The following is a 56,672-nucleotide window of genomic DNA, read 5'->3' on the forward strand; positions in this document are numbered from 1 at the left end:
GGGTGGAGGGGGCCAGCTTCATCAAGATGCTTGGCCACTCTGTTCAAGACCGCTTGGCGAATGTCAGGATGTGCATCGGTGTCAAAGTCCAGACCTTCTGCCTGAAAAACCTCTCGAGCGAAGTCTTCGGCAGTCGAAGGCGGGGTGACAACCAGCGCTTCGTAAGCATTAGGCGGAAGACAGAATCCTAGGTCGACACACAGCTCATGCAGCAGCCGCTCGACCTGCTGCTCTGTCATTCCTTCGGCCCGTTCTTCTCCGCCGCCAGTCGCGCCAGCACCCGACCCCGGCCTTTCGACAACGCCGTGATCACGCCCCGGAACGTCGCCACCTCCTGGGCCGTGAAGGCGGCGCGGCCCAGCATGACGCGCAGGTTCTGGCTCATCGAGCGGAACTTCTCGGGCGGGTGAAAGAAGCCGGCGGCGTCCAGCTCCCGCTCCAGATGCTCGTACATCCCCAGCGTCAGGGCCCCGTCGGCCGGCGGCTCGGCCTCTCGGAAGTTGGGCGGAGGAGCGTCCAGCACGGTCGCCCGCCACTCATAGGCATTGATCGCCACAGCCTGGGCCAGGTTCAGGCTCTGGTGGCGCGGGTCGATGGGGATGGTGACGATGCCCTGGCACAGGGCGATGTCGGAGGTCTCCAACCCCGCCCGCTCGCCCCCGAACAGCAGGCCGACGTTCAGACCCGAGGCCCTGTCGTCATACAGGGTGCGCGCCGTTTCGCGCGGCGTGCGCACGGGCTGGCGTGTCTCGCGCGGGCGGGCGGTGGCGGCGTGAACGACGTTCAGATCGGCGATGGCCTCGGCCACCGTGTCGAATACCCGGACGTCCTCCAGCACCCAGTCCGCGCCCGAGGCGGTCGCCCAGGCCCGCTCCTGCGGCCAGCCGTCACGAGGGGCGACCAGCCGCAGCTCCGACAGGCCGAAATTGGCCATCACCCTGGCCACCGCCCCGATGTTCTCGGCCATCTGGGACTTGTCGAGGATGACGACCGGAGGCGTCAGGATCGAAGGCTCGGACAATCAGTCCTCGCCATACATGGCCAGCCAGGGATCGGCCGTCCCGGCCTCGACCTCGGCGACCTGGACCGCCGGCCAGCCGATGGAGACGTCCGCCGAGGCCCGCCAGGCGGCGGTATAGAAGTCGCGCAGTTCCGCCGCCGCCGCAGACAGACGCGCCACTGCAAAGGTCGCGCCGCGGGGGTCGCCGTCACGGAAGCCGCCGTCCTTCTCCAGCCGATAGAAGGGCGTGACCTCGGCCAGGGTGGTCTTCAGATAGGCCGGAACGCGCGTCCTCAGCTCGAACCCATCGACGCGTGGCGCGGCCATGCCCGCCTCGACCAGATCAAGGCGCGCGACGCGGGCGGTGAAGGTCCCTTCGAACAGGCCGTGCGTCTGGCGCGAGGTGGTGAAGCCCTCGGGATTGGGCGTGTTCCGGTCCCAGCCATTGTAGTGGATGGTCGTATGGTGCGGCTGAGAGCCGTCGCCGATGTAGTGGCCCAGCACCCCCATGTCGCGCAGGATCAGGGCCTCGCGCCGGATGCGATCCTCACGGTACCAGGCTCGCTTGCCCGGATCGGTCTCGCGCGCCTCGATGGCATTCAGCACGCGCCAGTAGGCGAAATCGCGCACCAGCTGCAGATAGCCGTCCATGATGGCATAGGGCAGATAGCCCGCCTCGTTCACCGAGCTGCCTGCGGCGATGAGGGCGGCGTCATACTGGTGCTTCAGCTCCGGCAGTTCGTCGATGGACGGACCACCCGCGACCATGATGCGGCCGTCATCCAGCATGTCGACGAAGTGGGCCGTGTCGCGCTCGCGGTCGTGCGGCTGGCCTGCGCCTTTCCAGCGGTCCGGCTCGCGGGCCAGTTCGCCGACTTCGGTCGCGGCCGCGGATGTGCGCAGGAAGGCCGGCAGGTCGTCGGGCAGCGCGCGCACCGCGGCTACTCCGATCAGCCGGTGGCCGGTGTTGCCCCAGGCGGAAACCACGGCGGGCGCGGCCGCGACGGCCAGGGCACAGACCGCAGCAGCGGCAACGACGAAACGCTTCATGGACAGGCTCCGGACATGAGTGCCCTGCCCTTAGCCCATTTTTGCCGCCGGTCGAACCACGCCTCGATCTCCGTTCACACGGGTCAGAGTTATCCACAGCCCTGGGCGGGGCGGACAGTCGATCGACGATGTGGGTAGTGATGCGTTGCCAATACAAAAATCACGCGTGCTAATGCAGAACAACGCCGTATCCACGTCCAGCATGATCGCACAGCAAAATACACCAAGACTGCGAATACTGCTTATCGGCGCGGCCCACATAGTCAACGGCGCCCCACGCTGATCACTACGGACCGGTGGTTTTCCACGGCTGAATCGGTTTGATGGTCGCACCCAACGCTCTATGTCCGGTTTTTGCCACAATTAGAAACGACAAGCGCCGGGCCGGACACGTCGGGACCGGTGATTCCATGAGTATCATCATGCTCGGCTCAGCCGCTGCGTTCGCCCTGCTCTGGGCGATGGCCTTCCCCGTTTCCGGAGAACCGGTGTCTTACGAAGCTGCGGTCGCTGCCGACCGCGCTGAAGTGACAACCGCCTCCACGACCGAAGGTTCCGACAGCGGCGATGCCGAGGCTGCCCTGACCGCCGACCAGATGGCCCACATGCAGGGCGACGCCCGCTGGAGCGCCTCGGCCCGCCTGTATCACGCCGGTGGTGGCGGAGCGACGGGCAACGACTCCCTGGGTTGCCGCCCGATCGCCATGCGCACCGTGGCCGTGGACCCCCGCTACATTCCCCGCCGCACCCGCCTGTTCATCCGCGAGACGGTGGGCATGCGTCTGGCCGACGGCACCATCCACGATGGCTACTGGTACGCGTCCGACATCGGCGGCGGCATCAAGGGCCAGAAGGTCGATCTGTACACCGGTCACGGCCGCGGCTCGATGCGGCAGGCCCAGCGCCTGAACATGCGCACCCTGACCATCGCCGATGCCGGTCGCTTCGACGGCTGCCCCCCGTCCTGGGATTCGACCCCCAGCCAATCGACGCAGATGGCGTCGGCGTCGGACACGTCTTCGGTCGGCGTCGCCGACTAGAATTTCCGGCGGCCGCTGACGGTCTCGAAGAACATCCGCCAGTCGCCCATCAGGCTCCACAGCGGGTATTTGAACGTCGCGGGCCGGTTCTTCTCGAAGAAGAAATGCCCCACCCAGGCGAAGCCATAGCCGATCACCGGCATGGCCAGCAGCCACCAGGCGTTCAGCGTCACCAGCGCCAGTATCGCCACCCCGATCACCAGCGCTGACCCCACCACATGGATCCGCCGGCACGTCCGGTTGGAATGCTCGTGGATGTAATAGGGATAGAACTGTTCGAACGAGGCGAAGCGTTCGCCGGCGGGGGGCTGGGTGCTCATGCTTGGAGGGTGCCCACCGGATGGTTTTGCGGTCAAGCGGGCCGTTCACCATGCTTCTCAGCGATCCGCTAAGGGCGATGCGGGCACACTGGCGACTTCGTGTACCGGAGCCGCATCATGCAGGCCTTCTCCATCGCCGCCTCGGGCATCGCCGCCGCCACCGCGCGCTTCGACGCCAGCGCGCGCCGCACGGCCATCGCCCCGCTGGACAATCTGGCCGCCGAAAGCGTCGAACGCATCAAGGCCGAGGTCGCGCTGAAGGCCAATGCCGCCGTGCTGCGGTCGGCCAGTCAGATGACCGGCACCCTGCTGGATATCCTGATCTAGGCCTCGGGCCGTTCGGCCTTGGGCGGCAGGGTGAACCAGGTCTGGAATCGCAGGGCGGCATTGCGGTCGCCGCGCACGGTGATGGGCCCCGCCTCCTCCATCGCCTCCAGCGGCACCTTGCCATAGACATAGCCGGCCATGGCCTCGGGCGTGGTGTCGAAGACCACGTCGGCGTCGTCGATCTCGGCCCGGCGCGGCGTCAGGGTGCCGTTCTCTATGCGCACGCGGAACGTCTCCTCGCCCAGGATGAAGCCGACGGTCACGCCGCGATCACCGGCCACATCGGCCTGGAACATCGTGCGGAACGACAGCATCAGCGACGTCTTCGACAGCGGCAGGGTCGGGTCATGCCCCGGCGACCGCGCCGCCCAATTGCCGAGCACGATCAGTAGCTGATCCGCCTCATAGCCCCACGGCGTGAGCCCATAGACCTGCACGGACGCGGGCGGGGGCAGTTTGGATCGCACGACGATGCCGTGGCTTTCCAGAGTCTCCAGTCGCTGGGTCAGGACATTGGCGCTGATGCCCGGCAAGGCGGCGCGGATATCGCCGAACCGGCGTGGCCCGAACATCATCTCGCGCATGATCAGCAGCGACCATCGCTCGCCGACCAGCTCCAGCGCATGGGCGGTTCCGCAGGCGTCATCGTACCAGCGCTTCAGCTCCGGATCCTTTTTGGTTAGTTTTTCTAACTTCATGGTTGACATATATAACCAGCTTCGGCTTGATGCACAACGTCAACGGCGTCGCACCGAACGTCGCAGAGGAAACACTCCCGCGCTCAAGCAGCGAGGCTCCGCGAGCCGAGCGTTAGCGCCCCAAAGGAAAAGGCGAAGCCGATGCAACGCATGATTTTCATCAACCTGCCGGTCTCTGACCTGGCAAAATCCGTCGCCTTCTACGAAGCGACCGGAGCCACGAAGAACCCGCAGTTCAGCGACGATACCGCCGCCTGCATGGTCATCTCCGACACCATCTACGTCATGCTGCTGACCCATCCCAAATTCGCCAGCTTCACCAGCCGCCCCATCGGCGACCGCTCCAGCGTGCATGCCCTCCTGTGCCTGTCGTGCGAGAGCAAGGACGCCGTCCTGGCCCAGCTGGACGCGGCGGTTAAGGCCGGCGGCACGCCCGACCCGACCCCGGAGCAGGACTACGGCTTCATGTATGGCCGCAGCTACGAGGACCCCGACGGTCACATCTGGGAGATCATGTGGATGGACCCGGCCGCTGCCTCGGGCGAGGCGGCCTGATATGACCACCGAACTCAGCATCACCCGCTTCATCGCCGCCCCGCCCGAAACGGTCTGGCAGGTCTATGTCGAACGGGGCACCGAATGGTTCACGCCCAGGCCCTGGACGACACCTGCGGTCGATTTCGACCTGCGCCCCGGCGGTCGGGCCAACATCACCATGGCCTCGCCCGAGGGCGAAACGCATAGCTACCAGGGTGTGTTTCTGGAGGTCGTGCCGAACCGCAAGCTGGTCTCGACCGGGGCCATGACCGAGGGCTGGGTGCCCCAGCCGGGCGACATGAACTTCGTCCGCATCGACACTTTCGAGCCCGAGGGCGCAGGCACCCGCTATACCGCCACCGCCCGTCACTGGGACGAAAAGGCCGCCGCCAGCCACCGCGAGATGGGTTTCGAACAGGGCTGGGCCGCCGCCGCCGATCAACTGGCCGAACTGGCGGAGGCGGGCCAATGACCAGCAAGATCGCCCCCTGTATCTGGTACGACCTGGGTCAGGCCCGCAAGGCCGCCGAATTCTACATGACTCTGGGGCTGCCCGACAGCCACATCGACGGCGTCCACGCCAGCCCCTCCGACAACCCCTCCAGCAAGGCGGGTGAGGAGCTGGTGGTCGAATTCACCCTGGCCGGACAGTCGTTCGTGGGCCTGAACGGCGGGCCCCAGTTCCCTCACACCGAGGCGGTGTCCTTCATGATCCAGACCGAGGATCAGGCCGAAACGGATCGCCTGTGGGACGCCATCGTCGGCCATGGCGGGGCCGAGAGCGCCTGCGGCTGGTGCAAGGATCGCTGGGGCGTCAACTGGCAGATCACCCCGCGCCGCCTGATGGAGTTCTACACCGACCCCAACCCCGCCCGTGCAAAGGCCGCTTTCGAGGCCATGATGACCATGCACAAGATCGACATCGCGGTCATTGAGGCGGCGGCTGACGCGGCCGTCTGACCAACCTGAGTGCGTACCCTGCCCCTCAAGTAGCGAGCGACCGCGTCGCGAGCGTTAGGGGCCGACCCTCCGAAGGAGAAAGAAAGATGTCCTACGTCACCGGCTTCCTCACCCCTGTCAAAACCGAGGACAAGGAGCGCTACATCGCGTCCGCCCAGAAGTCCTGGCCGCTGTTCCAGAAATACGGGGCCCTGGAACAGATCGAATGCTGGGGCGAGGACATCCCGCCCGGCAAGGTCACCGGTTTCGACCTGGCGGTGAAGCTGGAGCCCGGCGAGGTGGTGGTCTTCGCCTGGCTGAAATGGCCCGATCGCGCCACCGCCGACGCCTGCTGGCAGCAGATGGAGGCCGACCCTGCCTTCGCCGACATGGACATGCCCTTCGACGGCAAGCGCATGATGTGGGGCGGGTTCGCTCCGGTTTTCGAGGGCAAGTGACGCTCGCCGCCTAGCGGCAGAACCGCGTGTCGGTCGCCTCCAGATGGAGGTGGTCGGCATGCACGGCGTTGTAGTCAGGGCTCAGTGTGGTGCCGAAGATGCGGCACGCGTCGTCGCGGATACGGCGCAGGAAGCGCGCCTCGGGCGTGTCGCCGTTCCAGTCGTTCAGGACGGTGATGCGCCGCCCGTCGCGCAGACGGACGCCCGCGAAGTCCAGCGCCGCAGCCTGGGAGTGGGCGCTGATCCGGGTGCTGCCGGCACCGTTGTTCACATTGCGACAGGCATAGGCCCCCATGTGGTCGATCTGGACCACGTCGGAACCCAGGATCTCGCGCGCCGCCGGCTCCAGCGACTGTCGCCGCCAGATGCTGAGCGCCAGGGCGGTGCGGCAGGTCATCTGCACATCGCCGGGCGACATTCGCGCGACGGTGCCCATGTCTGCGCCCAGAACGCCCGCATCGGTTAGGCCACAGGTCGCAGAGTTCGAGCGGTCGGGCACGGGACTGAAGTTCACCCGCGCCGCCGTCAGCTGGGTGACGCACTGGGTCAGGGCGGCGCTCTCGCGGATCACGGCGCTGCGTGTGCCGGCGCCGATCGGCAGATCGACCAGCGCTCCGACCAGCGGGGCCTCGGTGCGGGACGGGGCCGCCGGATAGGTGGGCCGCCCATACGCTGGCGGGCTGGGCTCGGGCAGCATGGCGCTGCAGCTCGCCAGCGCGACAAGGGCCAGTGGGGCAAGGAGCAAGCGGATGGAGTGCGTCATCACCGGGACGCTAGCGGAATTCCCCCGACGCTTGAATCACGAGACGGCGAGACGAGAAAAAGAACGTCGCGCGGTGAAGAAGTTCCGGACGTCGGCCATCAGAACGCGCTTCACAGGCGGACCCCAGCATGGCACCACATGCCTTATGAAGCCGATCGTGATCCTCTCCGCCCTGGCCGCCGCCCTGTTCGTCGCCGGCTGCACCGACAGCAAGCGCGCGCGTAACGATGCGACATGGGGCGACCGCCCGGCCCAGATCACCTGCTGGAGTTATGGCGTCCAGAACTTCGAGGGCCGCTCCACCGGCAAGGTCGAATACGATGACGGCGGACGGATCTCATTCGTGGACGCGGCCAACAACCGCTACACCACCATCGATGGCGATTGCCGCGTCGTCTACGATCCGAAGCCGAACTGATGGTGAAAGCGCCTCTCCCGCCGGGAGAGGCGTCTGGGTCTAGCTATCCAGGAACGACCGCAGTTTCCGCGACCGGCTTGGGTGCTTCAGCTTGCGAAGCGCCTTGGCCTCGATCTGACGGATCCGTTCGCGGGTGACCGAGAACTGCTGGCCGACCTCTTCCAGGGTGTGGTCGGTGTTCATGCCGATGCCGAAGCGCATGCGCAGGACGCGCTCCTCGCGCGGCGTCAGGGACGCCAGCACGCGGGTGGTGGTCTCGCGCAGGTTCGACTGGATGGCCGCGTCGATGGGCAGGATGGCGTTCTTGTCCTCGATGAAGTCGCCCAGGTGGCTGTCCTCCTCGTCGCCGATCGGCGTCTCGAGGCTGATCGGCTCCTTGGCGATCTTCAGGACCTTGCGGACCTTCTCCAGCGGCATGGCCAGTTTCTCGGCCAGCTCTTCCGGGGTCGGCTCGCGGCCGATCTCGTGCAGCATCTGGCGGCTGGTGCGGACGATCTTGTTGATCGTCTCGATCATGTGGACCGGAATGCGGATGGTCCGCGCCTGGTCGGCGATCGAGCGAGTGATCGCCTGACGAATCCACCACGTCGCATAGGTCGAGAACTTGTAGCCGCGGCGGTACTCGAACTTGTCGACCGCCTTCATCAGGCCGATGTTGCCCTCCTGGATCAGGTCCAGGAACTGCAGGCCGCGGTTGGTGTACTTCTTGGCGATGGAGATGACCAGGCGCAGGTTGGCCTCGACCATTTCCTTCTTGGCCTGACGGGCCTCGCGCTCGCCCTTTTGAACGGTCTGGACGATGCGGCGATAGTCGTCGATCGGCAGGCCGGCCTCGGTGGCGACGGCGGCGACGTCGCCGCGGATCTGGGCGATCTGGGCGGATTCGTTCTCGCTGAACTTGGTCCAGCGGACGCCCATGTCCTTGATGCTGTCGGTCCAGTTGGGGTCCAGCTCGGAGCCGAAATAGGACTTCAGGAACTCGGGGCGCGAAATGCCGTAGCTGTCGGCCAGACGCAGCAGCCGCCCCTCCAGCCCGATCAGGCGCTTGTTGATCGCATACAGCTGCTCGACCAGGGCCTCGATGCGGTTGTTGTTCAACTTCATCGTCTTCAGGCGACCCGAGATGGTCGCCGTCAGGGTGTCATAGGTCTTCTGATCCTTGGCGCTCAGGACCTCGCCCTTCAGACGGCTCTCGACCAGCTTGTCCTGCAGCTTGCGGAAGGCCCCGAAGTCGGCGGCGACCGCGTCCAGAACCTCCATGACGCCGTCTCGCAGCTCGGCTTCCAGCGCCGAGATCGACATTCCGCCGCCGTCGTCGAAGTCTTCGTCTTCCTCGTCCTCGCCGTCGGGCTTGTCCTCGCTCTGAGGCTCGGCGACGGGTTTTTCGCCCGGGAGAGGCTGCGGCGGCTGGTTGTGCGGCAGGGACGACGGGTTCAGCACGCCATAGGTGGCGTCCAGATCGATCACTTCCCGCAGCAGGATACGGTTGTTGGCCAGTTCGTCGCGCCAGACCATGATGGCCTCGAACGTCAGAGCGCTTTCGCACAGGCCCGAGATCATGGCGTCGCGACCGGCCTCGATCCGCTTGGCGATGGCGATCTCGCCCTCGCGGCTCAGCAGTTCGACCGAGCCCATTTCGCGCAGATACATCCGCACGGGATCGTCGGTGCGGTCATAGGCCGACTTGGCCGGGGCCTCGGCCACGGCGGTGCCCGCAGCGGCAGCCACATCGGTGCCGGTCGCCTCGCCGGCGTCCTCTTCGGCCTCGACGACGTTGACGCCCATTTCGGACAGCATGGCCAGGGTGTCCTCGATCGCGTCGGGGGTCACCTCTTCGGAGGGCAGAACCTTGTTCAGCTCCTCCATCGTCACATAGCCCTTGGCCTTGGCCTGCTTGATGAATTTCTTGACGCCGGCGTCGGTAAGGTCGAGCAGCGGGCCGTCGCTCTGGACTTCGGCTTCCTGCGTCTCGGTCTGTTCACTCATTCAGTCAGTCTCCGGACAGAGGGCTGATCAGGCCGTCCATCGCATATAATGTGTGACGGGGTCGTTGGTTACGAGCCCGCGTTCTCTTCCCAAATCTCGCCGGTTTTGACCGCGCGACGCAAAGCATCCCGCTCGGCTTTCAACCTGCGGAACGCCTCATCCTGACCCGGCATGGAGGCCGCCGAGGCCAGAGCATCTTCAAGGGCGGCGACACGGGTAAGCGCGTCGAACGCCTGCGACCATCGGACCCTTGCTTCGGCGAGGGGCGCATTTGCGGCCAGGAAAGGCGCGCCGGACTTTGCCGCCGCCTTCTCGACCTCGCGCACTAAAGCATCGTGACCCGACTGCGCCAGATGGCGTCGCAAGGCCGCGCTGTCAAGGGTTTGGGCCGTTCCCTGGGCACTGAACCGCAGACGGACCAATTCCTGCGCCAGACCATCCAGCGCCTTGTCGCCAAAGCCATGCGCCGCGATGTCCTCCAGATGATCATCCATGCGGGCCGGATCGTCGATAGCCCCATGCGCGAGGGCGGCGGCTACGGGCTCGATGGATCGGGACAACGACTGCATGGCCTGCGCGCCCTCCGTCGTCTGACCCAGAACCGGCGGCGGGCCGAAACGCCCCCTGCCCCGTCCGCCCGGAAAGCTGCCCGCGCCCTGACGGGCTGGTATCGCCTGCGCTCCGCGCTGAGGCGCGAACAGGGCGTCGAAACGGTCGAACAATTCGCGCCGATACTGGTCGGCCAGATCCTTGTCCTGGATGGCCGCGGCCGCCTGGCGCAACCGACCTTTCAGCCCGGCACGGCGCTCCGGCGTATCCAGCGGTTCGAGCTCGGCCTCCTTTCCGAACAAGACCTCGGCAAAGGGCCGCGTGGCTGACATGGACTGGCGGAGGGCCGGTGCGCCCTTGTCGCGCAGGATGTCGTCGGGGTCCTGACCGCCGTCCAGAAGCGCAAAGCGGAACGACTTGCCGGCCTTCAACTGAGGCAGGGCGCGATCGACGGCCCGGAACGCCGCGCGTCGGCCCGCCGCATCCCCGTCGAAGCACAGCACGGGCTCGGACGAGACCCGCCAGAGCAGAGCCATCTGCTCCTCGGTAAGGGCGGTGCCCATGGGGGCGACGGCGGGGATGCCCGCACGCTGGCAGGCGATGACGTCCATATAGCCTTCGACCACGACGATGGCCTGTTCGCCCTTGCTTTCGGCCCCCAGGATGCGCCGCGCCTCGGGCAGGCCGTAAAGGGTGGCTCCCTTGTGAAACAGCGGGCTTTCCGGGCCGTTCAGATATTTGGCGCGGTCGTCGGGGTTCATGGCCCGACCGCCGAACGACACGATCCGGCCCCGCGCGTCCAGGATCGGGAACATCAGCCGGTCGCGGAACCGGTCGTAGGGGTTGCCACCCCCTTCCGGCGCGATCAGCATACCGGCCTCGACCAGATCGCCGGGCTTGGCCCCGCGCTGGACCAGCGCCTGTTTCAGCCCTTCGCGGTCATTAGGGGCATAGCCCAGGCCGAACCGCTCCCACTGATCCTCGGGCAGGCCCCGCCGCTCCAGATACTCCCGCGCCGCCTTGCCGACCGAGCGGCGCAGATTGGCGGCGAACCATTTCTGGGACAGGTCCATCCAGTCGGCCAGACCCTTGCGCTTCTCCTCACGCTCGGCCGCCTGAGGGTCTTCGGCCGGCAGGGCCATCCCCGCCTCGCCTGCCAAGCGCTGGACCGCCTCGACAAAGGTGAGCCGCTCGGTCTCCTGCAGGAAGCTGATGATGTCGCCGTGCTTGCCGGAGCTGAAGTCGTGGAAGAAGCCCTTGTCATCATTGACGAAAAACGACGGCGATTTTTCCTTGGAGAAGGGTGACAGGCCAACGTACTCGCGCCCCTGACGCTTGAGCTTCACCGACCGCCCGATGACGTCGGACGGGCGAAGGCGGGCCTTCAGTTCCTCAATATATCGTTCGTCAAAGCGCACGGACGATCTCTATAGCCCCCGACAGGACAGGGGAACGGACGATCTGGCCCCCTCGCCCCGATCTCCCCCGTTAAGCTTTTATTAAGCAAGATGGCACGAAAGCGGCCACAACTATCTGATTCCAATGAACATTATTTCGTCAGATTGCGGAACTATCCACAGACCCTGTGGTTAACTCCCCGAACCCGAGACGCAGAAGCGTCGCCCTCCTGACAACGAGACCCTCATGTTCATCGCCATCGCCCGCCCGGCGGTGGAACCCATCGGCCCCGACGCCGTCGCCGTCCCCGGTTCCCCCGCCATCGCCGAACTGTCGCCCCGCGCCCTGCATGCGCGCCTGCTGGAGAACGCCGCCCTGCGTCGCAGGCGCGCGATCGAGCGTCGCCGGGCCAAGCGAGAAGACGACGCCGGCTACTGGTTCAGCGCCGCCCCGGTCGCCATCCGCAAGGCCAGCGAACTGCGTTGCGAAAACAAGAGCTTCGCGCCCCTGCCCTGATCGGCCTCAGCGCATCGAGTCCGCGAACCGCTGGAACAGATAAAGGCTGTCCGTCGGTCCCGGCGAAGCCTCCGGGTGGTGCTGGACACTGAATACCGGCCGGTCCTTCAGGGCGATGCCGCAGTTGGTACCGTCGAACAGAGACACATGAGTTTCCATTACGGCGTCGGGCAGGCTGTCGCGGTCGACGGTGAAGCCGTGGTTCATCGACACGATCTCGACCTTGCCTGTGGTCAGGTCCTTGACCGGGTGGTTGGCCCCGTGATGACCCTGATCCATCTTGATGGTCTTGCCGCCCAGTGCCAGCGCCAGCATCTGATGGCCCAGGCAGATGCCAAAGACCGGCTTGCCGCTATCGACCAGCTTTTTGATCTCCGGCACGGCGTATTCACCAGTCGCCGCGGGATCGCCGGGACCGTTGGACAGGACCACGCCATCCGGGTTGCGCGCCAGAACCTCCTCGGCGGTCGTCGATGCCGGCACCACGGTGATTTTCGCGCCCGTCGAGGCCAGGGCCCGCAGGATGTTGCGCTTCACGCCATAGTCGATGACCACGACCGACTTGTCGGCGGCATCGACCCGCGGATGCCCCTCGGGCCAGTCCCATAGCCCCTGATCCCAGTCGAAGGATTGCAGGGTGGAGGCGTCCTTGGCCAGGTCCAGCCCGACCAGACCCGTCCAGGCCTTCGCCTTTGCGACCAGGGCCTCCAAATCGAACTGGCCGTCAGGATCATGGGCGATCACGGCATGGGGTGCCCCCCCGTCCCGGATCAGCGCCGTCAGGGCGCGCGTATCGATGCCCGCCAGGCCCACGACCCCACGCCGCTTCATCCAGGTGTCCAGGTCCGCGTCGGACCGCCAGTTGGCCGGATCGGTGGGCATGTCGCGGAAGATGGCACCGCGTGCGGAGGTGTCCGAACCGCCGCCGATCTGCTCGATGTCGTCCGCATTGGTCCCGACATTGCCGACGTGCGGAAAGGTGAAGGCCAGGATCTGGCTCATGTAGGACGGGTCGGTCAGGATTTCCTGATAGCCGGTCATGGCGGTATTGAAGACCACCTCGCCCAGGGCCGAACCTGTCGCGCCACAGCCGAGGCCTTGCAGGATGTTGCCATCCGCAAGCGCGAGCACGCCGGTGACGCCAGGAAGAAGAGCGGGATAGGAACTTGCGGTCATGATCGCTCCATACCACCGAATCCCGGCGGGCAAACGGCGGCGTTGCTAAAGGGTAGGCGGTACGGGGTCAACGCGCTGTGCTGCGCCCTTGCGCACCCAGATCCAGCCCACCGAAGCGACTGCGAACAGGACGATGGCCGGCACCACATTGCCCGGAGCCGCCGCGACCACGGCCCCGACCGCAAAGACCAGCCCCACGACCGACAGAATACGCCAGCCCGTCGATGTGCTGAACCGGAACAGGCTGATGCAGCACAGGGCGTAAAGACAGATGGTCAGAACGGTGCAGGCCCCGATCAGCAGGCCGAACTGTCCCGCCAGCGTCGGCTGAATGGTTGCCACGATCAGCAGGGCCATGATCGAGCCGTTGATCAGGGGATTGGACAGCGGCAGATGTCCCGGCCGGCTGGCGTGGCCGAAGACGCGCGGCAGATAGCCCGCCTCCCCCGCCGATCTTGCGGTCTCGCCACCCAGGATGGTCCAGCCGGCGATGGTGCCCAGTGCCTTGATAACGGCGCAGGCCGCAACGAGGCCGGCCACCGACGCCCCGAACACCCGGGCGGCCAGATCGGCGAATGGGCTGGTCGATTGCGCCAGTTCGCCCGCAGGGATGACCCCGAACACCGCCGCCGAGGCCGCCACGTAGACAACCAGCGCCAGTCCGACGCCGCCCACACTGGCCCGGCCCACGTCACGGGCCGGGTCGCGCACCAGCTTCGACAGGGCAGCCGCGCTTTCCAGACCCAGGAAGGACCAGAAGATCACCACCAGCGACGCGGGTATGGTGGCCGTCAGCGGTTGTCCCGACGGGTTCCACGAGGCGGAGAAGGTCGCGCCGCTGAAGGCCACAGCCCCGGCGACGATAGCCAGCAAAAGGGGCAGAAGGCCGATCACCAGCGTCGTCGCGCCCAGCCGTGCCGCAACCTTGGCCCCGGTCGCATAGGCGGCGGTGGTGATGGCGATCAGGGCCAGATTGCTCATCGCCGCAGGCACCGGCTCGGCCAGCACCGGAAAGAAGAAGGCCAGATAGCCGGTGCCTGCGATGGCCACGGCGATATTGCCGGTCAGGCAGACGCCCCAATAGGCGATTGCCGTCTGATAGCCGATAAATCGCCCCAGCCCCCGCCGCGTAAAGTCCGACAGGCCGTCCGCATCCGGCTGAAACCGGCCCAAGCCTGCAAAGACCGCCGCCAGGATCATGGCCCCCGCGCCACAGATCAGCCAGCCGATCAGGCTGGACGAGCCGGTCGAGGCAAGGGCCACGGGGGCAAGATAGACCCCCGACCCGATCATGTTCCCGGCCACCACAAGGGCGGCGATGCCCCAGCCGATCTTGCGGGCGGAGGGCGTATCGGGGATGGGCAGGATGTCGGTCTGGCTCATGGCCCTCCGATTACTCGGGAATCCGCGCCCCGTCCCATGCGAAAATACCGCCGCTGTCAGCGGGCGTCAGGCCGTCCAGCACGGCCAGCAGGCGACTGGCCGAGTAGTCGGCGGTGAACAGCTTGTCGGCCGCCACGCCCTTCTGGAACGGCACGCTCAGCGCCGTATCGACCGTGCCGGGGTGCAGGCCGGCGACCACCGCCTGCGGGTGGGTCCGCGCCAGCTCGATCGACAGGTTTTTGAGGATCATGTTCAGCGCCGCCTTCGACGCGCGATAGCTGTGCCAGCCGCCCAGTCGATTGTCGCCGATCGACCCCACCCGCGCGGACAGGGCGGCGAAGACGGCCCGACGGTCGCGCGGCAGCAACGGCAGGAAGTGCCTGGCCACCAGAGCCGGGCCGACCGTGTTGACCTGATAGTCCCGCAGCAGATGCTCGGCCGTCATGGCCTTGTAGGCCCGCTCCGGCTCCTGGCCGTGGTGAAGAACGCCAGTGGCCACGAAGATCAGCGAAGGCGGCGGCCCCTCGCCCACCTGACGCGCCGCCTCTGCGACGCTGGCCTCATCGGTCAGGTCCAGCCCCGTGCCGGATCGCGACAGGGCATGGACCGTCGCATAAAGCCCCGACGCCTTGAGCGCCTCCACCATGGCCGACCCGATGCCGCCCGAGGCGCCGATCACCACCGCTGCCTGATCTGTCATGAACGACACTCCCTCTGCCGCATCAGCAAGAGGGCAATCCGCGCCGGCCGACAAGGCGACCGATTGACCTGAGTGCGACCGCGCGCGAGACCGCCCCCTCCCGCGCAAAGCCGAAAGATGCCCGCCATGCCCATCACTACCGTCGGCCTCGATGCCGATGACACCCTCTGGCACAATGAGACGATCTTCCGCCTGACCCACGCGCGGTTCGTCGACCTGCTGGACGATCACGGCGACGCCGAGGTGATCGAGGCGCGGCTGGCCGAGACGGAGCAACGCAACCTGCGTCTCTATGGCTACGGCGTGAAAGGCTTCACCCTGTCGATGATCGAGACGGCCATGGAGCTGTGCGACGGCGGGGCCCCGCCCGAGGTGGTGCGCGAGATCCTGGCGGCGGGCCGCGAGATGCTGGCCCATCCGGTCGAGACCCTGCCGGGGGTAGACGAGGCCCTGGCCGCCATGTCGGAAAAGTACCGGCTGGTCCTGATCACCAAAGGCGACCTGCTGGATCAGGAACGCAAGCTGGCCGCCTCAGGCCTGGGGGATCTGTTCGCCGCCGTCGAGATCGTGTCCGAAAAAGATCGCAGCACCTATGAGCGCGTCTTTGCCCGTCACGGCACAGGGGCCGAAGACGCCGTCATGGCCGGCAACTCGATGAAGTCGGACGTCCTGCCTGCGCTGGCGGCGGGGGCTTACGGCGTGCACATCCCCTATCACGTGACCTGGGCGCACGAACTGGCCGATGCGCCGGACGGGCACCCCCGCTATGGCAGCTTGAGTAATATAGCACAGCTTCCAGTATGGATTGAGCAAACTGCGGCCTAACGTCGCTCACGCCGTATGGTTCCAGACTATACTCAATAAGGCCAACAGGTGTCCCGACAGGGTCACAAGATGTCCGAATAACATTGTAATATTGCATATTTCATAAGGCAACGCTTGACCATGGTGGAAGTGGTCGGGCTTTTGCGCCCTCTCGTCGAGATTTCGATGTCACCGCGTTTCTCAACAGTTGGGCGTTCATCATATGCTAAATATCCGCAAGACCTTGCTCGCATCGACCATGTTGGCAGGTGCCATGGCAGCGACCGCGCCGGCGCTGGCACAGACGGTTCCCGCCGATCAGCCCGCCAACACCGCGACCGGTCAGGAGCCCCTCAATCAGGTCGCTGACCCGACGACCGAACTGGGTGAGGTTGTGGTAACGGGCTCGCGCATCCGCCGCGACGCCACCAACGCTCCGACCCCGCTGATTCAGGTCCAGCGCGAGGAACTGCTGGCCACCGGTCAGGCCACGGTGATCGACTATCTGGCGACCATCCCCGCCCTGTCGAACTCGGTGGTGCCTTCGGATACGACGGGTTCGGGCCTGGGTGACGGCGGCCTGTCGCTGCCGAACCTGCGCAGCCTGGGCTCGAACCGCACCCTGACCCTGGTCGACGGTCGCCGTCACGTCGGTTCCAGCGGCGGTCAGCTGTCGGTCGACATCGACACGATTCCCCGCCTGCTGATCGAGAACATCGAGATCGTCACGGGTGGTGCCGCCTCGGTCTACGGCGCCGACGCCGTATCCGGCGTGCTGAACTTCATCCTGCGCAAGGACTTCGAAGGCCTGGAGATCGACGCCAACTACGGCATGATCAACCAGAACGGCGAGGCCAACAAACGCATCTCCGTGCTGGCGGGCACCAATCTGCTGGACGACCGGCTGAACATCTATGCCCACGCCGAGTATGAAGAGGTCGACGAAGTCACCTCGCTGGACATCGACTGGCTGGAAGATGCGCCGGTCCGCATCGGTATCGACGCCGACACGGGCGCCGACCCGTTCGATGGCAATCTGGACGCCCGCCTGTACAAGAACGTGCGCCGCATAGACCTGCCGCGCTGGGGCCAGACGACCTTGGCGAACAATCAGCAGGGCAGCCCGCTGAACGACCCCGACGTGCCGTATGTCGACTGTATTGCCAGCGGTTCTTTCAGCTATGATCCGGATTGTTTCGCAGTCCAGCCCGGCAAGACCTACTGGTACGAGGGCACGACCGCGCGTCTGGCCAACTTCGGTGAGCGGCTGGGCGAAACCGGCGCGAACCGTCCCTTCAACATCGGCGGTGACGGCGAAAATCCGGCCGAGTTCAGCACGGGTTCGCGCGTTCCCCGTTCGGAATCGGCCCGTTTCCAGGTCGGCACGACCTTCAAGCTGACGCCCGATATCGAACTTTACGGCGAGGCGAAATACGTCACCGAAGACACCTTCGACCTGTCGCAGCCGACCTTCTATGACATCGACCTGGTCGATGCCTATGACGCGGACAGCCTGGGCGTCGTCTATAACGTGGCCAACTTCGACCTGCGCTGGTCGGATAACGCCTTCCTGCCGCAGATCGTCAAGGACGCCATCGCCGCCAACGAGATCATCCAGTACGATGTGCCTACCGAGACTGCGCCAGGGCAAGCAGGAACGCCTGTGTCTTTGCAGCAGGCCCGTCACAGCATGTTCGGCCCTGACCGCACGCAGGACAACACCCGCGAACTGACTCGCTTCGTCGCCGGTATCCGCGGCTCGAATGACGGCTTTGGCTTCGTGCGCGATATCAACTGGGACATCGGCTACACCTATGGCGAGGTCGAAATTGAGAACCGCGAGCGCGGCACGGACAGCCAGCGGGTGTCTCTGGCCGCGGACGCCGTCGTCGATACGGCTGGTGAGGTGAACGGCCGCCCGGGCGAAATCGTCTGCCGGGTCCAGTTGTTGGCTGATCGCGGCGTGCCGAACGGCAACCTGATCGACCAGAATGGCGGCGATCTGCGCGACAGCGAATACGGTCGCAACTCCATCCGCGACTGCGCCCCGCTGAACGTGTTCGGCAAAGGCAATCAGTCCCAGGCTGCTCTGGATTACATCGATGCCGTCATCGGCGTGACCGAACGCAATGAGCAGGAGCAGGCAATCGCCTCGGTTTCGGGCAGCCTCTGGGACTTCTGGGGTGCCGGCCCGATCGGTTTGGCCCTCGGTGCCGAGTACCGCCGCGAGGCCACGGAAGCGACGGGTCGCGACCGCGACATCGCCGGACGTCAGTTCCTGTTCCTGAATGGTGGCCCGGACTTCCCCGAAGCCGAATACACCAGCGAGGAGCTGTTCGCTGAGGTCTCGCTGCCTCTCTTCCGCGACAGCTGGCTGGGTGAGTATGCTGAACTGAGCGGATCGTACCGCTTTGCGGATTACAGTACGGTGGGCGACGTGGACGTCTATGGCGTCAACCTGGTCTACCGCCCGATCCCCGACATCGCCTTCAAGACCAGCTACAACACATCGGTTCGCGTGCCTGACCTGGCGGAGAACTTCTCGCCCTTCGGCGAGACGTTCTTGAATGGCTTCGTCGACCCCTGCGCCACCGACGTGATTTCCGCTGTGCAGGAGGCCGAGGTTCGCGAAAATCGGATCGCCAACTGTACCGCACTGGCAGCCGAACAGGGCCTGACCTTCGACTTCGCAAATGCCACGCTCGATCCTACCGACAACTTTGACCCGGATTATTCAGACGGGATTTCAGGCGTTCTGGGCGGCAATCCGTTTCTGCAACCCGAAGAATCGAACAGCTTTACCTTCTCAACGGTTATTCGCCCGCGGTTTATCCCGAACTTCTCGCTGGTGCTTGACTACTATGAGATCGAGATTGAGCAGGTCATCTCTGCTGTTTCGGCACAGACTGTCGCCAATAACTGCGTCAGCGGCGTTGGTTTGAACCAGGCGGCGTGCGCCACCATCTTCCGCAACAATCCCAACACCACCTTCGGCGTCGGTGCCCCGCTGGGCGATCCCATCGGCGGGTTCATTGAGGGCTCGGTGAACTACGCCGCGCTGCAGACGCGCGGCCTGGATTTCACCGCGCGCTACACGATGGACCTGGCCGAAGTCACCGGTCGTGAATGGGGCACGCTGGACTACTCACTCGGCGGGCTTTGGCTGATCGAGCAGAAGCAGTTCCTCAACGCTGATGAGCCCGGCGATTTCGAAGAACTGTCCAGCAACATCTTCTACCCCCGTGTCCGCCTCAAGTCGTCGCTGACCTACGCCCCTAACGAGATCTGGAGCGTGAACTGGACGGCTGACTGGCAGACGGCGCAAGACAGCGTCCGTATCCGCGACTTCGTCTCCAACGCCGATGGTCGTGAGTATGACGAGTTGAACACCGGCAACTTCACGCGCCACGACTTCACGGTGCGCTGGAATGCCCGCGAGGACCTGACGGTTCGCGCTGGTGTCGTGAATGCGTTCGACGAAGAACAAGCCGACTATCTGGGTACGACGCTCTATTCGAACTTCGACCCCTACGGCCGTCGCTTCTTCATCGGCCTGAACTACCGCCCGTTCTGATTTCGGAACCGGCCAAGACGGATCAGGGGCGGCTCGAAAGGGCCGCCCCTTTTTCGTAGCGCACAGCAAATGGCACTGTCGGGCGCATTGCGGCTTGCCCCCGCCGCCCGCGCTCATTAGACGGACCGCTTAACCGACAACCCGAACGGAACCGCGCCGGCGTATCGCCCGCGCCGGATTTTCGTGCGCGAAAGGACCGCTGCCGCCGTGACCGCATCCGATGTCCCGCACGACGAGCGCGACGCCATGATCCGGGCGTCCCTGGCCGAGCATGGCGATAGCGGCGTCACCCCACGGCATACCCTGTTCTACTTCTATGGCGAGGGTGACCACGACGACCTGAACGAGGTCGCGCGGCGCGCCGGCTTCGTGACGCGCGGCCAGGACGAGATGACCGTTCTGGAAACCACCATGGCGGTGGACGAAGCCTCGTTCGCGCCTGTTTCATCCATGATGCAATCCTGGGCCGCGGCCTTTCAGCTGGACTATGACGGCTGGGAGTGCGCGGTCGTGACGAACTGATCAGACGAGGCCGAAGATGCCCAAGCGCACAGACATCCAATCCATCCTGATCATCGGCGCGGGGCCAATCGTGATCGGTCAGGCGTGCGAGTTCGACTATTCAGGCGTGCAGGCGTGCAAGGCCCTGAAGGCCGAGGGGTACCGGGTGATCCTGGTCAACTCCAACCCCGCCACCATCATGACCGACCCGGAGGTGGCCGACGCCACCTATATCGAGCCGATCACGCCGGAGTTCGTCGAGCGGATCATCGCCAAGGAGCGCCCTGACGCCCTGCTGCCGACCATGGGCGGCCAGACGGCGCTGAACACGGCCCTGGCGCTGGACGCCTCCGGTGCGCTGAAGAAATACGGCGTCGAGATGATCGGGGCCAAGGCCGAGGTCATCGACAAGGCCGAGGACCGCCAGAAATTCCGCGACGCCATGGACAAGCTGGGTCTGGAGAGCCCCCGATCCAAGGCTGCCCATTCGATGGAAGAGGCGCTGGAGGGGCTGGAGTTCGTCGGCCTGCCCGCCATCGTACGGCCCTCGTTCACCCTCGCCGGGACCGGCGGCGGCATCGCCTATAACCGCGAGGAGTTCGAGGAGATCGTCCTGCGCGGCCTGGACCTGTCGCCGACCACCGAGGTGCTGATCGAGGAATCGGTGCTGGGCTGGAAGGAATACGAGATGGAGGTCGTCCGTGATCATGCGGACAACTGCATCATCATCTGCTCCATCGAGAACATCGACCCGATGGGGGTCCACACCGGCGACAGCATCACCGTCGCCCCTGCCCTGACGCTGACCGACAAGGAATATCAGCGGATGCGGACCGGCTCGATCAATGTGCTCCGCGAAATCGGGGTCGAGACCGGCGGATCGAACGTCCAGTGGGCCATCAATCCGGCCGACGGCCGGATGGTGGTGATCGAGATGAACCCGCGGGTATCGCGGTCCTCGGCCCTGGCGTCCAAAGCCACCGGCTTCCCGATCGCCAAGGTCGCCGCGCGTCTGGCCGTCGGCTACACGCTGGACGAACTGACCAACGACATCACCCAGGTCACGCCGGCCTCGTTCGAGCCCAGCATCGACTATGTTGTCACCAAGATCCCGCGCTTCGCCTTCGAGAAATACCCGGGGTCCGAGCCCCTGCTGTCGACCTCGATGAAGTCGGTCGGCGAGGTCATGGCCATCGGGCGGACCTTCCAGGAGAGCATGCAGAAGGCGCTGCGCGGTCTGGAAACCGGGCTGAACGGTTTCGACGAGATCGAGATCGAGGGCACCGACGGATCGGGCGACGAAGGCTCCATCCGGGCCGCCGTCGTGCGCGCCCTGGGCCAGCCGACGCCGGACCGCATCCTGGTCATCGCCCAGGCCTTCCGCCACGGCCTGACGGTGGATGAGGTCAACGCCGCCTGTTCGTATGAACCGTGGTTCCTGCGCCAGATCGCCGACATCGTGCGCACTGAGGGCCATGTCCGTGTCACTGGCCTGCCGGCCGAGCCCACCGAATTCCGCAAACTCAAGTCTAAGGGCTTCTCCGACGCCCGTCTGGCGCAGCTGACGGGCACCACCGAGGCGGCCGTGCGCAAGGCCCGCCGTGCCCTGAACGTGCGCCCTGTCTTCAAGCGGATCGACACCTGCGCGGCCGAGTTCGCCTCCGCCACGGCCTATATGTATTCGACCTATGAGACCGGGGCGCTGGGCCAGGTTCCGCAGTGCGAATCCAGCCCCACGCAGGCGAAGAAGGCCATCATCCTGGGCGGCGGGCCGAACCGGATCGGGCAAGGGATCGAGTTCGACTACTGCTGCTGCCACGCCGCCTTTGCCTTCGCCGACATCGGCGTCGAAAGCATCATGGTCAACTGCAACCCCGAGACGGTCTCGACGGACTACGACACCTCCGACCGGCTGTATTTCGAACCGCTGACGGCCGAGGATGTGCTGGAGCTGATCGACGTCGAACGGTCCAGGGGCGACCTGATCGGCGTGGTCGTGCAGTTCGGCGGCCAGACGCCGCTGAAGCTGGCGCATGCGTTGCAGGAGGATGGCGTGCCGATCCTGGGCACGTCGGTGGACTCCATCGACCTGGCCGAGGACCGCGAGCGCTTCCAGAAGATGCTCAACGACATCGGCCTGATCCAGCCGCCCAACGGCCTGGCCCGCAGCGCCGAGGAAGCCGCGCAGAAGGCGGACGAAGTCGGCTATCCCGTCGTCCTGCGCCCCTCCTATGTGTTGGGCGGGCGCGGCATGATGATCGTCCACGACCGCGAACAGCTGGACCGCTATGTCGGCGAGGCCATGCGGGTCTCGGGCGACGACCCCGTCCTGATCGACCACTATCTGAACCGCGCCACCGAGGTCGATGTCGACGCCCTGTGCGACGACGATACGGTGTTCGTGGCGGGCGTTCTCGAACACATCGAAGAAGCCGGCGTCCACTCGGGCGACAGCGCCTGCTCCATGCCGCCCTGGTCGCTATCAGCCGAGATCGTGACCGAGCTGAAGCGTCAGACCACCGAGATGGCCAAGGCCCTGAAGGTGCGCGGCCTGATGAACGTCCAGTTCGCCATCGAGGAGCCGCACAGCGACAACCCCCGAATCTTCGTGCTGGAGGTCAATCCGCGCGCGTCCCGCACCGCCCCCTTCGTCGCCAAGACCATCGGCCAGCCGATCGCCGCCATCGCCGCCAAGGTCATGGCCGGGGTGCCGCTGAGTTCCTTCGGCCTGACGGACAAGCCGTATGACTATATCGCGGTCAAGGAGGCGGTCTTCCCGTTCGCCCGCTTCGCCGGTGTCGACACCATCCTGGGCCCGGAAATGCGTTCGACCGGCGAGGTCATGGGGCTGGACTGGAAGCGCGACGGCGAGGCCGACATGGCCCCCGCATTCGCCCGTGCCTTTGCCAAGAGCCAGATCGGTGGCGGCACCACCCTGCCCGTCTCCGGCTGTGCCTTTATTTCGGTCAAGGACGAGGACAAGCCTTTCATCATCGACGCCGCCAGGACGCTGCTGGCCGAAGGCTTCACCCTGATGGCGACCGGCGGCACCCACAGCTATCTGGTCGAACAGGGCCTGGCCGTCACCCATGTGAAGAAGGTGCTGGAGGGGCGTCCCCACATCGTCGATGCGATGAAGAACGGCGAGGTCCAGCTGGTCTTCAACACCACCTCGGGCAAGCAGTCGCTGCAGGACAGCTTCAGCCTGCGCCGCACCGCCCTGATGATGAAAATCCCCTATTACACCACCACCGCCGGCTCCCAGGCCGCCGCCCAGGCCATCGGCGCGATCAAGGCGGGCGATCTGGATGTGAGACCGATCCAGGATTACGGGTGATGGCTCATCCGGCGATCACCCTCCAAAACGCCTGATCGACGGCAAACAATCGTCACGATGTTTCCTCAGGCTCCTATTCGAGCAGGAGGCCGACATGAGGATTCTCACGCATGATTTCGCCATCGACCGGCGCATGTTGCTGGCAGGCAGTCTGAGCCTGATGGCCAGCCCGGCCCTGGCCCAGAACACCGGCGTCATCGAAGCGCCAATCCAGGTGGGCGATCACCGCGTTGCGATACAGGTCTCCTTGAATGGTCGAGGACCCTATTCTTTCGTGATCGATACAGGGGCCGAACTGTCGGGCATGCGGTCAAGCCTCGCCCAGGAACTGGGGCTGAGGCCTGCGCGTACAACGAGACTGGCCGGAGGGTCCTTCCAGGTCTATGCCGTCGAAGAGCTTGTGCTGGGCGGAGTCGTCCGACAGAGCGGAGCGGCATTCTTCGGCCTGGAACAGGCTGAAGCCTTGGGTGGGGACGGGCTGCTGTCGGCCGGGATCATCACGTCGGTTGATTCGGAACTACTACACGGTCAAGGACTTTGGCGCGTCCACCCTTCTGGACTGACATTGATGGAGGGTTACGCCCCGGTACAGGCACGCTTGGAGGCCCCGCGCGTCCAAGGCCTGGCCTTGCGGCCTCACGGCCCCGTGCAGGTCGGCAGTGCAGAGATCGATGCGGTGTGGGACACCGGCGGGCCGCACGCCCTGTCTTTGTCGCCGAACATCGCGGAGCAACTCGGCCTGATGGGGCCAGACGTCGCCTTCGCCCCCGTACCCAGCCGCACGATCCGTGGGCGCCCGAGCGTTCCCAGTCGATTGCTGACCGCGCCCCCCATTCGAATAGGAGATCAAACCTTTACGGGCGGTCGTGTTTTGATCCGCTTGGACGACCCCTTCCCTAACACCGCCATTCTGGGCTTTCCCGTCCTGCGAGGGCTGGACCTGGCCATTGCGGATCGCGGGCAGCGCTTCGGCATCCGGCGCAACGGGCTGGAGATGATCAATCTGCCGTACGGCTTCTCCGGACTGTGGCTGGACGAGGCGCGAAGCGGCGTCAGGGTTTCGGTCGTGGGCAGCCGGTCACCTGGGGCCGAGGCGGGTCTGCGAGAAGGCGATATCGTCACCAATCTGGGCAACCTTGCGTCTGCCTTGCGTGCCGTTCGCGGCCCCGTTGGTGCGACTGTGGACATCGCCTTTGTCCGCAATGGGCAGCCACAGTCGACCAAGCTGACACTGCGCGATTTCTTGGCCGGTTAAGCAAGAGGTTCTAAATCCCCGCCGCCGCCTCCGGGTCGGCCACGGCGTCCCGGCCCTCTACGATGCGGGCGGCGGTCAGGTCGGCGGTGACGTTGCCGACGGTGCGGAAGATGTCGGGGATGACCTCCACCGCAAGCAGCAGGGGGAGCAGTTCCAGCGGCACGCCCATGGCCAGGGCGATGGGGGCGACGCTGGCGAAGAAGCTGATCTGGCCGGGCAGGCCGACGGTGCCGACGCTGATGGCCATGGCGGTCAGGCCGCCTGCGACCATGACCGGCAGGGTGATCTGAACCCCGAACAGGTGGGCGCAGTAGATGACGACGGCCAGGTTGGCGACCGGGCTGGTGATGCGGAAGACGGCGACGGCCAGCGGCAGGACCAGTCCGGCCGTGGCCGCAGAGACGCCTAGCCGCCCCACCGCCCGCTCCACCATGATCGGCAGGCTGGCCAGCGACGACTGGGTCGAGAAGGCCACAACCTGTGCCGGGGCGATGCCTTGCGCGAACCGGCCCAGGCCGATCCGGCCCCAGACGGTGGCCACCGCATAGAGGATAAGGATCAGACCGATGATGGCCAGGCTGACGATGGCGATATAATGGGCCAGCACCCCCGCCGCCCCGATGCCGGCCCGCAGGCCCACGCCCATGGCCAGGGCGAAGACTCCGACCGGCGCGGCCCACAGCACCCATTGCACGATCACGATCATGGCCTGGGCCACGGCCTCGAAGAAGATCGCGATGGGTTGGCGCAACCGGCCCGGCAGGCGGGTGGTGGCGAACCCGAACGCGATGGCGAAGACCACGATGGCCAGGATGGCGTCGTCCGCCGCGGCCTTGATCGGGTTGGAGGGGGCCAGTCCCGCGACAAAGGCCCCGAAGCCGCCGGACTTGGCGCCCTCGGCGACCGCGGCGGCCTGATCCGGGGAAATACCGCCCAGCAGGGCCTGGGCCTCCGCGATATTGATCGGCCAGATCGCATGCAGCCCCATGGAGGCGACGAAGGCATAGACGGTGGCGAACACTAGCAGCACGGCGAAGACGATCAGCGCCTTGATCGCCAGCCGCCCGGTCGAGGTCGCATCCGCGATCGAGGCGATGCCGGTGACCAGAAGGGCAAAGACCAGCGGGATGATCGTCATCCTCAGGGCGTTGAGCCACAGCTGGCCCAGGGCGTCGATGGCCGCCACGCTGGCGGTGCCGCCGGGTATGCCCCAGGCCTGCGCCGCCGCTCCTGCGGCCAGGCCGGCGATCAGGGCGACCAGCACCCGAAGCGACAGAGACGACATGACGGCAGCGGTGCGGGATTGGGCCATGCGGTGACGCTAGCCTGTGAATCGCCCGCTGCGAAGCGATGTCGCAGGGCTGAACGGCGATGAACGGCCAAGGCTGCGGCGCGTTATGTCACCGAAGGAGATCGATCATGCCCATTCCCAAACTTTCGCCCAGCCTGGTGACCCTGGTCGGTGGCCTGCTGTTCAGCAAGGGCGGACGCCGCGTCGCCGGACGCCATGCCGGCAAGCTGGCCCTGGCGACCCTGGCGTTCCAGCTGTGGGAAGCTCGCCGCGATCGCCGCGCCGGCAAGCCCTCGCAGAGCCAGTCCCAGCGCCCAGGCAGCAAGGCCAAGGCCCATCCGCGCCAGCGCTGGAGCGGTCGCCGCGCCTGATTGTACCGGTTGTCGAAAAGGCTGGACGGACGCGGCGTCAGCATGCGTGACTGACCGTCCAGCCTGACCGGAGCGTCCTCATGATCACCGTCCACCACCTCGCCGATTCCCGTTCGCAGCGCGTCCTCTGGCTGCTGGAGGAGATGGGACGGCCCTATGAGGTCAAACGCTACGAGCGCAATCCGGCCACCATGCTGGCCCCGCCGGAGCTGAAGGCCATTCATCCGCTGGGCAAGTCGCCCGTCGTCGATGACGGTGCCGTGCGCGTGGCGGAAACCGGCGCTATCGTCGAGTATCTGCTGGAGGGTTCAGACGGCGCGGCCCTGCGTCCTGCGCCCGGCACCGAGGCCGGGCGGCGCTATACCTACTGGCTGCATTATGCCGAGGGTTCTGCCATGACGCCGCTGCTGCTGAAGCTGATCTTCGGCCAGCTGCCCAAACGCTCGCCGGGGCTGGTGCGTCCGGTCGTGAAGGCCATCAGCGCCAAGGCCCAGGACGGCTTCATCGACCCCCAGATCGCGGCCCACACGGCCTATTGGGAGGCCGAACTGGGCAAGTCGGAATGGTTCGCGGGCGACCAGTTCAGCGCCGCCGACATCATGATGAGCTTCCCCATCGAGGCCGGGGGCACCCGCGCGCCCTATGACGACAAGCCCCGTCTGAAGGCCTTTCTGGCAAGAATCCACGCCCGGCCGGCCTATCAGCGGGCGCTGGAGCGGGGCGGGCCCTACAGTTACGCCTGAGTGGCGGGCGGGACACAGTCACAGGGTGTTGAAGGCAGAGCCGCAACCGCAGGGGCCACCATCCGTTAATGAGCCCATGCGCCTGAAAACCATTCAAATCGTGGCGGCTCTGACCGCCGCCCTGTCCTTTGTGCTCGCCTTTATCGCCGCCGGCATCTTCATCGTGTCCGTGGCCTTCATGGCGATCGGCATGGCCCTCCTTGGCTGGCTGGCCTGGAGCCTGATGAAACACATCCGCGCCCTGTCGCGTCGCCGCGTTGCCGGAACACGGGTCGCCAATCGGCCATAGGGTCTTGAACGTTTTGACAGGGTGCCCTACCCTCTTTGGCCGGTCGCAAGCGCCCTGCGATCTCAAGTGCCAGTCAATCTGTCCAGTCGGGCGATAACCAAGAAACTCACGACATATGGAAAAAGTGCCGATGACGGCCGAGGGCTACCGTGTCCTCGACGATCAGCTGAAGCAATTGAAGTCCGTGGAGCGGCCGAGCGTGATCTCGGCCATCTCGGAAGCGCGCGAGCATGGCGATCTCTCGGAGAACGCCGAGTATCACGCCGCCAAGGAGCGTCAGGGCTGGATCGAGGGCCAGATCGCCGAGATCGAGGACAAGATCAGCCGCGCCCAGGTGATCGACGTCTCCAAGCTGAGCGGGACCCAGGTCAAGTTCGGCGCGACGGTCACGGTCGTCGACGAGGACACCGAGGAGGAAGGCCGCTACCAGATCGTGGGCGAGCATGAAGCCGACGTGAAGCAGGGCAAGATTTCCGTCGCCTCGCCGATTGCGCGCGCCATGATCTCCAAGGAGGTCGGCGACGTGGTCGAGGTCAACACGCCCGGCGGCGTGAAGGCCTACGAAATCCTCAAGGTCGAGTGGAAATAGCCACCGACACGTCGGCGCTTTCGATCTGGGTCGTCTCGGACGGCCGGGCCGGTATGGAAAATCAGGCGCTGGGGTTGGCGGAAGCCCTCCAGCGCCTTTTGCCGTCTGAGATCGTTGTCAAACGGGTGCGGTGGCGCGCCGGGTTCGACAAGCTGCCGTCGGCGCTCAAGGCCGAATGGATGCTGGACCCGTCCGCCGACGCGCCGTTTCCGAAAGCGGGTGAGGACTGGCCGGACATCTGGATCGGCACCGGTCGAGCCACTTTGCCGCTGTCGCTCATGGCGAAGCGCCGCTCTGGCGGCAAGACCTTCGTGGTACAGACGCAGGACCCGCGCTGGCGGACGGGTGATTACGACCTCGTGGTCGCGCCGCGGCATGACGGGATCGAGGGGGCCAACATCCTGTCGATTACGGGGTCACCGCACCGCATTTCGCCCGCCCGGCTGGCGGAAGGGGCCGCAGGGTTCGTCGACGTGCTGCCACCCCTGTCCCATCCGCGCGTGGCCGTGCTGATCGGCGGCAAGTCCCGTGCCCATGACCTGCCCGACGCCCATGCCGCCGCCCTGGCCGAGCAGATCGCCGGGGCCATCGAGGCGGCGGGCGGTTCGTTGATGCTGACCTACTCCCGCCGCACACCCGAAGCGGCCAAGGCGGCGATGACGGGGCGGCTGGTGCACCTGCCCGGGCTGATCTGGGACGGCACGGGCGCAAACCCCTATTTCGCCTTCCTGCATTTCGCCGACCATATTCTGGTGACGGAAGACAGCGCCAACATGGCTGCCGAGGCCGCATCGACGGGAAAGCCGGTGCACATCCTGCCGATGGTGGCGACGAGGCCGGCCGACAAGTTCGCGCGCCTGCATCGGGATTTGCGCGACCGGGGCGTTGCGCGGCCCTTCGACGGCCGCCTGGAAAGCTGGACCTATGAGCCGCTGAACGAAACCGGGCGGGCCGCGCGGGCGATCATCAAGCGATTACAGGCCTAGTCGCCGCCCCCGCCGCCGCCATCACCGCCGCCACCGTCCGAGCCATCGCTGGTGTCGAAGCTCTTGTCGCGACCACTGCTGTCGCTACCGCCCAGAGGTGCGGCTCCACCGTCACCGCCGCTGTTGTCGCCCTGTTTGCGCTTGCGAGCAGCCTGCTGATCGAAAGCGACACCCATGCCGGCACCGATGGCGATGCCCAGGGACAACCACAGGGCCAGATCGTCAGTGGCCACCCCGATGGCGACACCAATGCTGAGGCCCAAACCAATCCCGATGCCGATGGCGCTGCGACCTTCCATAGGACTATTCCCGATCTGCCTGTGAAGAACCGTCACCCTAGCATCGCGCAAAGTGGAATCACCGCCTAAATAGGCGTCATGAGCACTCCCCGTACCGTCCGCGTCGCCATCATCGGGTCCGGCCCCGCCGGCTGGACCGCCGCCATCTATGCCGCGCGCGCCTTGCTGCAGCCGGTGGTGATCGCCGGCCTTCAGCCCGGCGGCCAGCTGACCATCACCACCGATGTCGAGAACTACCCCGGCTTCGCCGACGTCATTCAGGGTCCCTGGCTGATGGAGCAGATGCGGGCCCAGGCCGAACATGTCGGCACCGAGATCATCGAGGACATCGTGGTCAAGGCCGACCTGAGCCAGCGGCCGTTCCGCCTGACGCTGGACAGCGGCACCGAACTGCTGGCCGAGACGGTGATCATCTCAACGGGGGCCCAGGCCAAATGGCTGGGTCTCGAAAGCGAGGCCAAATACCAGGGCTTTGGCGTCTCCGCCTGCGCCACCTGCGACGGCTTCTTCTATCGCGGCAAGGAGGTGATCGTGGTCGGCGGCGGCAATACGGCGGTGGAAGAAGCGCTGTTCCTGACCAACTTCGCGTCGAAGGTCACCGTCGTGCACCGCCGCGACGAGTTCCGGGCGGAGAAGATCCTGCAGGAGCGGCTGTTGTCCAACCCCAAGGTCGAGGTGGTCTGGGACAGCGCCATCGACGAAATCCTGGGCGAAACCAACGACTTCGGCGGGGTCAATGTCACGGGCGCGCGGATCCAGAACGTCAAGACGGGCGAGACCCGCGATCTGGCCGCCGACGGCGTCTTCATCGCCATCGGCCATGCGCCGTCATCAGAGCTGTTCGCAGGCCAGCTAGAGACCAAACAGGGTGGCTATCTGGTGGTGAAGCCTGGCACGGCGGCCACGGCTATCGAAGGCGTCTGGGCGGCCGGGGACGTGACCGACGACATCTATCGCCAGGCGGTTACTGCGGCTGGCATGGGCTGTATGGCTGCGCTGGAGGCGGTGCGCTTTTTGGCGGAAGAGGATCACGCCAAGGCCAATCACCCGATCAGCCACAAGGAAGCGGAGAAGATCGGGGCCTGGTAGGCCGATCAGGCGGTCGGCGACCCGGCAGACTGGCCGTCCGGCGCATCCTCGCGCGGATCATAACCGTACTCGGCCAAGGCATTGGCCTGGCGATGCACCGCTTCGGCCAGCAGGTCGACATAGGCGTCCAGATCGGTCGGCGTCTGGTTCAACAGGATGTTCAGCCTGTCGATCTGGCTGCGAGCGAGGCGTGGGCTGACCATGTCCCAGCCCTGAAAATCGCGATGCGTGATCGTGCGGCGTTCGAGAATGTTCAGGTCCCTATGGCGGTGATCGACGGCTAGACGGGCCAGCAGATCCTCCAGCCGGTCGTTGCGACCTTCCAGGATCTGGACGAAGCGACCGCCGGTGAAGGTCAGCACGCCGGTGATGTCGTCGCGCGCATTATTCCGCCGCGCCTCAGCCAGAATGTCGGCCGCGCGGATCGGATTGGTGACCTCGCGCGTGTCGATGCTGACATAGATCAGCTGTTCAAGCGCGTCGGGGCTTGTTTTCAGCGAGATTGCCACGCGCTTCAGGCGAAAAGCTGCAGGCCCGGCGGGGCGTATTCGATGGGGCGACCCTGCCGACGGCACAGGGCATATTCAACGGCGGTCTCGACCGCACGCTCATCAGTCGGCTTGGTCAGAACGCCGAGTGCACCGGTGACCCCATTGCGGACCATGCCGGGGTTGGCGGTCATGAACAGGACGGTCACGCCCTTCTCCTGACCCAACTCACGGCCCAGTTCGACGCCGGTCGGGCCGTCGGAAAGATGGATATCCACAAGGGCAAGGTCGATGTCTTCCTCGCGCACGATCTCACGCGCCGTGCGGGCTTCCGCAGCGGTGCCGACGACCTGGTAGCCCAGGTCTTCGAGGACGAAACGAAGTTCCATCGCAACGATGGCCTCGTCTTCGATGATGAGGATACGCGCCGACATAGTCTTTACCCTAATACTCCGAAGCTGAATGAACCGTGTGTCGTCTAGCCATCAGAACGCGACCACGGATGTAGGGTTTCCACAAACCGTTGTCATGCGGCGTTTTGCGCGGCGCGGCGACGTGAGAGAGCGGTTGCGGGCAGGCTGGCCGTCACTTTCAATCCATCGCTGTGCCATTCGCGCACCAGTTTTCCGCCTAGCTGACCCTCGACCGAAAGCGATGCAAGGGATGAGCCAAAACCTTGGCGGGTGGGTTCGGCCGCGACGGGCGGCCCCCCGTGCTCGACCCATTCCAGGACGAACTGGTCGCGCTCCTGGCGGGTCGTCAGCGTCACCGACCCGGCTTCGACGGACAGAGCGCCGTATTTGTAGGCGTTCGTGGCGAGTTCGTGGAACAGCAGGGCCACCGATGTCGCAGCCTGATCGTCGAAGACGGCGTTGTCCCCGGTCACCCTCACGCGCGGCTGGCCGTCCAGCCCGGAATAGGGGCTGAAGAGCGCGTTCAGGAAGGCATGCAGGGTCGTGTCGCCCATGGAGGGTGCCGAGGCATCGCTATGGGGCCGCACAAACTCATGCGCCTGGGCCAGGGCGTTGATGCGGGTGCGCACGGCGCTGGCAAAGCCCTTGGCCTCAGGAAACTGGCGCGCAGACAGGGCGATCAAAGCCGACACAACGGCGAAAATGTTCTTGATCCGGTGGCTCAGCTCCTGGCTGACCAGCTCCTTGGTCTGTTCCGCCCGCTTCAGGTCGTCGATGTCCGTGCAGGTACCGAACCAGCGGGTGATGCGGCCGTCGGCGTCTCGGATAGGGTTCGCCCGCCCCAGGGTCCAGCGATAGACGCCGTCGTGCCGACGCAGGCGATATTCGATCTCGTAAGGTTCGCCGGTTTCCAGCGAACGGGTCCAGCGTTGGCGTGCCCTTTCCTGATCGTCGGGATGGAACATGCCGTTCCAGCCTTCGCCGTCGGTCGAACCCTGCGGCACGCCGGTGAACTCGTACCAGCGTGCATTGTAGTAGTCGTGGAAGCCGTCCGGCAGCGTCGACCAGACCATCTGGGGCATGGAGTCGGCGATGGCCTGAAACCGCGCCTCACTGTCCGCCAGTTTAACGCCTGTCGCCTGGCCCGTGATCAGGGCCTTTCGTAGCTCCAGCTGGGTCATGACCTGTTTGGCGAGCACGGTCAGGGCGTGGGCCTGCAGATCCGTCAGGCCCTGGGGCCGGGGGCGGCTGTCGATCACGCACAGCGATCCCAGCGGCTGCCCGTTGCTGCTGACCAGTGGAGCCCCGGCATAGAAGCGGATGTGCGGGTCACCCGTCACCAGGGCATTGTCGGCAAATCGCGGGTCCAGGGTCGCATCCGGCACCACCAGGATGTCGTCGCCATGCATCGCGTGAGCGCAGAACGAGAGATCGCGCGGCGTGCAGGTGGCGTCCAGACCCACGCGGGCCTTGAACCACTGCTCATGCTCGCCCACCAGACTGATCAGGGCGGTCGGCACTTCACACAACCGCGCCGCCAGGCCGACGATGTCATCGAAGGCGGCCTCTGGGGCTGTATGCAGGATGCCGTAGGCCTTCAGGGCAGACAGGCGCGCCGTCTCATCGGTTTCAATCGAGGTCGAGGACACACAGGAGCCTGGCTGCGGCGATTTATCGCCAAGGGATTTCTTGGGAAATGCACATGAAACGGAGCCGTTGCAAAGCGGAGCCGTAAAATGAGCGTCAGCGCGCGGGTCGCCCGACTTCTTCGACGGGCATGACCGTGACCCCTGCGGGAGGGGGGGCGGCGGTCGCAGAGGCGGCCGGCCGCTCGTACTCTGCCAGGCGCTGGTTGATCGCAGCGATCTCCTCCGGCGTCGGCTGACGACGCCCGCCCAGGGAGACGACGCCGACCACGCGGGTCTGACCATCGATCACCACGGTGCGAGGAGCCATGCCTTCGCCGTTGGCCACGGCGTCCGCGAGGGAGGCCTCGTCTGTGGCGGCGATCTGCAGTCGGGGCCGCGACAGTCGGGCCTCATCGATGATCGGCTCCCGGCCCGAATAGGCCTGGCGAAACGCTGCCGTCTCGCCGCTCAGGCCCTTCCAGCGATAGAAGATATGCGCGCCGATCTGCGTCAGCTTGTTCAGGGTAGTGGCCCACCAGGGATGGACGTAGTCGGCGTGGTAGTGGGTCGCGGTGCCGACCTCGGAGGCGACGTGACCGGCCAGCATGCGTTCCGCCACCGTCTGCGATCGCTTCCACGCCCAGCCGACGGGCGCCTGGGCCAGGGCACCCATGCAGGTAAAGCTGAACTGACAGCCCGTCGTCCGATCCGCCCCCTCGAACACCACGCCGCAGATGCTGTTGGGATAGTTCAGATCGCGGACACGGTTCAGGATCACCTGGGCCACCGCCTCCTGCCCCTCGGTCGGCTCCAGCGCGGCTTCGTAGTAGATTCCCTGCGTCAGGCAGCGCAGGGCTCGGCGGCGATCGGCCTCGCTGGCCGGGCGAAATACGAACGGCCGCGCCGGGCGCAACAGGCCGCTGGACGGCGTCGCGGCGTTGATCCGTTGGGCCTCCAAGCCGGACTGGCCGAAATCGAGCGTCGGCTTCCCGCCCAGCGACAGCGTTTCCCAGCCTGGCGTCAGGCCGTAAAGCGCCGCCTGCCGATAACGAGGGTCGTGGCGGATGGCCAGGGCAAGCTGGGACGGGTCCATGTCCGCACGGATAGCGAAAAAGCCGTCCGGACCCAGGTCGCCGCCGGTCGCCAGCCTAACCGCCTGGGCCTGCCGATCGACATCTGGACGGGATGTAGCGAAGGCCATCGTCACCGTCAGCACAAGCGCGAGCGCCAGAGGCGCGACGGCCCAGGGCCATCGCGTCATCCGCTCGAAAGATGTCCGGATCGTCTGGACCAAATCCTGCTCCGCGCCCGCGCGTCGGGCTCGGCCTTATCACCTGCCGCGACGGCGGATTTCGGGCCAGAAAGCGCCGGTCTCTAGCGCCCGCCCAAGGTCGAGCGCAACATCCAGGCGAACTTCTCGTGCGCGGCCAGACGCTGGGTCATCAGATCGGCGGAGGCCTCGTCGCCGGCGTCGGACGCGACATCCAGAGCCTTGCGTGCCGTGGCGATCAGGGTCTCGTGATCCTGCATCAGCTCCTTGAGCATGGCGGTCGCTTCCTTTTCAGGATCGCCATCCTTGATCGAGGTCAGATTGCCGAACGCCGGATAGGACTGGGGGGCCAGCACGCCCAGGGCCCGGATACGCTCGGCGATGTCGTCCAGCGCATTCCACATGTCGGTGTACTGCTGCTCCAGCAGATTGTGGAAGCTGAAGAACTCGGGGCCGCGGACGTTCCAGTGATAGCCGTGGGTCTTCAGATAGACGGCAAAGCTGTCGGCCAGAACCTTGGTCAGTTCCTCGGCCACATCGCCGCGCTCGGCCTTGGTCAATCCGGTATGAATGGTGGCGGTCATGGTCGATCCTTCGATGAATATCTAGCTTGGCAGTTGGGGATTGGGCATACGGTCCGCAACCGCCGCGCTTGCAGGAACGCGATCCGGTCCAATACGTTGCGACGCTGTCTCTCCAGGAGGCATCCAGGGGGATAATGGCCAGCCGCAAGCCTTTCGGTCGCGCATTCGATATCGACGCCGGCGTGACCCGCCTGGCGCGCCTGCCAGCGCTGGCCTGGTGGCAGTCGGTCCTGATCGGCGTGGTTTGCGCCGCCGTCATGCTGGCGGTCAGGCAGACGTTGTCGATCCTCTATGGCGACGTCCCCGGCTTCATGATCCTGCTGCCCGGCGTGATCGTGGCCGCCCTGGCGGCTGGACGGGTCGCGGGGCTGACAGCGGTCGCCACAAGCCTGGTAGGCGGCTGGCTGGTGCTGGATGTCGCCCTGTTCGGTCCGGGCATGATCGATCAACTGGCCCGCGTGACGACGATCAACTTCATCATCGTCGGCCTGTTCGCCGCCATCGTCGCCTCGGCGTTTCGCAAGATCGTCAAACGGCTGGACGCGTCGGTCGTGGAACTGAAGGCCAGCGAAAGCCGGGCCACGGAAACCGAGTCGCAGCTGCATGCCATGGTCGATCAGGCCGCCGCCGGCATCGCCCGCGTCGGACTGGATGGCCGGGTCGTTTCGGGCAATGCCCGTTTTGCGCAGATCATAGGCCGAACGTCAGATCAGATCGTCGGCATCAAGACCAGCGACGTCACCCATCCCGACGACATCGCGCCGACACAGGATGCGCTCGAGGCCGCGCTGGCCGGAGGCGAGGGCCATGTCGAGAAACGCTACATTCACCCGGACGGGACCGTCGTTTGGGCCTTCACAAGCCTGCGAGCTCTGACCAGCGCATCTGGCGAGGTGATCGGGTTCGTGGCGGTGCTGGTCGACATCACAGCCGCCAAATGTGCCGAGGCGGCTCTGCGCGAGAGTGAGAGCCGGTTCCGCGACATCGCCGACACGGCTCCCGTCCTGATCTGGGTGACGGCGCAGGATCGGACGCGCGCCTTCGTCAACCAGGCCTACGTCGCCTATCATGGCGGCAGCTACGAGGATGCCCGCACCGGCGACTGGCGCGACATGATCCACCCGGAGGATCAGGCGATGATCCTGGAACAATCCATCGCTGGCGAGGCCACAGGACGCCCGTTCGCCATGGAGGCGCGATATCGCCGGGCCGATGGGGCCTATCGTTGGCTGCGGTCCTTCTCGCGCCCGCGTCTGAGCGCCGGCGGCGAGGTCATCGGTTTCGTGGGTGTGGCCTTCGACGTTACCGATGCGCGGCAAGCCGGGGACGACCTGAAGCGCATCAATGAATTGCTGGAAGACCGGGTCAATCAGGCCTTGGCCGAAAAGGCGCGGGCCGAGGCGGATCTGATGCATGCCCAGCGGATGGAGGCCATCGGACGTCTGACCGGGGGCGTCGCGCACGATTTTAACAATCTGCTGACCGTCGTGATCGGGGCGTTGGATATCATCCTGCGGTCCCCGGACGATGCGGCCAAGCGCAAGAAGCTGGGCGAGGCCGCCCTGGCCGCGGCCCGCCGGGGCGAGGGCCTGACCCACCAGTTGCTGGCCTTTTCGCGCCGCCAGACGCTCAGGCCTCAGCCCGTGGATCTGAATGCGCATATTCTGGAGGGCGAGCCGCTTCTGAAACGCGCCGTGGGCGAGGCGGTCGAGTTAAGACTGCGGCTGCGTCGCGGGGGGGCGGCGGTGAACGTCGATGTCGCCCAGTTCGAGGCGGCGCTGCTCAATTTGGTGGTCAACGCCCGTCACGCCGTGAAGGACGGCGGTCGTATCGGCATCCAGACGCAAAGCTGCGAGGTGCAGACGGGGGATGTCATCGACCTGCCGGCGGGACAGTATGTCTGCGTGACCGTATCGGACAATGGCTCGGGCATGGATGCCGACGTCATGGCCCGGGTGTTCGAACCCTTCTTCACCACCAAGGCCGTCGGCAAGGGGACGGGGCTGGGCCTCAGCCAGGTCTACGGCTTTGCGCGTCAGAGCGGGGGGGCGGTGAGGATCCGGTCGAAACCCGGCCGGGGTACCCAGATCAAGCTCTATCTGCCCCCCCTGGCCGAGGGGATGGCCATAGCGGAGCCTGAGACGGTCGCGGCTACCACCAGCGTATCGAACCGTCGGCTGTTGCTGGTCGAAGACGACGCCAGCGTCGCGGCCGTGGCTCTGGAGTTGCTGCAGGACACGGGGTTCGAGGTGCAGACGGCCGAGACCGCGCCACGGGCGCTGGAACTTCTGGCTGACGAGGCCTTCGACGTGATGCTGAGCGACATCGTCATGCCGGGCGGCATGACGGGGATCGAACTGGCACAGCAGGTCGCACGGGACTATCCGGCCATGAAGGTCGTGCTGACCTCAGGCTATGCCGGGGACGATGTGGATGAGGCGCTGAAGGACGCGCCCTGGCCGTTCCTGCGCAAACCCTATTCGGGTGAGGCCTTGGCGGCGATCCTGGGTGGGTCCGACGACACCACCCAGTCCTGAAGTGACCTAGCGACGCGCCTTGCGGGCGGCGTAGCGGGCGTCGCGAGCGGCCTTCTGCTCTTCCTTGGTCAGTTGCTTGCGCTCCTTGCGGGCCGCGCGCTTTTCGGCATCGACGGCTTCCTGCGCAGCCATCTCGGCGGCCAGTCGGGCGGCTTCCTTCTCGGCCTTTTCGCGGCGGGCCTCGGCCTTGGCCAGTTCATGCTGCTGGCGGATGGCTTCTTTCTCGGCCTCGCGCTTGGCCTGCAGCTTGTCGAACTCGGGGTCCGGCGCGGCGGGCTTGGGCTTGAACCGGGCCAGCAGGGCCTTCTTGGCCTCCTGCTGGGCCGTGATGCGGTCGTTGAAGCCGGTCTGTTTCAAATCTCTCATGCGTGGAGTCGTCGATATCCCTGATCGTATCCGGATGCGCGTGGCGCAACAGGCGAGCGGCGCTCAGCCCAGCGGGTGGCCTAAAGACCATATGGCCTCAAAAATCAAGGTTGGCCGCAGCCATGTCTGCTGCAGCCAACCCCGGTTGTGTGTTCAGCGTGGCTTTTCGGCCTGGCCGACTGCGGCACCCGCCGCACCACCGACAGCGGCACCGACGGGACCACCCACGACGGCACCGGCGACGGCACCCGTGGCAGCCTTTTGCTCGATAGTCGTGCCGCAGGCGGCGGCACTGACGGCTACGGTGGCAAGAGCAAGGGTCAAGGCAAGGCGTTTCATCAGCTATCCTCCAGCGATATGGTCAAGCCGGAACGCCATGCCCCGCCACGAGTTCCGGCGCGATCCAACGGCATCGCAAGCTCGTCCCGTCTTGAAGTTCGCGAAGCCGGCGATAACAATAGATACGGTACGGTCCAATATGCCCGGGCGGCTTTCGACACGAACTATGTAGTCTCGACGTTTTAGAATACAGTAATGGACACCATCACTTGGCGGTAGCCCCTCCATTTCCTGTGGCCGCGCCAGTGGGTACGCAAAACGGGTACCGCGATGTTGCGCCGCACACAAATCTTGCGAATCAAACACATTGAGGCCATAAACGGCTGGCTTAAGGCGCGTCCTCGACGAAACGGGCATTCACCGACCGTCGATATGGTTGCAGCTGCTGCGGCGCACGCCCTTGTCGGGCCATCGCGAAACGCACGGCGGCGAGACTACCCGGGGGCGGCATTGCGCCCTGTCGAATGGACTAGAGCCTTTGTCGAACCCGTCGCTCCAGCGCGTGATGTCACTTGCCGACCGCAAAGCCCGGATCAAGCCCGGCACGGCCGTCATGGCGTTTGGCGTGCTGGTCAGCGTAGCCATTGGCGGAGCCTATGTCGCAGGCTCGGCCGCCAAGGCGACGACGGTTCGCGCCCAGGCCGAGCGAATCCAGGGGGCCACGGCAGCGGGCTTTACCGAGGAGGCCCTGGCTGCGGCGACGGGCCTCGACGAAAGCGCCCTGACTATCGCACGACGTCACGATCCCTATCTAGTCGCCGGTGCCGACCAGCGGGATCGTCAGGCCGAACTTCTGACCGCGCGTCTGGAACAGCTTCGCGCCAGCCAGGCCAGATCGGGCCTGCGCCGTGTCAGCCTGACGGGCAATGCGCCCGCGCAACCCTTCCGCCTCGGCGGCGCGCTGGAGGCGTCGCGCGATCTCGATTGCCTGACCGAGGCCGTTTATTACGAAGCGCGCGGCGAGGGTCGTGACGGCATGCGCGCCGTGGCCCAGGTGGTCCTGAACCGCGTGCGTCACCCATCCTATCCCAAGAGCGTCTGCGGGGTGGTCTATCAGGGCTCGAACCGCAGCTCAGGCTGCCAGTTCAGCTTTACTTGCAACCGCCATGTTCTCGGTCGCCGCAACGCCGCCGCCTGGGATCGCGCCCGCACCATCGCCTCGGCTGCCCTGTCCGGTCAGGTGTTCGGCACCGTCGGCAATGCCACCCACTTCCACACGACCGCGGTAAACCCCAACTGGCGCAACTCGCTGGTGCGCGTGGCCCAGGTCGGTGACCATCTGTTTTATCGGTTCAGCGGCCGGGCCGGGTCGCGCGCAGCCTTTGCCTATGCCGGTCGCTCCTCGACGGCATCGGACACCGCACCGCGCGTCGTCCAGGCCAGTTTGAACACGGCAGCGGACGTCAACGACGGCCCCGTGGCGTATACCGACGTCGTCGCCTCCGATGCGACACCGGCAGCGCCGAAGACGGCTCCTGCTGCGGCTGAAGCCGTCTCGGTCGTGGTCTCGCCGACCGCCTGATAGACCTCAGGACGCGATGCGGGCGTCCAGACCAATGTCCAGCGATGGCGCGGAATGGGTCAAGGCCCCGACCGAGATCACGTCGACGCCCGTCTCAGCAATGGCGCGCACTGTTTGCAAATTCACGCCGCCCGACGCCTCAAGCGTCACCCGCCCTGCGACGCGCTGTACCGCCTCTCGCAGCATGGGCAGGTCGAAGTTGTCCAGCATGATCACATCCGGGCCGTTGCCCTGATCGATCAGAGCAAGCAGCTGATCCAGCTGATCCAGCCCGTCCACCTCGATCTCGACCTTCATCAGGTGACCGACCGAGGCGCGCGCCGACTGTACGGCGGGCACCACACCGCCACAGACGACGACGTGGTTGTCCTTGATCAGGATGGCGTCATCCAGACCGAAGCGGTGATTGACCCCGCCGCCGCAGAGCACCGCATGCTTCTCCAGCGCGCGCAGGCCGGGCGTGGTCTTGCGCGTATCGGCGATACGCGCCTTCGTCCCCGCGACCGCCTCGACGTAGCGGCTGGTCAGGGTGGCGATGCCGCACAGACGGCTTAGCAGGTTCAGCGCCGTCCGCTCTGCCGACAGGAAGGCGCGGGCATCAGCCTCGACCTCGGCCAGAACGGCACCGGGCTCGAAGGCGTCGCCGTCCGATAGTTTCAACGTGATCGTAGCCTTGAGGTCCATCGCCAGAACGGCCAGGCGGACGCAGGCCAGACCCGCCACCACGCCCGGCTTTCGCGCCACGAAATCGGCCCGCATGCGCGCGCCCTCGGGGATGCAGGCCATAGCCGTGACGTCTCCCGCGCGGCCCAGATCCTCGGCCAGGGCCATGCGGACGATCGATTCGATCAACAGGTCGGGAAGGGTCCGGATCATGGTCATTCAGCCGCCATCGGCACCTCGGCCGGTTTGACCAGCCGGGTGTGCACGGGTTCGGGAAGGGTGTCGGGAAAGTCCGAGCGGTAATGCCCGCCGCGGCTTTCATGCCGAGCCAGAGCCGAGGCCGCGATCAGCCGGGCCGTCAGCAGCGGCAGGGCGTCAGGCGTCGTCTGTTCCAGCAGGGAGATCGCGGCGATCGCTCGGGCCAGACCCGCCGCATCGCGCACCACGCCGACATCGGCGCTCATCACCTCACGAAGGGTGACCAGCGCCTCGGGTGACAGGTCCGAAGGCGCAGGCGGTACGATCACGGGACCGTCGCGCAATGTTTCTGCCGCCGCCGCACGTCCGGTCCTGCGCCCAAAGGAGGCGGCTTCCAGCAGGGAGTTGGACGCCAGCCGGTTCGCACCATGCACGCCGGTCGAGGCGCACTCGCCGACCGCATAGAGTCCTGGCAGCGTCGTATGCCCATCCGCACCCGCCGCGATCCCGCCCATGTGGTAATGCGCCGCCGGGGCGACCGGGATGGGGCTCTCGCGCGGGTCAATACCGGCCCGCATGCAGGCCGCGAAGACGGCCGGGAAGGCCGTAGAGAAATGCGCACCGATGGCCGCGCGCGCATCCAGAAACGCGCCGCGTCCTTCGCTCACGGCCAGATGGACGGCGCGGGCGACGATATCCCGGGGTTTCAGGTCGGCATCAGGCTCTGGCCCCAGCAGGTAGTCGCCATGCCGGTCGATCAGGCGCGCGCCCTCGCCGCGCAAGGCCTCTGTCGCCAGCGGCATGGGATCCAGGCCGACGTCCATGGCGGTCGGGTGGAACTGGACGAACTCCGGATCGACGATCTCCGCCCCCGCCCGCCAGGCCAGAGCCAGACCTTCGCCCAGCAGGGCGGCGGGCGTGGTGGTGCGGGCGAACAGCCCCCCTGCCCCGCCGGTGGCCAGCACGACAGCTGGGGCCAGAACCTCAATCAGCCGCCCCCCGGCCCGCTCGATCAGGGCCCCGCGCACACGTCCGGTCGCATCCTGGATCAGGCCGCGCAGGCGGGCGTCCTCCGACACCGTCACATGCGGCGCGGCGCGAACGGATGTCACGAGGGCTGACAGGATGGCCCGCCCTGCGCCGTCGCCCCCGACGCGAGCGACCCGCGCCTTGGAGTGCGCTGCTTCCAGACTGACGGCGAAGTCTCCGTTGGCGTCGCGGTCGAAGGGGGCCCCCAGCGCGGCCAGCCATTCGACGGTGGCGCGGCCGTCCTCGGTCAGCAGGCGCACGGCCTCGGGCTCGACCAGACCGGCCCCGGCCACATGGGTATCGGCGGCGTGAAGCACGGGCGTATCGCTGAACGACAGGGCGGCCGCCATTCCGCCCTGGGCCCATGCCGAGGACGAGGCCTGAAGCAGAGGCGCGGGCGTGACCACCAGAACCGGTCGCGGCCCGGCCTCAAGCGCAACGGATAGGCCCGCCAGACCTCCGCCAATGACCAGAGGCCCGTCGTGATGGATGCGGCTCAACTGCGGATGCCCAGATAGGCCCCGGCGATGCGCAGGGCCTCAGGCAGCGAGCCTTCGGCAAGAGGCATAAGCGCCGCGACCCCCACAGCGGCACAGGCCACGCCGGTGGCAATAAACAGGCCGACGCTCATGACCGCTTCCTTGACCGTCAGCTGACGGCCCTCCGGACGCCAGGCTCCGCGACGCAGGTGGCCGTACAGGGCGATAGCGAGGAAGGCGGCCAGGATCCAGCGGCCCGTCACAAAGCCCCAGTAGACGACCAGAGCACCCACTGCGATCATCGCGACCCGTTCGAGCATCGGATGGATGCGCGCCAGCACCGGTCCGATGGCCTTGGAGCCGTCCAGCGGCGGAGCTGGGGCCAGATTGACCAGATTGATCGCCGCGATCACCGTCGCCGCCAGCAGCCATTCGCTACCGCCGACGGTCAGATAGAGGGCGAAAAACGGAATGGCGGCGAACAGGCCGAAGGCCGGACCCGCCAGCGACACCAGCACGCCGTGCCATTCACTGACCGGCATCCGCTGACCCTTGGCCAGGCCGCCAAGGAAGGGAATGATGTAGATGCGGGCCGGGCCCATGCCGACGGCGTTCATGGCCAGCACATGCCCGTATTCGTGGACGAACAGGCCAAAGATCGCCGCCAGAGCCACGACCCAGCTGCCGCTGACCCACCAGATGAAACCACCCAACAGCAGGGTCGAGATCAACGCCCAGGCCGGGTGCTGGCCCTTGTCCAGCGGGGCTTCGACGGTGCCGCGCGCAGCGGGCGCGGGCGTTTCGACGGCTTTCGGCTCGTCAGGGCGCGGGTCCCAGGGGCCGCGCGGGCGGGGGGTGTTGGTGTCGGTCATGGCTGCGAACTGGCCCTAGCGCGTACCGACCGCAAGCCGCTCCTGACGATCGGCCTCACCCGCCCCATCAGATCAGCTCCACCGCCACATGGTGACGCGCCTTGAACAGGTCGTAGCGGGCGGGCACCACCGGCGGCGGCAGATCGACCATCCGCTGCACCGCCAGGCGCGCGCGCTCGGCCATGTCCTCGGGCACCGTCACCTCGAACTGCAGATTGACCAAGCAGTCGCGGATGTTTTCCAGCGTGATGCGCTTCATGTGCGGGCACATGTTGCACGGGCCGATGAAGTCCACGCCGGGCACGTCGCCCTTGATGTTGGACGCCATGGAGCATTCGGTGATCAGCACGACCTGCTTGGGCTGACGCTGCATGACATAGTCGGTCATGGCGGCGGTCGAGCCGGCGAAGTCAGCAGCCGACAGCACTTCTTCCGGGCATTCCGGATGGGCCAGGATTTCAGCATTGGGATAGGCGGCGCGCATCTCGGCGATGTCGGCGGCGGTGAACCGCTCGTGCACCTCGCACCGCCCCTGCCAGGCGATGATGCCGACGGTCGTCTGGGCCGCTACATTGCGCGCGAGGAATTCGTCGGGGATCAGGATAACGCGGTCGACGCCCCATTCCTTCGCCGCCCACTCAACCACCTGAACGGCATTAGCACTGGTGCAGCAGATGTCGGTCTCGGCCTTCACATCGGCGGTGGTGTTCACATAGGTGACGACCGGCAGGCCGGGATAGCGCTGCTTGATCAGCCGCACATCCGCCCCCGTGATCGACGCCGCCAGCGAACAACCCGCGCGCAGGTCGGGGATCAGCACTGTCTTGTCCGGCGACAGAATCTTGGACGTCTCGGCCATGAAGTGCACGCCGGCCTGGACGATGATCTTCGCCGTCGAGCGCGCCGCCTCCTTGGCCAGGCCCAGGCTGTCGCCGACATAGTCGCCGACACCGTGGAAAATCTCGGGCGTCATATAGTTGTGGGCCAGGATGACGGCGTCCCGCTCGCGCTTCAGCTGGTTGATCTCGTGGATCAGGGCAGCCTGTGCGGGCCACTCCATCGGCGTGACATGGTCCTTGACCTTGGCCCAGACGGGCGCGGTCTCGCGCGCAAGTTCGTCCGACAACCCAAACATACCGTCCGCCATATCCGCCTCCTCGCGGGCTTATGCTCATATTTAGCATAAGCAGGAGCAATGTAGGCCTGGCGCGGCGGGAATCAAGAGATTTGTGGACGATGCTGCATGCAGCAATCGTCAGCTTTGATCGGTTGCGGGCTTCGGAATACGTCGGTTAGCGTACCGGCAATCAGTGCTCTGGAAACTTGTCATGCGCCGTCCCCTGCGACCCCTCGACCTTCTGCTGGTCTCTGTAGCGGCCTTGGCGACCACGGCCTGCTCGCCTCCACCCTCGAAAAATGCGCCAAGCGCGCCAGTTGCAGTCGAGGTCGTGGATGCGCCAGCAGCCGCCTCCGCCTCCGGCACCCCGGTCGCACCGCAAGCTCCGGCCAAGGCTGTGCCGGAACTGATCCGGGCGCTGGCTGCTGCGCCGCAGGGATTGTCTGTGACATCGGGTGAAGGGGCACGCCTGTCCGCGTTCCTCTATGGCCCGGATGATTGTGCGGACCTTGGCCCGGACTCAGAGGGTCCGGAGTTGCCCTTCGACCGCTACTGCGTCTGGCCACGCGATCCGAACGGCGGTGGTCGGCTGGAGGTCCTGACCGGTATCGTGAGCGACCGCATCGTCAGCGTCGCCCTGATCGGCCACTCCGGGGCTTTGCCGGGCTGGGATTGCACCCGAGCACCGACGGCACAGAACACCGAACTGTGCGTCGCGACTGGAACGGGGGCCGATCAGAAGGCGGAATGGAACACGGCCTGGAACACCTTCGTCACCGTGTTCGTCAATCGGTCCTGAAAAAGTTGCGATCACATTCCGGTCGCAGAGCCCGCAGCCATCACGTGAGGCGACGAGACGCTTACTGAACTGTTAGCGGCTGACGACTACGAGGAGTTGGTTGCTGGCAATGATGCGAAAGACCTTCCCCTCTGCCGATTGGGGATCCGCGCCAAGGGGCACATAGGCGCGCTCCCCCTGAACCGCACGTATCAAGGACCTCGTATTCGACGTTCGTTGCGACGGGGGATGGTCTGCTCTGCAATCTTGGAACCGCATTTCTCGGACCACGCAGCTGACCTCGCGCTCTGGGACCGACGGCAGGCGGTACGTAGGGCGTTCGCTTCGGGCGTTGGGAGAATCAAGCGTTACGTCGGCTTCCTCAAGCAAATCACGGTCATCTTCCAGCGCCCAACCGCAGTCCGTGAGCACTCGGTCTAGATTCGCTGATTGAGCAGGCAGATCGAATGTCGCGAGCACGGTTGCGCCAGCCTCAGTGGCGGAGCGGACGGAATACGCCCCGCCGCCACGCATGAAGCGGGCCTCTCTTGCCGGTGAAGCGCTGCGAAACGCCCCGGGCCCAGCTACAGGGGCCCATATCTGCGTCGCCGAGCGACCATCCGCCCGCTTCGCCGTCAGCCGTAACAAGTCTTCGTGTGGCGGCAGACCCGTGATCATGACGACCAGACGTCCGCGCTGACACTGCGCAACAATGGCCTGTCCACCCTCGTATCGTACAGCGGCCATCGTCAGTTCCTGACTGGGATCATGCGCCAGTTCCCAATCATCGTCAGAACCGGCCCATGCAGGCGTAACGGCCAAGGCGAGGCTGACCAGAAAAGTTGCACCAGTGATCTTCATGCTCAGCCCCCTCGTGATGAGGTCAAGTTGATGCCCGGGGCAGAACGCCGTCAAGGCTCAAGGCAGTATCGTGCACTCATGCGCCAGCAACCAGCGTTTGCGCTCAACGCCGCCCGCATAGCCGGTCAATGTCCCGTTCGCGCCTATGACCCGATGGCAAGGCACGATCAGGGCGATGGGGTTCTGGCCGTTGGCCATGCCGGTCGCCCGCACGGCGCGGGGTGAGCCCACGGTCTGAGCGATCTGGGCATAGGTGCGGGTCTGGCCTGGAGGAATTGCCCGCAAGGCAGACCAGACGGCACGCTGAAACGCCGTGCCAGCCGTGCGTGTCTTCACCTGGTCCAAAGCTCTGGCCTCGCCGCTGAAATAACTCAGGACGGCATCGCGAACCTCAGCAGGTGCCTTGCGTTCCACCAGTTCGAAGGCTCCGCAGTGCCGAGCCAGGAGCCGCCGCATACGCGGCTCGAAATCATGGAAATCGAGCGCTCGCACGACCCCGTCCGCATCGGTGACCAGCAGGACCTGTCCGACCGGTGTGTCGATGCGGTCAAGGATGAGTGTCAGCCTTTCAGGCGGCGTCTTTGGCATCGTCACTCTCCAACAGATCGGCAGCGGCCAAGCCGGCCATGTTCAGGTGTAGCGCGCCATAAGCCCGCCAGGGTCGCCAGGTCCCGGCGCGCGTTCGCAGGGTCTCGTCGTGCAGACGGTCGCTGGGCGGGTCGATGGCGTCGTCGATCCACTGGCCCGGCAGGCGCAGGCCCGGTCGCTGCTGAACCAATGGTGCCAGAACCGGATCGCGTGAGAGGTCGCGGCCGATCGCCTCCGGGTCGGCCGACAGGTCGAAGACGCGACGCACGCGGGCCAGAATCCCGGGCACGGCCCGTAGATCGCTGACCGCAAGACGCACCTCGACGCGATCAGGTTCGAGAGGCCGGACCGAAACCTGCCCCTCGGCACCGTCGGTCGCCTGAGTTAGCCGTCGCGACCAGCGCTCGCCTTCGACCGTGTCGCCCCGCGTCCGCAAGACCGTCAGCATTGTCCTCCAGTCATAGGGTGGCCGATAGGGCAGGCTCAGCCGAATGCCGTCATCGCGCGGCCGCGCACCATGACGGCGCAGGCTGGAGGGCGGACGATCGTACAGGGCCTGGAACGTCTCATTGAACCGGCGCACACTGCCGAAGCCCGAGCCCAGTGCCACCTCGGCCATCGTCAGGTCCGTCTGATGGATCAGGGCCTTGGCCAGCAGCACGCGCCGGGTCTGGGCCACGCTGACCGGGGCGGCCCCCAGATGCTGTCGAAACAGGCGGCGCAGATGGCGTTCACCGACGCCCAGCCGCCCGGCCAGTTGCTCCAGATCACCGTCGTCCAGCGCGCCCGCCTCGATCAGGGCCAGGGCCCGGCTGACAGTATTGGAGGTGCCGCGCCAGGCCCCCATGTCGGGGGCCGTCTCGGGCCGACAGCGCAAACAGGCCCGAAATCCCGCCTCCTCTGCCGCCGCCGCGCTGGCGACGAAGGTCATGTTCTCACGCCGCGGTGTGCGGGCCGGACAGACCGGACGGCAGTAGATGCCAGTCGTCTTTACGCAGCTGAAGAACCGCCCGTCGAACCGCGCATCGCGCGTCAACACCGCGCGATAGCAGGCGTCCTGATCCAGAGGGGCGACGACGTTGTCCATGCCGCCAGAATGCAATCCGACCGTTCGAATGTCTCGCGGTTTTCGGACATGGCGGTGGAGGCCCTTAGCCCCGGACCACCCGCCACAGGTGGCGTCCGATCGAGAACACCAGCGAGATCATCACCGCCACCCCGACCCAGGTCAGGATCAGCGACAAAGTGCTGCCGGCACCGATCAGATCGCGCGCGCTGTCGCTCATGGCCCGCAGGCGATCGAAGTCGAGCAGCGCCCAGTCGCCGGCGATGCGCACGGACGCGCCCTTCTCCGTCAGCGTGAACCAGTGGCCGTACTGGAAGATGGTCCAGACGATGGCCAGGGCCACACCCGACGCGATGACCTCCAGACCCGCGCGGAACCGGACCCACTGTGGCCGGAACAGGCGGATCGTCTCGATCCACAACTGGCCGATGGCCAGAAGCATGATCGGCACGAAGTTCGCCTGCCAGATGGGGGAGGCGAAAACCTGGGCCCGCCCATCCGTGATCGCGATCGAGTCCAGACCCGACACGGACCAGAGGCCGCTCCACCAGGACATGAAAAACAGCAAGGCGATGATGCTGAACACGGCCTCGCCACCGGGCCAGCGTCCTTTCAGCGATTGGGCGCGCCACACGCCGCTGGACGACCGCGCGGCTTGTCCGGATGTCGCCTGGCCTGTCCGGCCCTGCAGCGTCTCGCTCCAGCGGTCGGGATCCGACAGATTATACACCGGCAGGTCCTTGACCCGCCAGCTCGTCATGAATCCGGGCCTGTAGCCATAGTGTTCGAACAGGGCGCCGGCGACGGTGGCCGCGCCGATGATGAACAGCCCGCCCTCGATCACGCCGTTAATGGCCTGGCTGATGGCCTGCCCCACATCGCTGCTGGCGGTCACAATGTGGATGACCGCTACGATGACCTGGATCGCCACCATCAGCATCAGGCCCGCCTTGACCGCGAACAGCCACCAGGGAAACAGTTCGGGCCCGATCAGGGATTGCGCACCCTTGCGATAGCGACCGGCGACCACCAGGGGATGACCGATTTCGCGCAGGATCGCCTCGCGCTCCGCGTCGGTCAGGGCGCGACCCAATTCCTCCTCCTTGGCCTCGAACCGGCTCAGGATCAGATCGCGCAGCTCGGCGACGATGTCGTCCCGTTCGCCTTGCGGCAGTTGGGCGGCGACGGCGTTCAGATAGTGGTCGATCAGGTCCATCTCGGTCCCCTCCAGATCGGAAATGTCAGAGAATCTTGTCGAGCGAGGCGTTGATGCCCCGCCATTCGTCCGTCAGCGAGGCCAGCAGGGTCACGCCCTGCGGCGACAGGCGATAGAAGCGCTTCTTTCGCTTCTCCTCCTCGCGCCACTCGCTATCCAGCAAACCCTGGCTCTCCAGCCGGCGCAGCAGGGGGTAGAGAGTACTCTCCTCCATCTCCAGCCCATCCGCCGCCAGCGCCTGACGCAGGCTGTAGCCGTAGCGCTCGGTCCGCAGGCAGGCCAGCACGGCCAGAACCAGAGAACCGCGTCGTAGCTCCAGCCGCATGGTTTCGAAAATGTCGGTGCCGTCCGGCATCGCAGAGCTACCCAGCTACGCCACATAGTGTGTGGCGTACAGTATGTGCCACACACTGTATGAGGATGTCAAATGGGGCTTCGGGGCGGCGTCGCGCATCCATGAGCGACGGTGCTTCGTTGCTGACCGGTGCGCGGCTATCCGTGATCGTCGCTACGCGCTAAAATGTTTGACCATTCGCTCAGGACGACACCCGCCCTCGTGTTCAAGAACCTGCTTCCCAGCAAACCGGGCACGGAGCCCCTGGCCGAGGCGCTGAAGGCGTGCCGGACCCATTTTGTCTGGGCGGCGGTGTTCTCGGCCTTGGTCAATCTGCTGTATTTGACCCCCACCCTGTACATGATGCAGGTCTATGACCGGGTGGTGCCGACCGGCGGGCTGACCACCCTGGTACTGATCACGGTCGTCGCCCTGTTTGCGCTCGCGGCCCTGTCGGGACTGGACTGGCTGCGCGGTCGGCTGATGCTGAGAGCCGGCCTGCGGCTGGACCGGATGCTGTCGGGCAAGGTGCTGTCCCGGGTCATGGACCTGCAGTCCAAGACGCCGAACACCCATGCCCTGCGCGAGTTCGACACCGTGCGCGGGGCCATCGGCGGTCAGGGCATGCTGGCCCTGTTCGATGCGCCGTGGACGCCGATCTATCTGGCCTGCTGCTTCCTGCTGCACCCGCTGATCGGGGTGTTGACGCTGGTCGGGGGCATCATCTTGTTCATCCTGGCCTGGCTGAACGAGCGGGACACCCGACCGCGGCTGAACAAGGCCATCCAGTCCCAGAACCACGCCTATTCCGCCCAGGAAAGCATCGCCGGCCAGTCCGAGGTGGTGCGCGCACTGGGCATGCGGCAATCCTCCATCGCCCGTCAGATCCATCAGCGCCAGCACGCCACCGCCGCCCAGGCCGATGCCCAGCTGGCCGGTGGACGCTATTCGGGGGGGATCAAATTCCTGCGGCTTGTGATGCAATCGGCGGCCTTGGGCCTGGCCGCCTATCTGGCCATCAAGGGGGACATTACACCCGGCTCGATCATCGCCGCCTCGGTCCTGCTGAGCCGGGCCGTGGCGCCGATCGAACTGCTGGTCGGCGTCTGGCCCAGCCTGGTGCAGGGTGTGGCCAGCTGGAAGACCCTGACCGATCTGTTCTCCAATACGGCGGGCGTCGAGCGGGAACGAACCGCCCTGCCCGCCCCGCGCGGCCGGCTGCAGGTCGAGGGTATCACAGTGAAATTTCCCGACACCGAAACGCCACAGCTGCGGGCGGTGTCGTTCGCTTTGCAACCCGGCCAGACCCTGGGCATCGTCGGGGCCAGCGGCTCAGGCAAGACCACCCTGGCGCGCGTCGTCGCCGGGGCCTTCAAGCCCCAGGCCGGGGCCATCCGCCTGGACGGGGCCGAGTACGATGCGCGCGAGGGCGACGATCTGGCCCAACACATCGGCTATCTGCCCCAGGTGCCCAGCCTGTTCGCGGGCTCGATCAAGGACAACATATCGCGCTTTGCCACGGCAACGGGCGTCGCGCCCGAGGTGGCCGATGCGGGCGCGGTGAAGGCGGCGATGGCGGCGGGGGCGCATGAGCTGATCCTGCGCCTGCCCAAGGGGTATGACACGGTGCTGGGCCCCTTTGGCCAGGGGCTGTCGGCCGGTCAGGCGCAACGGGTGGCCCTGGCCCGCGCCCTGTATGGCGAGCCCGTCCTTCTGGTTCTGGATGAGCCGAACTCCAACCTCGACCAGGAAGGCGAGTCCGCTTTGATGCAGGCGATACTGGGCGCGGCCGCGCGCGGGGCCGCCGTGGTCGTGATCGCGCATAGGGCGGGTGTGCTGGCCCGCGTCGATCGCCTGCTGGTCATGCGGGACGGCATGGTCCAGCAGGAAGGCCCCCGCGAGGAAGTGCTGGCGAAGATGCGGGCCGATGCCGGTCGTCCGACCCCACCGGCCAGCCAGCCGCAGCAGCCGACCGCCCAGACGCAACAGCTGCAGCAACCGCGTCCCGGACCGCGACCGTCATGACCCAGGTCTCGCCCGAAGCCACCGCCGCACCACCGTCGCAACCGGTTGCGACGGAGCCGATGGCCGTCACCGACGCGCCGCGTCGCGAGCTGATGATCGGCGGAGCGATCATCGTGGCCTTCTTCGTGATCTTTCTGGGCTGGGCCGCCTTCGCGCCACTGGACCAGGGCGCGTTTGCGCAAGGGTCGGTCGCCGTGTCCGGCAATCGCCAGGCGGTCCAGCATCGCGACGGCGGCGTGGTCAGCGCCTTGCTGGTCGAGGAGGGCGACACCGTCCGTCAGGGGCAGGTCCTGTTGCGCGTCGGCACCGGCGAACTGACAGCGACAGAGCGCGGCGTGGCCGGTCAGGTCTATGCCCTGCTGGCCCAACGGGCACGGCTTGTCGCGGAGCGCGACGGGCTGGCGGCCATCCCGACGCCGCAGGAGTTCGCGGGCCTCGATGCCGACGACGCGGCGCTCGCCCAGGAATCGCTGCGTATCCAGCAGGCGCAGTTCAACGCCCGCCGCACCGGCCGTTCGACCGAGACCGGGGTTCTGGGCCAGAGGGTCAATCAGCTGAACGAACAGATCATCGGCTACCAGCGCCAGATCGCCGCCAACATCGAGCAGCAGCGCCTGATCCAGGAAGAGCTGACCGGCATGCGCAGCCTGGCAGCGCAGGGTTATGCACCGCAAACCCGGGTTCGCGCCCTTGAGCGCGCGGCATCGGAGCTGGAGGGCCAGCAGGGGGCCTTGCGAGCGCAGGTCGCCCAGTCGCGTGAAGCCATCGGCCAGGCGCGTCTGGAGATGTCCGGCGTGTCAACCAAGCTGGGCGAAGACGTGGCCGAGCAGTTTCGTCTGATCGACGTGCAACTGAACGAGCTCCGTCCGCGCCTGACCGAACTGCGCGCGCAGATCGCCCGCAGCGAGGTCCGCGCTCCGGCGTCGGGCCAGATCGTGGGCCTGACCATCTTTACCGAAGGCGGGGTGATCCAGCCCGGCCAGACCCTGATGGAGGTCGTGCCAAGCGAGGCGTCGCAAGTCATCGTGGCCCAGATCAGCCCCAACGACGTCGATAACCTGAGGCCTGGGCAACAGACCGAGGTGAAATTCCCCGGTCTGCGCGAGAGCAATCCGCCGATCATCTATGGCAGGGTGACGCGCATTTCAGCCGACAGCTTCACGGTCGAACAGACCGGTGCCAGCTTCTTTCGCGTCGAGATCGTCGTGCCGGCCGAGGAGCTGGCCAAACTGGGCCGGGCCGCCGAAACGATCCGGCCCGGAGCCCCGGTGGAGGTGGTCGTTCTGCTGCGCAAGCGCACCGCTCTGGCCTATCTGATCGAGCCGCTGACCAACAATCTGTGGCGGTCGGGCAGCGAATAGGAGGCAACGGGCAGTAGGCAGCAGACAGCAGGGTTGAACTCTCGTCGATGATGCACCCTGCCCTCAGTTGCCCGTTGCCTGTTGCCCGCTGCCTCCCACTTCCTTCGCCTTAAGCCGATAGGCATGCAGCAGCGGCTCCGTATAGCCGTTCGGCTGATTGACGCCTTCAAACACCAGGGCGCGCGCGGCCTGGAAAGCCAGGCCGGCGTCGGGGTTGGCGGCCATCGGGCGGTAGAGTGGGTCGCCCGCATTCTGTGCATCGACCTTGGCCGCCATGCGCAGCAGCGCCGCCTCGACCTGATCGCGCGTGCACACGCCGTGCAACAGCCAGTTCGCCATGTGCTGGGACGAAATCCGCAGCGTCGCGCGGTCCTCCATCAGGCCAATGTCGTGGATATCGGGCACCTTGGAACAGCCGACACCCTGGTCGATCCAGCGCACGACATAGCCAAGCAGGCCCTGGGCATTGTTGTCCAGTTCCTCGGTGACCTCGGCCTCCGACCAGTTCCGGCCCTCAGCCAGCGGCGGCGTCAGCAGCAGGTCCAGGTCGGGCGTCTGACGGGTCGCGATCTCCTCACGCAGGGCGAACACATCCGTCTGATGATAATGAAGGGCATGCAGGGTCGCGGCCGTGGGTGACGGCACCCAGGCGGTATTGGCCCCTGTCCTGGGATGCGCCGCCTTCTGGTCCAGCATGTCGGCCATGCGGTCGGGCGCCGCCCACATGCCCTTGCCGATCTGGGCGCGTCCGGACAGCCCGTGCTTCAGGCCGATGGCGACATTGCGCGCCTCATAGGCCGCGATCCAGGCGGCGGACTTGATGTCACCCTTTCGCACCACCGGGCCGTACTGCATGGCGGTGTGTATCTCGTCGCCCGTCCGGTCCAGAAAGCCCGTGTTGATGAAGACGATCCGGTCCTTCACCGCATGGATGCAGGCGGCCAGATTGGCGGAGGTGCGACGCTCCTCGTCCATCACCCCGACCTTGATCGTGTGGCGCGGGACGCCGATCAAATCCTCGACTGCATCGAACAGCCGGTCGGTGAAGGCGGCCTCCTCCGGCCCATGCATCTTGGGTTTGACAATATAGATCGAGCCGGCCCGGCTGTTGCGGAACGCCCCCTGCCCCTTCAGATCGTGCAGGGCGATCAGGCTGGTGACGATGGCGTCCAGCACGCCCTCGGGAGCCTCGCTGCCATCGGCCAGACGCACCGCCGGCGTCGACATCAGATGGCCGACGTTGCGTACGAACAGCAGGGCCCGGCCCGGCAGGGTCACGGTCGAGCCGTCCGGTGCCGTGAAGACGCGGTCTGGGTTCAGCGCCCGCGTCATCGACCGACCGCCCTTGTCGAAGGTCTCGACCAGATCGCCCTTCATCAGGCCCAGCCAGTTGCGATAGGCCGCGACCTTGTCGGCGGCGTCGACGGCCGCGACTGAGTCCTCCAGATCCACGATGGTCGACAGGGCGGATTCCAGGATGACATCGGCGATGCCCGCCAGATCGGTCGCGCCGATCGGATGGGTCGGGTCGAACACCACCTCGATATGCAGGCCGTTGTGGCGGAACAGGCGGCCCCGTTCGCTGTGACCGACATATTGTTCCGGGTGGCGGATCGCGATGCCCTGGTGCGGATCGGTCAGATCGGCCCAGCGGCCTTCGGCCAGCGGCACGGCCTCATCAAGGAAGGCTTTCGCCCGGGCCACGACCCGTGCGCCCCGCGCCGCATCATAAGGGCCTGCGGGCGGCGTATCGCCCAGGGCATCGGTGCCATAGAGCGCATCATACAGACTGCCCCACCGCGCATTGGCGGCATTGAGGACGAAGCGCGCGTTCAGGATCGGCACCACCAACTGTGGCCCGGCCAGGGTCGCCACCTCGGCATCGACATTCTGCGGATCGACGGTGAAGGCTTCCGGCTCCGGCACCAGATAGCCGATGTCGGTCAGAAATGCGCGCGAGGCTGCGACATCGTACGGCTGCCCGCGCCGCTCGCGGTTCCAATCATCGATGCGCTGCTGCAGGGCGTCGCGCACGGCGAGCAGTCGCCGATTCTCGGGTGCTGCCCAGCCGAACAGATCAGCCACGCCGGACCAGAAGCCTTCGGCCTCGATGCCCAGGCCGGGGAGCACTTCGCCCTCGATGAAGGCGGTCAGGGCGTCGTCGACCTGCAATCCAGCGCGTGACGTCATGGGCATGGCAGGCTCTCCGATCCGAGCCTGTAACATTCCGTGATGACCCTGCGGAAGTCGAGCGGATTTTTGCGCCTGCGAAAGCCCCCGGCTGTCAGAAGTTCGAGCAATACGGCGTGACAGCCAGCCTGAGCGGCTAGACCTGACCTGTCATCCAGGGCGGTTCGGGCATGGAGCGGCGCGCTGCCGTCTGGGCGCGCGTCCACTGTTCGTGCAGGTCGGTGAAATAGGCGTCATCCTTGTCGATCCGCCGCTCGTCCCCGCTCAGATAGCCCCGCCGCAGGGTCAGCATGTCGAAGGGCGAACCGACCCCGACATTGCATCGCATGGTCGTCGAAAAGGAGATCAGGCCCAGCTTGACCGCCGTGGCCAGGGGCGTGTCGGATGACAGGCCGCTTTGCAGAATGGGCTTGCCGTATTTCAGCTCGCCGATCTGCAGAAAAGGGGTGTCCAGGCCACACTCGATGAAATTGCCCTGGCTGTAGATCAGATACAGCCCCATCTCGCCGCCCGCGATCTGGCCGCCCAACAGCATGGAGGCGGAGGTGTTCAGGCTGTCGGCCTCCATGGCCGGGGCGATGGACATGCGGGTTTCGCGCAGGGCGTGGCCCAGAAGCTGGGCGCAGCGAAACAGGCTGGGCGCTGTCTCCAGCGTCTCGAGCGGTTCTCCGACATGCAGATTGACCCCGTCGCGCACCATGGCCAGCGCCGTCTGGGTGACCGACAGATTGCCGGCGGTGCAGACGCCCAGCACCCGCTCGCCCGGCTGATTGACGACGTGCAGCTTCTTGTAGGACGAAATGTTGTCCACACCGGCATTGGTGCGGGTGTCGGCGATCATCGCCAGGCCTTCTTCGACCAGCATGCCTACGCAATAAGTCACCGGATCCCCGTCCTGCGACGCCCCAAAGTCGGCTGAGTGACACTAGCCGATTCGCGCGACCGTCATCCCCCTGTCACGCGATAGCCTATGCCTGCTGCTGGCCCTGTTGCATGTCGGCATCACGCACGGTCAGCTGCACCGCCAGTTTTTCGCCGCGTCCGCCATAGCTGGTGCCGCGCACGGGGGCGGCCCCCAGATAGTCCAGACCCACGGCCACGCGCACATAGCGGTCGGTCGGACAGACGCCGTTGGCGGGATCAAAGCCGACCCAGCCGAAACCCTCGATCCAGGCCTCGGCCCAGGCATGGGCGGCCTCCTGATCCTCGCGGTCGCGGCGCAGGAAGTGGCCGGAGACATAGCGCGCCGGCACCCCCATCGAACGCGCGGCGGAGACGAAGACGTGGGCATGATCCTGACAGACGCCGCGCCCCAGGGCCAGAACCTGGGCGGCTGTGTGGGTTGGCGTGGTCACCCCGACTTCGAAGGCGACCGAGCCATGGATGGCGGCCATCAGACGGTGCATCCGCTCCAGCGGCGGGTGCGCCTTGAATTCGGAGGCGAAGACCGCGATCAGCTTGTCCGGCTTGGTCAGGGGCGTGTCGCGTAAGTAGACGATGGGCGACAGCTGCTCATGGCCCGCGCGCACGACGCCGGCGGTATCGACCGTGGTCACCTCGCCCGTCACCCGCACCGTCAGGCTGCTGGTCGGCTGTTCGGTATAGAGGGCGTGGACGATGTTGCCGAAGGCGTCCTCGGACTGACGCAGGCGGGCGTCCACGTCGGTCTCGATCCGCCAGCCGCGCACGGTCTGGCTCTCGGACGTGCGCGGTGTCAGGCGCAGCGTCTGGATGATGAACCGCGCGGCGCGGTCGTAGGAATAGGTGGTGGAGTGGTCGATCCGGATACGCATGGGTCTGGATCAGCTCAGATACTGGTCGGTGATGGCCTGACCCAGTCGGCCGTTCTCGTACAGGAACGACTGGATGTATTCGTGCAGGCCGGACTGGAAAATGGCGTCGATATTGGCCCCGTCGAAGGCGCGCATCCGCTCCTGCGCCAGCCGCTGGGCCGGGCCGCGACGGCCATAGTCGGATGACAGCCGCTCCAGATAGCGGACGATCGAGGCCTGGCAGCTGGCGAGCGACCGCGGCATCTGGCGGTTCAGCACCAGCAGGTCGGCCACCAGCCACGGCTTGACCGAGTCGCGATAGACCCAGCGATAGGCCGTCAGGGCCGAGACCTCCCGCAGCAGGGTAGTCCACTGGAAATAGTCGAGCTGGCCACCGACCCGTTCGCCTTCGGGCAGCAGCAGGTGGTATTTGACGTCCAGCAGACGGGCGGTGTTGTCGGCCCGCTCGATCGCCGCGCCCAGCCGCAGGAAGTAGTAGGCGTCGCCGCGCAGCATGGTGCGACTGGTCGCGCCCTCGACCGACAGGGTGACGGTCTTCACCCATTCCAGAAAATGCACGAAGTCGTCGC

At 66.1% G+C, this 56,672-nt stretch carries 56 protein-coding genes (1 of these 56 running past the window's edge); 24 read left to right on the plus strand and 32 right to left on the minus strand.

Annotated features, from left to right (window positions below):
* From JHC81_RS04435 to JHC81_RS04445, 3 genes are all read right to left on the minus strand, one after another.
* Nucleotides 1-239: hypothetical protein (locus JHC81_RS04435; RefSeq protein ID WP_292171186.1), on the minus strand; the 239-nt coding region annotated here is incomplete at its 3' end.
* Nucleotides 236-1,021 (minus strand): RNA methyltransferase, encoded by a 786-nt coding sequence (locus JHC81_RS04440; RefSeq protein WP_292171188.1) that lies wholly within the window; start codon nt 1,019-1,021, stop codon nt 236-238. The genes JHC81_RS04440 and JHC81_RS04435, both read right to left, overlap by 4 nt.
* Entirely contained in the window at nt 1,022-2,050 is a 1,029-nt protein-coding gene (locus JHC81_RS04445) for a S1/P1 Nuclease (protein WP_292171190.1), read from the minus strand.
* A 410-nt stretch (nt 2,051-2,460) separates the two neighbouring features.
* Between JHC81_RS04445 and JHC81_RS04450 the strand changes: the two genes are divergently transcribed.
* On the plus strand, nt 2,461-3,090 hold the full coding sequence (locus JHC81_RS04450) for a 3D domain-containing protein (RefSeq protein ID WP_292171193.1): 630 nt from the start codon (nt 2,461-2,463) through the stop codon (nt 3,088-3,090).
* Here the strand turns inward: JHC81_RS04450 and JHC81_RS04455 are convergent.
* The gene (locus tag JHC81_RS04455; protein WP_292171195.1) at nt 3,087-3,410 is read right to left on the minus strand and encodes an Mpo1-like protein; all 324 of its coding nucleotides are present in this window, start codon (nt 3,408-3,410) and stop codon (nt 3,087-3,089) included. The genes JHC81_RS04450 and JHC81_RS04455 overlap by 4 nt on opposite strands.
* 117 nt (nt 3,411-3,527) lie before the next feature.
* Here JHC81_RS04455 and JHC81_RS04460 point away from each other — a divergent pair, with 117 nt between their 5' ends.
* The gene (locus tag JHC81_RS04460) at nt 3,528-3,737 is read left to right on the plus strand and encodes a flagellar hook protein FlgE (protein WP_292171197.1); all 210 of its coding nucleotides are present in this window, start codon (nt 3,528-3,530) and stop codon (nt 3,735-3,737) included.
* Here the strand turns inward: JHC81_RS04460 and JHC81_RS04465 are convergent.
* The gene (locus tag JHC81_RS04465) at nt 3,734-4,435 is read right to left on the minus strand and encodes a winged helix-turn-helix transcriptional regulator (RefSeq protein ID WP_292171200.1); all 702 of its coding nucleotides are present in this window, start codon (nt 4,433-4,435) and stop codon (nt 3,734-3,736) included. The genes JHC81_RS04460 and JHC81_RS04465 overlap by 4 nt on opposite strands.
* Before the next feature lie 141 nt (nt 4,436-4,576).
* Here JHC81_RS04465 and JHC81_RS04470 point away from each other — a divergent pair, with 141 nt between their 5' ends.
* The 4 genes from JHC81_RS04470 to JHC81_RS04485 all read left to right on the plus strand — a co-directional run bounded on the left by JHC81_RS04470 (nt 4,577) and on the right by JHC81_RS04485 (nt 6,369).
* Nucleotides 4,577-4,990, plus strand: coding sequence for a VOC family protein (locus JHC81_RS04470; RefSeq protein ID WP_292171203.1), 414 nt, complete (start codon nt 4,577-4,579; stop codon nt 4,988-4,990).
* Between the two features lies 1 nt (nt 4,991).
* Complete coding sequence (locus tag JHC81_RS04475; protein ID WP_292171205.1) at nt 4,992-5,444, plus strand: SRPBCC family protein; 453 nt, start codon at nt 4,992-4,994, stop codon at nt 5,442-5,444.
* Entirely contained in the window at nt 5,441-5,932 is a 492-nt protein-coding gene (locus JHC81_RS04480) for a VOC family protein (protein WP_292171207.1), read from the plus strand. Before JHC81_RS04475 ends, JHC81_RS04480 begins: the two co-directional genes overlap by 4 nt.
* Nucleotides 5,933-6,018: 86 nt before the next feature.
* Nucleotides 6,019-6,369 carry a DUF1428 domain-containing protein gene (locus JHC81_RS04485; protein ID WP_292171210.1) on the plus strand — a complete coding sequence of 117 codons (351 nt, stop codon included), beginning with the start codon at nt 6,019-6,021 and terminating at the stop codon, nt 6,367-6,369.
* Between the two features lie 10 nt (nt 6,370-6,379).
* Here JHC81_RS04485 and JHC81_RS04490 read toward each other — a convergent pair whose 3' ends face one another.
* Nucleotides 6,380-7,114 (minus strand): extensin family protein, encoded by a 735-nt coding sequence (locus tag JHC81_RS04490; RefSeq protein ID WP_292171212.1) that lies wholly within the window; start codon nt 7,112-7,114, stop codon nt 6,380-6,382.
* A gap of 175 nt (nt 7,115-7,289) precedes the next feature.
* Here JHC81_RS04490 and JHC81_RS04495 point away from each other — a divergent pair, with 175 nt between their 5' ends.
* Nucleotides 7,290-7,550, plus strand: a complete 261-nt coding sequence (locus JHC81_RS04495; protein ID WP_292171215.1) for a hypothetical protein — start codon at nt 7,290-7,292, stop codon at nt 7,548-7,550.
* Nucleotides 7,551-7,589: 39 nt separating this feature from the next.
* Here the strand turns inward: JHC81_RS04495 and rpoD are convergent, their stop codons facing one another.
* Entirely contained in the window at nt 7,590-9,536 is a 1,947-nt protein-coding gene (rpoD, locus tag JHC81_RS04500) for an RNA polymerase sigma factor RpoD (RefSeq protein WP_292171217.1), read from the minus strand.
* Between the two features lie 68 nt (nt 9,537-9,604).
* The gene (gene dnaG, locus JHC81_RS04505; RefSeq protein ID WP_292171220.1) at nt 9,605-11,503 is read right to left on the minus strand and encodes a DNA primase; all 1,899 of its coding nucleotides are present in this window, start codon (nt 11,501-11,503) and stop codon (nt 9,605-9,607) included.
* 226 nt (nt 11,504-11,729) lie between these two features.
* Between dnaG and JHC81_RS04510 the strand changes: the two genes are divergently transcribed.
* On the plus strand, nt 11,730-11,999 hold the full coding sequence (locus JHC81_RS04510) for a hypothetical protein (RefSeq protein ID WP_292171222.1): 270 nt from the start codon (nt 11,730-11,732) through the stop codon (nt 11,997-11,999).
* Nucleotides 12,000-12,005: 6 nt separating this feature from the next.
* Here JHC81_RS04510 and carA read toward each other — a convergent pair whose 3' ends face one another.
* From carA to JHC81_RS04525, 3 genes are read right to left on the minus strand one after another with little or no spacing between them, the layout of a single operon-like run.
* On the minus strand, nt 12,006-13,175 hold the full coding sequence (carA, locus tag JHC81_RS04515) for a glutamine-hydrolyzing carbamoyl-phosphate synthase small subunit (protein ID WP_292171225.1): 1,170 nt from the start codon (nt 13,173-13,175) through the stop codon (nt 12,006-12,008).
* 45 nt (nt 13,176-13,220) lie between these two features.
* Nucleotides 13,221-14,558 (minus strand): amino acid permease, encoded by a 1,338-nt coding sequence (locus JHC81_RS04520; RefSeq protein ID WP_292171228.1) that lies wholly within the window; start codon nt 14,556-14,558, stop codon nt 13,221-13,223.
* Between the two features lie 10 nt (nt 14,559-14,568).
* The gene (locus tag JHC81_RS04525) at nt 14,569-15,258 is read right to left on the minus strand and encodes an SDR family NAD(P)-dependent oxidoreductase (RefSeq protein WP_292171230.1); all 690 of its coding nucleotides are present in this window, start codon (nt 15,256-15,258) and stop codon (nt 14,569-14,571) included.
* A gap of 126 nt (nt 15,259-15,384) precedes the next feature.
* Between JHC81_RS04525 and JHC81_RS04530 the strand changes: the two genes are divergently transcribed.
* The 5 genes from JHC81_RS04530 to JHC81_RS04550 all read left to right on the plus strand — a co-directional run bounded on the left by JHC81_RS04530 (nt 15,385) and on the right by JHC81_RS04550 (nt 24,729).
* Nucleotides 15,385-16,083: an HAD family hydrolase gene (locus JHC81_RS04530; RefSeq protein ID WP_292171233.1), complete on the plus strand. Its 699-nt coding sequence runs from the start codon at nt 15,385-15,387 to the stop codon at nt 16,081-16,083.
* A gap of 253 nt (nt 16,084-16,336) precedes the next feature.
* Nucleotides 16,337-19,636 carry a TonB-dependent receptor gene (locus tag JHC81_RS04535; RefSeq protein WP_292171236.1) on the plus strand — a complete coding sequence of 1,100 codons (3,300 nt, stop codon included), beginning with the start codon at nt 16,337-16,339 and terminating at the stop codon, nt 19,634-19,636.
* Nucleotides 19,637-19,843: 207 nt separating this feature from the next.
* A complete protein-coding gene (locus JHC81_RS04540; protein ID WP_292171238.1) occupies nt 19,844-20,158 on the plus strand; it encodes a ribonuclease E inhibitor RraB in 315 nt (104 codons plus the stop codon).
* A gap of 16 nt (nt 20,159-20,174) precedes the next feature.
* On the plus strand, nt 20,175-23,474 hold the full coding sequence (carB, locus tag JHC81_RS04545; RefSeq protein ID WP_292171241.1) for a carbamoyl-phosphate synthase large subunit: 3,300 nt from the start codon (nt 20,175-20,177) through the stop codon (nt 23,472-23,474).
* A 94-nt stretch (nt 23,475-23,568) separates the two neighbouring features.
* Nucleotides 23,569-24,729 carry an aspartyl protease family protein gene (locus JHC81_RS04550; protein WP_292171244.1) on the plus strand — a complete coding sequence of 387 codons (1,161 nt, stop codon included), beginning with the start codon at nt 23,569-23,571 and terminating at the stop codon, nt 24,727-24,729.
* A gap of 10 nt (nt 24,730-24,739) precedes the next feature.
* Here JHC81_RS04550 and JHC81_RS04555 read toward each other — a convergent pair whose 3' ends face one another.
* Entirely contained in the window at nt 24,740-26,041 is a 1,302-nt protein-coding gene (locus JHC81_RS04555) for a cation:dicarboxylase symporter family transporter (RefSeq protein WP_292171246.1), read from the minus strand.
* 107 nt (nt 26,042-26,148) lie between these two features.
* Here JHC81_RS04555 and JHC81_RS04560 point away from each other — a divergent pair, with 107 nt between their 5' ends.
* From JHC81_RS04560 to JHC81_RS04580, 5 genes are all read left to right on the plus strand, one after another.
* Nucleotides 26,149-26,391 (plus strand): cysteine protease, encoded by a 243-nt coding sequence (locus JHC81_RS04560; RefSeq protein ID WP_292171247.1) that lies wholly within the window; start codon nt 26,149-26,151, stop codon nt 26,389-26,391.
* A gap of 80 nt (nt 26,392-26,471) precedes the next feature.
* Nucleotides 26,472-27,134 (plus strand): glutathione S-transferase, encoded by a 663-nt coding sequence (locus JHC81_RS04565; RefSeq protein WP_292171249.1) that lies wholly within the window; start codon nt 26,472-26,474, stop codon nt 27,132-27,134.
* A 76-nt stretch (nt 27,135-27,210) separates the two neighbouring features.
* Nucleotides 27,211-27,423 (plus strand): hypothetical protein, encoded by a 213-nt coding sequence (locus JHC81_RS04570; RefSeq protein WP_292171251.1) that lies wholly within the window; start codon nt 27,211-27,213, stop codon nt 27,421-27,423.
* A 115-nt stretch (nt 27,424-27,538) separates the two neighbouring features.
* The gene (greA, locus tag JHC81_RS04575) at nt 27,539-28,012 is read left to right on the plus strand and encodes a transcription elongation factor GreA (RefSeq protein WP_292171254.1); all 474 of its coding nucleotides are present in this window, start codon (nt 27,539-27,541) and stop codon (nt 28,010-28,012) included.
* Nucleotides 28,003-28,998: a mitochondrial fission ELM1 family protein gene (locus tag JHC81_RS04580; protein WP_292171257.1), complete on the plus strand. Its 996-nt coding sequence runs from the start codon at nt 28,003-28,005 to the stop codon at nt 28,996-28,998. The genes greA and JHC81_RS04580 overlap by 10 nt, the downstream gene beginning before the upstream one ends.
* Here JHC81_RS04580 and JHC81_RS04585 read toward each other — a convergent pair.
* Entirely contained in the window at nt 28,995-29,297 is a 303-nt protein-coding gene (locus JHC81_RS04585) for a hypothetical protein (RefSeq protein WP_292171258.1), read from the minus strand. The genes JHC81_RS04580 and JHC81_RS04585 overlap by 4 nt on opposite strands.
* A gap of 78 nt (nt 29,298-29,375) precedes the next feature.
* On the opposite strand from JHC81_RS04585, the gene trxB reads away from it, so the two are divergent.
* Nucleotides 29,376-30,386: a thioredoxin-disulfide reductase gene (gene trxB / locus JHC81_RS04590; RefSeq protein ID WP_292171260.1), complete on the plus strand. Its 1,011-nt coding sequence runs from the start codon at nt 29,376-29,378 to the stop codon at nt 30,384-30,386.
* A 5-nt stretch (nt 30,387-30,391) separates the two neighbouring features.
* Here the strand turns inward: trxB and JHC81_RS04595 are convergent, their stop codons facing one another.
* The 5 genes from JHC81_RS04595 to JHC81_RS04615 all read right to left on the minus strand — a co-directional run bounded on the left by JHC81_RS04595 (nt 30,392) and on the right by JHC81_RS04615 (nt 34,769).
* The gene (locus JHC81_RS04595; RefSeq protein WP_292171262.1) at nt 30,392-30,895 is read right to left on the minus strand and encodes a BLUF domain-containing protein; all 504 of its coding nucleotides are present in this window, start codon (nt 30,893-30,895) and stop codon (nt 30,392-30,394) included.
* Nucleotides 30,896-30,900: 5 nt separating this feature from the next.
* The gene (locus JHC81_RS04600; protein WP_366465620.1) at nt 30,901-31,338 is read right to left on the minus strand and encodes a response regulator; all 438 of its coding nucleotides are present in this window, start codon (nt 31,336-31,338) and stop codon (nt 30,901-30,903) included.
* Between the two features lie 62 nt (nt 31,339-31,400).
* A complete protein-coding gene (locus JHC81_RS04605; RefSeq protein ID WP_292171265.1) occupies nt 31,401-32,936 on the minus strand; it encodes a PAS domain-containing protein in 1,536 nt (511 codons plus the stop codon).
* Nucleotides 32,937-33,030: 94 nt separating this feature from the next.
* Nucleotides 33,031-34,209 (minus strand): cell wall hydrolase, encoded by a 1,179-nt coding sequence (locus JHC81_RS04610; protein ID WP_292171267.1) that lies wholly within the window; start codon nt 34,207-34,209, stop codon nt 33,031-33,033.
* Between the two features lie 80 nt (nt 34,210-34,289).
* Nucleotides 34,290-34,769, minus strand: a complete 480-nt coding sequence (locus JHC81_RS04615; RefSeq protein WP_292171269.1) for a Dps family protein — start codon at nt 34,767-34,769, stop codon at nt 34,290-34,292.
* A gap of 134 nt (nt 34,770-34,903) precedes the next feature.
* On the opposite strand from JHC81_RS04615, the gene JHC81_RS04620 reads away from it, so the two are divergent.
* Entirely contained in the window at nt 34,904-37,306 is a 2,403-nt protein-coding gene (locus JHC81_RS04620; protein ID WP_292171271.1) for a PAS domain S-box protein, read from the plus strand.
* A 6-nt stretch (nt 37,307-37,312) separates the two neighbouring features.
* On the opposite strand, the gene JHC81_RS04625 is transcribed toward JHC81_RS04620, so the two are convergent.
* Together JHC81_RS04625 and JHC81_RS04630 are read right to left on the minus strand one after the other, a co-directional pair.
* Nucleotides 37,313-37,672, minus strand: coding sequence for a DUF6481 family protein (locus JHC81_RS04625; protein WP_292171273.1), 360 nt, complete (start codon nt 37,670-37,672; stop codon nt 37,313-37,315).
* A 153-nt stretch (nt 37,673-37,825) separates the two neighbouring features.
* Nucleotides 37,826-38,011, minus strand: coding sequence for a hypothetical protein (locus tag JHC81_RS04630; protein ID WP_292171275.1), 186 nt, complete (start codon nt 38,009-38,011; stop codon nt 37,826-37,828).
* 505 nt (nt 38,012-38,516) lie between these two features.
* On the opposite strand from JHC81_RS04630, the gene JHC81_RS04635 reads away from it, so the two are divergent.
* On the plus strand, nt 38,517-39,533 hold the full coding sequence (locus JHC81_RS04635; RefSeq protein WP_292171276.1) for a cell wall hydrolase: 1,017 nt from the start codon (nt 38,517-38,519) through the stop codon (nt 39,531-39,533).
* 6 nt (nt 39,534-39,539) lie between these two features.
* Here the strand turns inward: JHC81_RS04635 and nadC are convergent, their stop codons facing one another.
* The 4 genes from nadC to nadA form a co-directional block, all read right to left on the minus strand.
* Nucleotides 39,540-40,409, minus strand: a complete 870-nt coding sequence (gene nadC, locus JHC81_RS04640) for a carboxylating nicotinate-nucleotide diphosphorylase (RefSeq protein ID WP_292171278.1) — start codon at nt 40,407-40,409, stop codon at nt 39,540-39,542.
* Between the two features lie 2 nt (nt 40,410-40,411).
* Entirely contained in the window at nt 40,412-41,923 is a 1,512-nt protein-coding gene (locus JHC81_RS04645) for an L-aspartate oxidase (RefSeq protein ID WP_292171280.1), read from the minus strand.
* A complete protein-coding gene (locus JHC81_RS04650) occupies nt 41,920-42,774 on the minus strand; it encodes a site-2 protease family protein (RefSeq protein ID WP_292171281.1) in 855 nt (284 codons plus the stop codon). Before JHC81_RS04650 ends, JHC81_RS04645 begins: the two co-directional genes overlap by 4 nt.
* A 67-nt stretch (nt 42,775-42,841) precedes the next feature.
* Nucleotides 42,842-43,921 (minus strand): quinolinate synthase NadA, encoded by a 1,080-nt coding sequence (nadA, locus tag JHC81_RS04655; RefSeq protein ID WP_292171283.1) that lies wholly within the window; start codon nt 43,919-43,921, stop codon nt 42,842-42,844.
* A 181-nt stretch (nt 43,922-44,102) separates the two neighbouring features.
* Between nadA and JHC81_RS04660 the strand changes: the two genes are divergently transcribed.
* Nucleotides 44,103-44,690 carry a hypothetical protein gene (locus JHC81_RS04660; RefSeq protein WP_292171285.1) on the plus strand — a complete coding sequence of 196 codons (588 nt, stop codon included), beginning with the start codon at nt 44,103-44,105 and terminating at the stop codon, nt 44,688-44,690.
* 897 nt (nt 44,691-45,587) lie between these two features.
* Here JHC81_RS04660 and JHC81_RS04665 read toward each other — a convergent pair.
* The 4 genes from JHC81_RS04665 to JHC81_RS04680 form a co-directional block, all read right to left on the minus strand.
* Entirely contained in the window at nt 45,588-46,118 is a 531-nt protein-coding gene (locus tag JHC81_RS04665) for a methylated-DNA--[protein]-cysteine S-methyltransferase (RefSeq protein ID WP_292171288.1), read from the minus strand.
* Entirely contained in the window at nt 46,099-47,205 is a 1,107-nt protein-coding gene (locus JHC81_RS04670; protein WP_292171291.1) for an Ada metal-binding domain-containing protein, read from the minus strand. Before JHC81_RS04670 ends, JHC81_RS04665 begins: the two co-directional genes overlap by 20 nt.
* Nucleotides 47,206-47,269: 64 nt before the next feature.
* Complete coding sequence (locus tag JHC81_RS04675; protein ID WP_292171294.1) at nt 47,270-48,400, minus strand: hypothetical protein; 1,131 nt, start codon at nt 48,398-48,400, stop codon at nt 47,270-47,272.
* A 25-nt stretch (nt 48,401-48,425) separates the two neighbouring features.
* On the minus strand, nt 48,426-48,755 hold the full coding sequence (locus JHC81_RS04680; RefSeq protein ID WP_292171297.1) for a helix-turn-helix transcriptional regulator: 330 nt from the start codon (nt 48,753-48,755) through the stop codon (nt 48,426-48,428).
* A gap of 201 nt (nt 48,756-48,956) precedes the next feature.
* Between JHC81_RS04680 and JHC81_RS04685 the strand changes: the two genes are divergently transcribed.
* Both JHC81_RS04685 and JHC81_RS04690 read left to right on the plus strand, forming a co-directional pair.
* Entirely contained in the window at nt 48,957-50,759 is a 1,803-nt protein-coding gene (locus tag JHC81_RS04685; RefSeq protein WP_292171299.1) for a type I secretion system permease/ATPase, read from the plus strand.
* Nucleotides 50,756-52,120: an HlyD family type I secretion periplasmic adaptor subunit gene (locus JHC81_RS04690; RefSeq protein WP_292171301.1), complete on the plus strand. Its 1,365-nt coding sequence runs from the start codon at nt 50,756-50,758 to the stop codon at nt 52,118-52,120. Before JHC81_RS04685 ends, JHC81_RS04690 begins: the two co-directional genes overlap by 4 nt.
* A 63-nt stretch (nt 52,121-52,183) precedes the next feature.
* Here JHC81_RS04690 and JHC81_RS04695 read toward each other — a convergent pair whose 3' ends face one another.
* From JHC81_RS04695 to JHC81_RS04710, 4 genes are all read right to left on the minus strand, one after another.
* On the minus strand, nt 52,184-54,310 hold the full coding sequence (locus JHC81_RS04695; RefSeq protein ID WP_292171312.1) for a malate synthase G: 2,127 nt from the start codon (nt 54,308-54,310) through the stop codon (nt 52,184-52,186).
* Nucleotides 54,311-54,446: 136 nt separating this feature from the next.
* Complete coding sequence (locus JHC81_RS04700; protein WP_292171303.1) at nt 54,447-55,193, minus strand: peptidase; 747 nt, start codon at nt 55,191-55,193, stop codon at nt 54,447-54,449.
* Nucleotides 55,194-55,278: 85 nt separating this feature from the next.
* Entirely contained in the window at nt 55,279-56,103 is an 825-nt protein-coding gene (locus JHC81_RS04705) for a transglutaminase family protein (protein WP_292171306.1), read from the minus strand.
* Between the two features lie 9 nt (nt 56,104-56,112).
* On the minus strand, nt 56,113-56,672 hold the 3' portion of the coding sequence (locus JHC81_RS04710) for an alpha-E domain-containing protein (protein ID WP_292171308.1). 373 nt of this gene lie beyond the right edge of the window; the window shows 560 of its 933 coding nt (coding positions 374-933); its start codon lies beyond the right edge, outside the window; its stop codon occupies nt 56,113-56,115.

Origin of the sequence: Brevundimonas sp. (assembly GCF_016463295.1) — a bacterium.
GTDB lineage: Bacteria > Pseudomonadota > Alphaproteobacteria > Caulobacterales > Caulobacteraceae > Brevundimonas.

Coding starts and splice junctions, on each gene's coding strand:
- JHC81_RS04480 (WP_292171207.1), top strand. CDS start 5,441: ATGACCAGCAAGATCGCCCCCTGTATCTGGTACGACCTGGGTCAGGCC.
- JHC81_RS04660 (WP_292171285.1), top strand. CDS start 44,103: ATGCGCCGTCCCCTGCGACCCCTCGACCTTCTGCTGGTCTCTGTAGCG.
- JHC81_RS04670 (WP_292171291.1), bottom strand. CDS start 47,205: ATGGACAACGTCGTCGCCCCTCTGGATCAGGACGCCTGCTATCGCGCG.
- JHC81_RS04445 (WP_292171190.1), bottom strand. CDS start 2,050: ATGAAGCGTTTCGTCGTTGCCGCTGCTGCGGTCTGTGCCCTGGCCGTC.
- carB (WP_292171241.1), top strand. CDS start 20,175: ATGCCCAAGCGCACAGACATCCAATCCATCCTGATCATCGGCGCGGGG.
- JHC81_RS04615 (WP_292171269.1), bottom strand. CDS start 34,769: ATGACCGCCACCATTCATACCGGATTGACCAAGGCCGAGCGCGGCGAT.
- JHC81_RS04630 (WP_292171275.1), bottom strand. CDS start 38,011: ATGAAACGCCTTGCCTTGACCCTTGCTCTTGCCACCGTAGCCGTCAGT.
- JHC81_RS04525 (WP_292171230.1), bottom strand. CDS start 15,258: ATGACAGATCAGGCAGCGGTGGTGATCGGCGCCTCGGGCGGCATCGGG.
- JHC81_RS04585 (WP_292171258.1), bottom strand. CDS start 29,297: ATGGAAGGTCGCAGCGCCATCGGCATCGGGATTGGTTTGGGCCTCAGC.
- JHC81_RS04690 (WP_292171301.1), top strand. CDS start 50,756: ATGACCCAGGTCTCGCCCGAAGCCACCGCCGCACCACCGTCGCAACCG.
- JHC81_RS04665 (WP_292171288.1), bottom strand. CDS start 46,118: ATGCCAAAGACGCCGCCTGAAAGGCTGACACTCATCCTTGACCGCATC.
- JHC81_RS04520 (WP_292171228.1), bottom strand. CDS start 14,558: ATGAGCCAGACCGACATCCTGCCCATCCCCGATACGCCCTCCGCCCGC.
- JHC81_RS04680 (WP_292171297.1), bottom strand. CDS start 48,755: ATGCCGGACGGCACCGACATTTTCGAAACCATGCGGCTGGAGCTACGA.
- JHC81_RS04560 (WP_292171247.1), top strand. CDS start 26,149: ATGCCCATTCCCAAACTTTCGCCCAGCCTGGTGACCCTGGTCGGTGGC.
- JHC81_RS04460 (WP_292171197.1), top strand. CDS start 3,528: ATGCAGGCCTTCTCCATCGCCGCCTCGGGCATCGCCGCCGCCACCGCG.
- nadC (WP_292171278.1), bottom strand. CDS start 40,409: ATGATCCGGACCCTTCCCGACCTGTTGATCGAATCGATCGTCCGCATG.
- JHC81_RS04555 (WP_292171246.1), bottom strand. CDS start 26,041: ATGGCCCAATCCCGCACCGCTGCCGTCATGTCGTCTCTGTCGCTTCGG.
- trxB (WP_292171260.1), top strand. CDS start 29,376: ATGAGCACTCCCCGTACCGTCCGCGTCGCCATCATCGGGTCCGGCCCC.
- JHC81_RS04485 (WP_292171210.1), top strand. CDS start 6,019: ATGTCCTACGTCACCGGCTTCCTCACCCCTGTCAAAACCGAGGACAAG.
- JHC81_RS04450 (WP_292171193.1), top strand. CDS start 2,461: ATGAGTATCATCATGCTCGGCTCAGCCGCTGCGTTCGCCCTGCTCTGG.
- JHC81_RS04475 (WP_292171205.1), top strand. CDS start 4,992: ATGACCACCGAACTCAGCATCACCCGCTTCATCGCCGCCCCGCCCGAA.
- JHC81_RS04705 (WP_292171306.1), bottom strand. CDS start 56,103: ATGCGTATCCGGATCGACCACTCCACCACCTATTCCTACGACCGCGCC.
- JHC81_RS04650 (WP_292171281.1), bottom strand. CDS start 42,774: ATGACCGACACCAACACCCCCCGCCCGCGCGGCCCCTGGGACCCGCGC.
- JHC81_RS04535 (WP_292171236.1), top strand. CDS start 16,337: ATGGCAGCGACCGCGCCGGCGCTGGCACAGACGGTTCCCGCCGATCAG.
- JHC81_RS04570 (WP_292171251.1), top strand. CDS start 27,211: ATGCGCCTGAAAACCATTCAAATCGTGGCGGCTCTGACCGCCGCCCTG.
- JHC81_RS04550 (WP_292171244.1), top strand. CDS start 23,569: ATGAGGATTCTCACGCATGATTTCGCCATCGACCGGCGCATGTTGCTG.
- JHC81_RS04530 (WP_292171233.1), top strand. CDS start 15,385: ATGCCCATCACTACCGTCGGCCTCGATGCCGATGACACCCTCTGGCAC.
- nadA (WP_292171283.1), bottom strand. CDS start 43,921: ATGGCGGACGGTATGTTTGGGTTGTCGGACGAACTTGCGCGCGAGACC.
- rpoD (WP_292171217.1), bottom strand. CDS start 9,536: ATGAGTGAACAGACCGAGACGCAGGAAGCCGAAGTCCAGAGCGACGGC.
- JHC81_RS04635 (WP_292171276.1), top strand. CDS start 38,517: ATGTCACTTGCCGACCGCAAAGCCCGGATCAAGCCCGGCACGGCCGTC.
- JHC81_RS04465 (WP_292171200.1), bottom strand. CDS start 4,435: ATGAAGTTAGAAAAACTAACCAAAAAGGATCCGGAGCTGAAGCGCTGG.
- JHC81_RS04455 (WP_292171195.1), bottom strand. CDS start 3,410: ATGAGCACCCAGCCCCCCGCCGGCGAACGCTTCGCCTCGTTCGAACAG.
- JHC81_RS04625 (WP_292171273.1), bottom strand. CDS start 37,672: ATGAGAGATTTGAAACAGACCGGCTTCAACGACCGCATCACGGCCCAG.
- JHC81_RS04695 (WP_292171312.1), bottom strand. CDS start 54,310: ATGACGTCACGCGCTGGATTGCAGGTCGACGACGCCCTGACCGCCTTC.
- JHC81_RS04675 (WP_292171294.1), bottom strand. CDS start 48,400: ATGGACCTGATCGACCACTATCTGAACGCCGTCGCCGCCCAACTGCCG.
- JHC81_RS04510 (WP_292171222.1), top strand. CDS start 11,730: ATGTTCATCGCCATCGCCCGCCCGGCGGTGGAACCCATCGGCCCCGAC.
- JHC81_RS04470 (WP_292171203.1), top strand. CDS start 4,577: ATGCAACGCATGATTTTCATCAACCTGCCGGTCTCTGACCTGGCAAAA.
- greA (WP_292171254.1), top strand. CDS start 27,539: ATGGAAAAAGTGCCGATGACGGCCGAGGGCTACCGTGTCCTCGACGAT.
- JHC81_RS04620 (WP_292171271.1), top strand. CDS start 34,904: ATGGCCAGCCGCAAGCCTTTCGGTCGCGCATTCGATATCGACGCCGGC.
- carA (WP_292171225.1), bottom strand. CDS start 13,175: ATGACCGCAAGTTCCTATCCCGCTCTTCTTCCTGGCGTCACCGGCGTG.
- JHC81_RS04565 (WP_292171249.1), top strand. CDS start 26,472: ATGATCACCGTCCACCACCTCGCCGATTCCCGTTCGCAGCGCGTCCTC.